The 46,767-nt window shown below is 71.0% G+C and carries 49 protein-coding genes (1 of these 49 running past the window's edge); 26 read left to right on the forward strand and 23 right to left on the reverse strand.

The annotated features are described in order from the left end of the window. Positions 1-1,307, forward strand: partial view of a glycoside hydrolase family 31 protein gene (locus AB0K18_RS37425; protein ID WP_364924449.1) — the 3' portion only. 244 nt of this gene lie to the left of the window's left edge; only the last 1,307 of its 1,551 coding nucleotides appear in the window; the start codon falls outside the window, past its left edge; the stop codon is at positions 1,305-1,307. Between the two features lie 141 nt (positions 1,308-1,448). On the opposite strand, the gene AB0K18_RS37430 is transcribed toward AB0K18_RS37425, so the two are convergent. Continuing rightward, positions 1,449-2,261, reverse strand: coding sequence for an FHA domain-containing protein (locus AB0K18_RS37430; RefSeq protein WP_364924452.1), 813 nt, complete (start codon positions 2,259-2,261; stop codon positions 1,449-1,451). A 63-nt stretch (positions 2,262-2,324) separates the two neighbouring features. Here AB0K18_RS37430 and AB0K18_RS37435 point away from each other — a divergent pair, with 63 nt between their 5' ends. Then, a complete protein-coding gene (locus tag AB0K18_RS37435) occupies positions 2,325-2,948 on the forward strand; it encodes a LysE family translocator (RefSeq protein WP_364924455.1) in 624 nt (207 codons plus the stop codon). A gap of 3 nt (positions 2,949-2,951) precedes the next feature. Here AB0K18_RS37435 and AB0K18_RS37440 read toward each other — a convergent pair whose 3' ends face one another. Both AB0K18_RS37440 and AB0K18_RS37445 read right to left on the reverse strand, forming a co-directional pair. Beyond that, positions 2,952-4,268: an LLM class flavin-dependent oxidoreductase gene (locus tag AB0K18_RS37440; protein WP_364924574.1), complete on the reverse strand. Its 1,317-nt coding sequence runs from the start codon at positions 4,266-4,268 to the stop codon at positions 2,952-2,954. A gap of 243 nt (positions 4,269-4,511) precedes the next feature. Continuing rightward, positions 4,512-5,231 carry a leucine-rich repeat domain-containing protein gene (locus tag AB0K18_RS37445; RefSeq protein WP_364924458.1) on the reverse strand — a complete coding sequence of 240 codons (720 nt, stop codon included), beginning with the start codon at positions 5,229-5,231 and terminating at the stop codon, positions 4,512-4,514. A gap of 81 nt (positions 5,232-5,312) precedes the next feature. On the opposite strand from AB0K18_RS37445, the gene AB0K18_RS37450 reads away from it, so the two are divergent. Then, entirely contained in the window at positions 5,313-6,143 is an 831-nt protein-coding gene (locus AB0K18_RS37450) for an alpha/beta fold hydrolase (RefSeq protein WP_364924461.1), read from the forward strand. Positions 6,144-7,403: 1,260 nt separating this feature from the next. Here AB0K18_RS37450 and AB0K18_RS37455 read toward each other — a convergent pair. From AB0K18_RS37455 to AB0K18_RS37465, 3 genes are all read right to left on the reverse strand, one after another. Further along, complete coding sequence (locus AB0K18_RS37455) at positions 7,404-7,694, reverse strand: hypothetical protein (protein WP_355426774.1); 291 nt, start codon at positions 7,692-7,694, stop codon at positions 7,404-7,406. Between the two features lie 112 nt (positions 7,695-7,806). Further along, positions 7,807-8,202, reverse strand: coding sequence for a hypothetical protein (locus AB0K18_RS37460; RefSeq protein WP_355426772.1), 396 nt, complete (start codon positions 8,200-8,202; stop codon positions 7,807-7,809). 384 nt (positions 8,203-8,586) lie between these two features. Continuing rightward, positions 8,587-9,297 carry a GntR family transcriptional regulator gene (locus AB0K18_RS37465; RefSeq protein WP_364924465.1) on the reverse strand — a complete coding sequence of 237 codons (711 nt, stop codon included), beginning with the start codon at positions 9,295-9,297 and terminating at the stop codon, positions 8,587-8,589. Between the two features lie 81 nt (positions 9,298-9,378). Here AB0K18_RS37465 and AB0K18_RS37470 point away from each other — a divergent pair, with 81 nt between their 5' ends. Genes AB0K18_RS37470 through AB0K18_RS37505 form a run of 8 tightly spaced genes read left to right on the forward strand, consistent with a single transcriptional unit; the run spans position 9,379 to position 16,396 of the window. Next, entirely contained in the window at positions 9,379-10,176 is a 798-nt protein-coding gene (locus AB0K18_RS37470; RefSeq protein ID WP_364924467.1) for an FAD binding domain-containing protein, read from the forward strand. Between the two features lie 11 nt (positions 10,177-10,187). Next, entirely contained in the window at positions 10,188-10,751 is a 564-nt protein-coding gene (locus AB0K18_RS37475) for a (2Fe-2S)-binding protein (RefSeq protein WP_364924469.1), read from the forward strand. Then, positions 10,748-12,130, forward strand: coding sequence for a molybdopterin cofactor-binding domain-containing protein (locus AB0K18_RS37480; RefSeq protein ID WP_364924472.1), 1,383 nt, complete (start codon positions 10,748-10,750; stop codon positions 12,128-12,130). Before AB0K18_RS37475 ends, AB0K18_RS37480 begins: the two co-directional genes overlap by 4 nt. A gap of 4 nt (positions 12,131-12,134) precedes the next feature. Then, positions 12,135-13,151, forward strand: coding sequence for a molybdopterin cofactor-binding domain-containing protein (locus tag AB0K18_RS37485; RefSeq protein WP_364924474.1), 1,017 nt, complete (start codon positions 12,135-12,137; stop codon positions 13,149-13,151). Then, a complete protein-coding gene (locus AB0K18_RS37490; RefSeq protein WP_364924478.1) occupies positions 13,141-14,013 on the forward strand; it encodes a MoxR family ATPase in 873 nt (290 codons plus the stop codon). Before AB0K18_RS37485 ends, AB0K18_RS37490 begins: the two co-directional genes overlap by 11 nt. A 52-nt stretch (positions 14,014-14,065) precedes the next feature. Continuing rightward, a complete protein-coding gene (locus AB0K18_RS37495; RefSeq protein ID WP_364924481.1) occupies positions 14,066-15,181 on the forward strand; it encodes a VWA domain-containing protein in 1,116 nt (371 codons plus the stop codon). Between the two features lie 5 nt (positions 15,182-15,186). Then, positions 15,187-16,080 (forward strand): amidohydrolase family protein, encoded by an 894-nt coding sequence (locus AB0K18_RS37500; RefSeq protein ID WP_364924483.1) that lies wholly within the window; start codon positions 15,187-15,189, stop codon positions 16,078-16,080. 31 nt (positions 16,081-16,111) lie between these two features. Continuing rightward, entirely contained in the window at positions 16,112-16,396 is a 285-nt protein-coding gene (locus AB0K18_RS37505) for a YciI family protein (protein ID WP_364924486.1), read from the forward strand. 100 nt (positions 16,397-16,496) lie between these two features. Here AB0K18_RS37505 and AB0K18_RS37510 read toward each other — a convergent pair whose 3' ends face one another. The 3 genes from AB0K18_RS37510 to AB0K18_RS37520 all read right to left on the reverse strand — a co-directional run bounded on the left by AB0K18_RS37510 (position 16,497) and on the right by AB0K18_RS37520 (position 20,264). Beyond that, on the reverse strand, positions 16,497-16,928 hold the full coding sequence (locus AB0K18_RS37510) for a nitroreductase family deazaflavin-dependent oxidoreductase (protein WP_364924489.1): 432 nt from the start codon (positions 16,926-16,928) through the stop codon (positions 16,497-16,499). Between the two features lie 44 nt (positions 16,929-16,972). Beyond that, complete coding sequence (locus AB0K18_RS37515; RefSeq protein ID WP_364924491.1) at positions 16,973-19,381, reverse strand: cation-transporting P-type ATPase; 2,409 nt, start codon at positions 19,379-19,381, stop codon at positions 16,973-16,975. Positions 19,382-19,469: 88 nt separating this feature from the next. Further along, positions 19,470-20,264 carry a GNAT family N-acetyltransferase gene (locus tag AB0K18_RS37520; protein WP_364924493.1) on the reverse strand — a complete coding sequence of 265 codons (795 nt, stop codon included), beginning with the start codon at positions 20,262-20,264 and terminating at the stop codon, positions 19,470-19,472. A 153-nt stretch (positions 20,265-20,417) separates the two neighbouring features. On the opposite strand from AB0K18_RS37520, the gene AB0K18_RS37525 reads away from it, so the two are divergent. Further along, positions 20,418-21,911, forward strand: coding sequence for a phosphoesterase (locus tag AB0K18_RS37525; RefSeq protein WP_364924496.1), 1,494 nt, complete (start codon positions 20,418-20,420; stop codon positions 21,909-21,911). Here AB0K18_RS37525 and AB0K18_RS37530 read toward each other — a convergent pair. Both AB0K18_RS37530 and AB0K18_RS37535 read right to left on the reverse strand, forming a co-directional pair. After that, positions 21,908-22,816, reverse strand: a complete 909-nt coding sequence (locus tag AB0K18_RS37530; RefSeq protein WP_364924498.1) for a GIY-YIG nuclease family protein — start codon at positions 22,814-22,816, stop codon at positions 21,908-21,910. The two genes, AB0K18_RS37525 and AB0K18_RS37530, sit on opposite strands and share 4 nt — an antisense overlap. Then, positions 22,809-23,399 (reverse strand): alpha/beta fold hydrolase, encoded by a 591-nt coding sequence (locus AB0K18_RS37535; RefSeq protein ID WP_364924501.1) that lies wholly within the window; start codon positions 23,397-23,399, stop codon positions 22,809-22,811. Before AB0K18_RS37535 ends, AB0K18_RS37530 begins: the two co-directional genes overlap by 8 nt. A 230-nt stretch (positions 23,400-23,629) precedes the next feature. Between AB0K18_RS37535 and AB0K18_RS37540 the strand changes: the two genes are divergently transcribed. Next, complete coding sequence (locus tag AB0K18_RS37540; RefSeq protein WP_364924504.1) at positions 23,630-24,232, forward strand: hypothetical protein; 603 nt, start codon at positions 23,630-23,632, stop codon at positions 24,230-24,232. Positions 24,233-24,286: 54 nt separating this feature from the next. On the opposite strand, the gene AB0K18_RS37545 is transcribed toward AB0K18_RS37540, so the two are convergent. The 4 genes from AB0K18_RS37545 to AB0K18_RS37560 all read right to left on the reverse strand — a co-directional run bounded on the left by AB0K18_RS37545 (position 24,287) and on the right by AB0K18_RS37560 (position 28,767). Further along, entirely contained in the window at positions 24,287-24,577 is a 291-nt protein-coding gene (locus AB0K18_RS37545; protein ID WP_364924506.1) for a hypothetical protein, read from the reverse strand. Between the two features lie 25 nt (positions 24,578-24,602). Beyond that, positions 24,603-25,826, reverse strand: coding sequence for an Ig-like domain-containing protein (locus AB0K18_RS37550; protein WP_364924509.1), 1,224 nt, complete (start codon positions 25,824-25,826; stop codon positions 24,603-24,605). 132 nt (positions 25,827-25,958) lie between these two features. Beyond that, on the reverse strand, positions 25,959-26,873 hold the full coding sequence (locus tag AB0K18_RS37555) for a hypothetical protein (protein WP_364924512.1): 915 nt from the start codon (positions 26,871-26,873) through the stop codon (positions 25,959-25,961). Between the two features lie 61 nt (positions 26,874-26,934). After that, the gene (locus AB0K18_RS37560; protein WP_364924515.1) at positions 26,935-28,767 is read right to left on the reverse strand and encodes a serine hydrolase domain-containing protein; all 1,833 of its coding nucleotides are present in this window, start codon (positions 28,765-28,767) and stop codon (positions 26,935-26,937) included. A 181-nt stretch (positions 28,768-28,948) separates the two neighbouring features. On the opposite strand from AB0K18_RS37560, the gene AB0K18_RS37565 reads away from it, so the two are divergent. After that, a complete protein-coding gene (locus AB0K18_RS37565) occupies positions 28,949-29,971 on the forward strand; it encodes a zinc-dependent alcohol dehydrogenase family protein (RefSeq protein WP_364924518.1) in 1,023 nt (340 codons plus the stop codon). Here AB0K18_RS37565 and AB0K18_RS37570 read toward each other — a convergent pair. Then, complete coding sequence (locus AB0K18_RS37570; RefSeq protein ID WP_364924521.1) at positions 29,961-31,466, reverse strand: alkaline phosphatase D family protein; 1,506 nt, start codon at positions 31,464-31,466, stop codon at positions 29,961-29,963. The genes AB0K18_RS37565 and AB0K18_RS37570 overlap by 11 nt on opposite strands. 211 nt (positions 31,467-31,677) lie before the next feature. Here AB0K18_RS37570 and AB0K18_RS37575 point away from each other — a divergent pair, with 211 nt between their 5' ends. After that, a complete protein-coding gene (locus AB0K18_RS37575; protein WP_364924524.1) occupies positions 31,678-32,628 on the forward strand; it encodes a teichoic acid biosynthesis protein C in 951 nt (316 codons plus the stop codon). Between the two features lie 92 nt (positions 32,629-32,720). Here AB0K18_RS37575 and AB0K18_RS37580 read toward each other — a convergent pair whose 3' ends face one another. From AB0K18_RS37580 to AB0K18_RS37590, 3 genes are all read right to left on the reverse strand, one after another. Continuing rightward, a complete protein-coding gene (locus AB0K18_RS37580; RefSeq protein WP_364924527.1) occupies positions 32,721-33,884 on the reverse strand; it encodes a TIR domain-containing protein in 1,164 nt (387 codons plus the stop codon). Positions 33,885-33,893: 9 nt separating this feature from the next. Next, the gene (locus AB0K18_RS37585; RefSeq protein ID WP_364924530.1) at positions 33,894-34,817 is read right to left on the reverse strand and encodes a hypothetical protein; all 924 of its coding nucleotides are present in this window, start codon (positions 34,815-34,817) and stop codon (positions 33,894-33,896) included. A gap of 355 nt (positions 34,818-35,172) precedes the next feature. Continuing rightward, positions 35,173-35,541 carry a helix-turn-helix domain-containing protein gene (locus tag AB0K18_RS37590; protein WP_364924533.1) on the reverse strand — a complete coding sequence of 123 codons (369 nt, stop codon included), beginning with the start codon at positions 35,539-35,541 and terminating at the stop codon, positions 35,173-35,175. Positions 35,542-35,871: 330 nt separating this feature from the next. Here AB0K18_RS37590 and AB0K18_RS37595 point away from each other — a divergent pair, with 330 nt between their 5' ends. From AB0K18_RS37595 to AB0K18_RS37615, 5 genes are all read left to right on the forward strand, one after another. Continuing rightward, complete coding sequence (locus AB0K18_RS37595; RefSeq protein ID WP_364924535.1) at positions 35,872-36,105, forward strand: hypothetical protein; 234 nt, start codon at positions 35,872-35,874, stop codon at positions 36,103-36,105. Between the two features lie 114 nt (positions 36,106-36,219). Next, a complete protein-coding gene (locus AB0K18_RS37600) occupies positions 36,220-36,366 on the forward strand; it encodes a BBE domain-containing protein (protein ID WP_364924577.1) in 147 nt (48 codons plus the stop codon). 36 nt (positions 36,367-36,402) lie between these two features. Beyond that, positions 36,403-37,416 (forward strand): NADPH:quinone reductase, encoded by a 1,014-nt coding sequence (locus AB0K18_RS37605; RefSeq protein WP_364924537.1) that lies wholly within the window; start codon positions 36,403-36,405, stop codon positions 37,414-37,416. A gap of 183 nt (positions 37,417-37,599) precedes the next feature. Beyond that, positions 37,600-38,001, forward strand: coding sequence for a hypothetical protein (locus tag AB0K18_RS37610; RefSeq protein ID WP_364924539.1), 402 nt, complete (start codon positions 37,600-37,602; stop codon positions 37,999-38,001). Positions 38,002-38,011: 10 nt separating this feature from the next. Further along, positions 38,012-38,962, forward strand: coding sequence for a hypothetical protein (locus AB0K18_RS37615; protein ID WP_364924542.1), 951 nt, complete (start codon positions 38,012-38,014; stop codon positions 38,960-38,962). A 4-nt stretch (positions 38,963-38,966) separates the two neighbouring features. Here AB0K18_RS37615 and AB0K18_RS37620 read toward each other — a convergent pair whose 3' ends face one another. The 3 genes from AB0K18_RS37620 to AB0K18_RS37630 all read right to left on the reverse strand — a co-directional run bounded on the left by AB0K18_RS37620 (position 38,967) and on the right by AB0K18_RS37630 (position 41,161). Continuing rightward, complete coding sequence (locus tag AB0K18_RS37620) at positions 38,967-39,275, reverse strand: YbaB/EbfC family nucleoid-associated protein (RefSeq protein ID WP_364567492.1); 309 nt, start codon at positions 39,273-39,275, stop codon at positions 38,967-38,969. Positions 39,276-39,359: 84 nt separating this feature from the next. Next, the gene (locus tag AB0K18_RS37625; RefSeq protein WP_364924579.1) at positions 39,360-40,616 is read right to left on the reverse strand and encodes an NAD(P)-binding domain-containing protein; all 1,257 of its coding nucleotides are present in this window, start codon (positions 40,614-40,616) and stop codon (positions 39,360-39,362) included. Then, entirely contained in the window at positions 40,613-41,161 is a 549-nt protein-coding gene (locus AB0K18_RS37630) for an OsmC family protein (protein WP_364924545.1), read from the reverse strand. The genes AB0K18_RS37625 and AB0K18_RS37630 overlap by 4 nt, the downstream gene beginning before the upstream one ends. Positions 41,162-41,237: 76 nt before the next feature. Here AB0K18_RS37630 and AB0K18_RS37635 point away from each other — a divergent pair, with 76 nt between their 5' ends. The 5 genes from AB0K18_RS37635 to AB0K18_RS37655 all read left to right on the forward strand — a co-directional run bounded on the left by AB0K18_RS37635 (position 41,238) and on the right by AB0K18_RS37655 (position 46,093). Further along, on the forward strand, positions 41,238-42,449 hold the full coding sequence (locus AB0K18_RS37635; RefSeq protein WP_364924548.1) for a homoserine O-acetyltransferase: 1,212 nt from the start codon (positions 41,238-41,240) through the stop codon (positions 42,447-42,449). Positions 42,450-42,468: 19 nt separating this feature from the next. Further along, complete coding sequence (locus AB0K18_RS37640) at positions 42,469-43,806, forward strand: O-acetylhomoserine aminocarboxypropyltransferase/cysteine synthase family protein (protein ID WP_364924551.1); 1,338 nt, start codon at positions 42,469-42,471, stop codon at positions 43,804-43,806. After that, a complete protein-coding gene (locus AB0K18_RS37645) occupies positions 43,803-44,285 on the forward strand; it encodes a CoA-binding protein (protein ID WP_364924554.1) in 483 nt (160 codons plus the stop codon). Before AB0K18_RS37640 ends, AB0K18_RS37645 begins: the two co-directional genes overlap by 4 nt. A 94-nt stretch (positions 44,286-44,379) precedes the next feature. Beyond that, on the forward strand, positions 44,380-45,150 hold the full coding sequence (locus AB0K18_RS37650) for a DUF899 family protein (protein WP_364924556.1): 771 nt from the start codon (positions 44,380-44,382) through the stop codon (positions 45,148-45,150). Positions 45,151-45,220: 70 nt separating this feature from the next. After that, on the forward strand, positions 45,221-46,093 hold the full coding sequence (locus AB0K18_RS37655; RefSeq protein WP_364924559.1) for a class I SAM-dependent methyltransferase: 873 nt from the start codon (positions 45,221-45,223) through the stop codon (positions 46,091-46,093). A 4-nt stretch (positions 46,094-46,097) separates the two neighbouring features. Here AB0K18_RS37655 and AB0K18_RS37660 read toward each other — a convergent pair whose 3' ends face one another. After that, the gene (locus AB0K18_RS37660; RefSeq protein ID WP_364924562.1) at positions 46,098-46,403 is read right to left on the reverse strand and encodes a hypothetical protein; all 306 of its coding nucleotides are present in this window, start codon (positions 46,401-46,403) and stop codon (positions 46,098-46,100) included. Between the two features lie 151 nt (positions 46,404-46,554). Here AB0K18_RS37660 and AB0K18_RS37665 point away from each other — a divergent pair. Next, positions 46,555-46,767: hypothetical protein (locus tag AB0K18_RS37665; RefSeq protein WP_364924564.1), on the forward strand; the 213-nt coding region annotated here is incomplete at its 3' end.

Raw genomic sequence — 46,767 nt, forward strand, 5'->3', positions numbered from 1 at the left:
TCCTGCGGTTGTCGGGGCGCGGCATCGAGGTCGGCAGGGCGGGCGGCACGCTGCGTGAGGCGTTCCTGTCGGCCTCGCGGCGCTTCTTCCCGCCGTCCGGGCGGGCCCCCGCCCGCGCGCTGTTCTCCGGGCCGCAGTACAACACGTGGATCGAGCATCCGTACACGCCGACGCAGGACGGCGTGCTGCGCTTCGCCCGGGACCTGCTGGACGGCGGGATGCCGCCCGGCGTCGTGCTCATCGACGACCTGTGGGCGGAGGACTACGGCACCTGGCGCTTCGACCGGGCCCGCTTCCCCGACCCCGCCGCCATGGTGGCCGAGCTGCACGCGCTGGGCTGCTCGGTGATGGTGTGGGTGGTGCCGTTCGTCAGCCCCGACTCCGCCGTGTTCCGCGAGCTCGAAGGGCGGGGGCTGCTGCTGCGCGACGCTGCCGGTGAGACCGCGGTCCGGCGGTGGTGGAACGGGTTCAGCGCCACCCTCGACCTCACCCACCCCGGCGCGGTCGCGTGGATCACCGGCCGGCTCGACGCGCTCATCGAGGAGACCGGGATCGACGGCTTCAAGTTCGACGCCGGCGACGTGCGCGACTACCTTGCGGGCGACCGCACGGCCGAGCCCGCCGAGCCGGTCGACCTGTGCGAGGCGTGGGCGCGGGTGGGGCTGCGGTATCCGTACAACGAGGTCCGTGCGTGCTGGCGGATGGGCGGGCAGCCGCTCGTCCAGCGGCTGCAGGACAAGCCGCCGCTGTGGGGGCCCTCCGGGATCGGGTCGCTGATCCCCGAGATGCTCGCGCAGGGCATGATCGGGCATCCGTTCGTCTGTCCCGACATGATCGGCGGTGGTGAGATCGGGTCGGTGTCCGCGCAGGGGACGACCGATCAGGAGTTCTTCGTCCGGTACGCCCAGATCGCCGCGCTCAGCCCCATCATGCAGTTCTCTGTGCCGCCCACCCGCGTGCTGGACCCGGTGCACCTGGCCGCCGTCCGTGACGCGCTCGCCGTCCGCGCCTCGCTGCTGCCCCGTCTCCTCGGCCTGGTGGACCACGCCGCCGCCACGGGCGAGCCGATCGTGCGGCCGATGGCGTACCACGCGGCCGGCCTCGACGACGTCACCGACCAGTTCTTCCTGGGTCCCGACCTCATCGTGGCGCCGGTGACCGCGCAGGGCGCCACCGAACGGACCGTCGTCCTGCCGGAGGGCCGCTGGCGCGCCGACGACGGCACGGTGCTCGAAGGCCCCGCCCAGGTCACGGCCCCCTGCGACCTCACCCGCCTGCCCCGCTTCGAGCGGCTGCCCGCCGGGTGAGCGCACGGGTGCACCTCCCTCCCGCGCCCGGCCGGCCCGTCCCCGGCGATCCGCGCGTCCTCAGGCGCCAGGCCCCTCCACCACCGCGCCCGCGATCTCCCGCTCCTGGCCCGCGCGCGACCACCCGGCAACCCCGGAGGTCTACGGGTGCGAGTCCTCGGGGTCGTCGAGCAGGCGGAGGTCGGCGGGGCCGATCGTGGCGCTGGTCAGGAGTGCGGTGATGAGGTTGTGGTTGAGCGCGTTGCCGAGCGGCGGCGGGATCTCCTCCTCCAGCAGTCCTGGCACCTTGGCGCTGAGCCGCTTGCGGGTCTGGGTGACGACGTGGGCGGCGCGCTTGGCGGTCCACTGCTCGCCGGGGCGCAGGCGGCTCAGCTCGTCGGCGACCTGGGACCAGGTGAGCGGCTGCGGCCACGGCTCGGGACGCAGGTAGCGCTGGCCCAGGCAGACCAGGACCAGCCGCTCGACGTCGCTGAGCGCCCAGCCGTTCGGCTCGCGGGTGTCGGCCTCCTCGCGGCTGCGCGTTTCTCGCGCCGCGGCGGCCGCCGTGACGACCCGTACTTCGAGCAGGTGCTCCTGCTCCGGCCCGACGATGAACAGCGGCGTGTACGCGGCCGTCAGCGGCGCCCGGTGCCCGGTGAGCACCAGCCGGCCACCGGGCAGGCGCATCGGCAGGGTGCCGAGGTTGCGCAGGACCCAGTGCCCGTCCTCGCGGGTGATGGATCCGTGGCGGCGGCTGACGTACGGGTCGTCGGGGCCGACGCAGACGTGCACGTCCAGCTCGCTGCGCCCGAACACCACCTCGAACCCGGCGTCGGGCGCCACCCTGATCCCGCCGCCGCTGCCCCTGACGTAGAGGGTGCCCGGCACGTCGGGCGGCAGCCCGGCCACGTCGTCGGCCGGCGACTTGGGCAGGAGGTGCACCTTGCTGCGGGGCCGATGTTCGGTGCGCGCCATGTCGCGATCCTTTCCGCCTTCGCGGGGCCGTGTCAACGGCGATCAGGTGGCAGCATTCTTCGGGTGCCTCTCGATCCGCATCTTCTCGCCGTCTTCACGGCGACCACGGTCGTCGCTCTGGTCACCCCCGGTCCCGACATGCTGTTCGTGCTGGGCTGCGGGGTGCGGGGCGGCGCACGGGCCGGGCTGCTCGCCACGCTCGGCGTGATCACCGGTGACGCGCTCTACGTCGCCGCCGCCGCGGCCGGGCTGTCGGTGCTGCTGACGGCGTTCCCCGTGGTGTTCACGGTGCTCCGGCTGGCCGGCGCCGCCTACCTGATCCTGCTCGGCGTGCAGATGTTCCGTAACCGGGGCAAGGAGCAGGCCGGCGGCGCCGGCGGCATGACCGGGCGGCGGGCGTACCTGAACGGCGTGGTGTCCGCGGCGGCCAACCCGCAGACGTTCACGTTCATGGTCGCCTTCCTGCCGCAGTTCATCGATCCGGGGGCGGGGCCGGTATGGCTGCAGTTCGCGCTGCTCGGCGCGGTCCTGATCGTGCTGGAGTTCGCGGCGGACGCGACCGTCGGGGTGCTGGCCGGCCGCATCGGCGGCTGGCTGCGCACCCGGCGGGCGGTGCGCCGGCGGCTGGACGCGGCCACCGGCACCCTGTTCGTCGGACTGGGCGTCGGGCTCGCCGCCCAGCGGTGACGGTCAGACCGCGATCGGCTCGCGGCGGGCGGCGTGGCGGGAGCGCGGGCGGGGCAGGCCGTAGTGGGCGCGGAGGGTGTGGCTGTCGTACTCCTGGCGGAAGAGCCCGCGCGCCCGCAGCTCGGGCACCACGTGGTCCACGAACAGCTCCAGGCCGCTCGGCAGCAGCGGCGGCATGATGTTGAAGCCGTCCGCCGCGCCGTTGGAGAACCACTCCTGGAGCTGGTCGGCGATCTGCTCGGGCGTGCCGGCGACGACGCGGTGGCCGCGGCCGCCCGCCAGCCGCGACAGCAGCTGCCTGACCGTGAGGCCGTCGCGCCTGGCCAGCTCGACGACGAGCCTGCGGCGGCTCTGCGCGCCCTCCGTCTCGACCGGCACGTCGGGCAGCGGGCCGTCCAGGTGCTCCTCGGTCAGCTCGACGCCGGTCATGTACGACAGCTGGGCCAGCCCGTACGCGGGGATGATGAGCTCCTCCAGCTCCTCCTCCAGTGCGTACGCCTCCTCCTCCGTCGAGCCGATGATCGGCGAGATGCCGGGCAGGACGAGCAGGTCCTCGTGCCGCCGCCCGTACGCGGCCAGGCGCCGCTTGAGATCGGCGTAGAACTCCTGCCCGTCCTGGAGAGTCTGCTGGGCGGTGAAGACGGCCTCGGCGTGGCGGGCGGCGAACTCCTTGCCGTCCTCCGACGAGCCGGCCTGGACGAGCAGCGGGCGGCCCTGCGGGGTGCGCGAGGTGTTCAGCGGGCCTGCGACGGAGAAGTGCTCGCCGGTATGGTCGATCGGGTGGATCTTGGCGAGGTCGGCGTACTCGCCGGCGGCCCGGTCGGCCACGATGGCGTCGTCCTCCCAGCTGTCCCACAGCTTGGTGACCACGTCGAGGAACTCGGTGGCGCGCGCGTAGCGGGTGGCGTGGGCCGGGCGTTCGACGCCGAAGTTGGCGGCCTCGGCCTCGCCGGCCGAGGTGACGATGTTCCAGCCGGCCCGGCCGCCGCTGATGTGGTCGAGCGAGGCGAACTTGCGCGCCACGTGGAAGGGCTCGTTGTACGTGGTCGAGACGGTGGCGATGAGCCCGATGCGCTCGGTGACGGTGGCGAGGGCCGTCAGCAGGGTCAGCGGTTCGAGGCCGCCGAGCGCGTTGTGGCGTACCTTGCCGGCCAGCGCGAGCCCGTCGGCGAGGAACACCGAGTCGAGCGTGCCGCGCTCGGCGATCCTGGCCAGCTCCTGGTAGTGGCGGACGTCGGTGAGCCTGGCCGGTGCGCTGCGCGGGTGGCGCCAGGCCGCCTCGTGGTGACCGACGCCCATGAGGAAGGCGTTGAGGTGCATTATTCGCGTCACGTTGGTTCCTCCAGATGAGAGCCGGGGGGAAGGGCGGTGCCTCCCCCGCGCCCACCCCCGAAGCGGGCACGGGGCGAGGTGGATCCGTGCATCAGCGACACTGCGCGCTGGTGACGTGGCCGTGGTCCACGTGCGGGCGCCGGGTCAGGAGGAGGCCCTGGCTCATGCTCTCGAAGGTACGATCACCCTCCATTGAAGTCAATATTTCCTACTCGTTTTGCATGAATTCGGCTACATCAGGACGACGCAGCCGGTCTGCTCCAGCTCCGCCAGCAGGGACGGGTCGGGGTCGCAGGGGTTCCAGCGCAGGTCGAGCTTCTCCAGGGCGGGCATGCGGGTGACCCAGCCGGGCAACTCGGTGAGGCGGTTGCTCCTGAGGTCCACCTGGCGCAGCAGCGGCAGGCCGGCGAGCGGCTCCGGCAGCTCGGCGAGCCGGTTGTCGCGCAGGTCGAGGTGGCGCAGCTCGCGCAGGCCCGCCACCGAGGGCGGCAGGTGCTCGATCGCGTTGCCGCGCAGCCACAGCTCGCGCAGCCGGGAGAGCTCGCCGAGGCCGGCGGGCAGCGTGGTCAGCCGGTTGTGCTGGGCGCGCAGCTCGATCAGCGAGGCCATGCCGCCGAGCGACTCCGGCAGGGCGGTCAGCTCGTTCTCGCCGACGTTGAGGTAGCGCAGCCCTCTCAGCCCGCCGAGCGTGCCGGGCAGCTCGCGCAGGCGGTTGTCGTGCAGGTAGAGGCAGCCGCTCAGGGCGGTCAGCCCGCCCAGCTCGTCGGGCACGGTGGTCAGCTCGTTGTGGCCCAGGTCGAGGGTGACCAGCTTGTGGAGGCGGCCGATCTCGGGCGGGAGGGCTTTGAGGCCGGTCTCGGCGAGGATCAGCACCTCCAGGTCCGTACGCTCCCAGACCTCGCCGGGCACCTCGCCCAGCGGCCGGCGCCATAGGTTCAGCGTGTTCACCATGCGGTCCTCTCCCTCTATATCGGGGCCGGATAGGGCATGCTGCTACCGGCCCTACCGAATCGCCTTTTTGGGAGCGTAACGATGACCGACCCCCTCGCCGACGACCCCCCGCTCGACCCCGGCTTCCCGGCCACCACCCCGGCGCTGACCTTCGAGAGCGCCGGCACGGACCTGCTGGGCGTCCTGCACGTGCCCGCCGGGCCCGGGCCGCATCCCGTCGTGGTGCTGCTGCACGGCTTTCCCGGCAACGAGCGCAACTTCGACCTCGCGCAGGCGCTGCGCCGGGCGGGGTACGCGGCGCTGGTGTTCCACTACCGCGGCTCGTGGGGCGTCGGCGGGTCCTGGTCATGGGCCCACGTGCTGGAGGACGCCGCGACCGTGATGTCCAGGCTGCGCGAGCCTGATCTCGCCTCCGCCCATCGCCTGGATCCCGGGCGGATCGCGGTGGTGGGGCACAGCCTGGGCGGTTTCGCCGCGCTGATGACCGCGGCGGCGGACCCGTCCATCGCCGCCGTCGCCTCGATCGCCGGGTTCGACTTCGGTACGGTCGCCGCCCTCATCCGCGACGATCCCTCCCATCGCGGGGTCTACACGGAGGCGTTCGCCGACTCGCTCGGCCCGCTCCAGGGCACCAGCGGCGAGGCCCTGGTGGCGGAGATGGAGGCGGCCGGGGACGCGTGGCGCCTGGCCCGGCTCGCACCGCTGCTCGCGGACCGCCCGGTGCTGCTCATCGGCACCGGCCGCGACGACGTCACCCCCTCCGCGGTGCACCACGATCCGCTCGTGGCGGCGTACCAGGCTCATCCCGTCAAACGTCTGCACCACGATGTCCTGCCCACCGACCACGCCCTGTCCGACCACCGCGTCACCCTGGCCCGCATGGTCCTCGGCTTCCTGGGTCGTCACCTCTGACGGATCGACGCGGACACGCGAGCGGGCAAGGATCCGTCTCCGACTTGCACTGACATTCGCCGACAAGCTTCGTTGAGACGTTGGCGAGCTCTTCGAGATGCCAGCCCCAGCGCGATACACGTCAGCGATAGGCGTTCGGCATACTCCGCAGCGACGCTTGGCCGCACATTGCTTACGGGCTTACTGTCGAACACCAGCGGCATATAGCACCCCCGTGCAGTCTTATGGGCACGGCTATTCCATGTAGTCGATCATCCAACATAGGAATCAACCGCAAACGTGCATCGCAGAGGAAAGAGACGATAATAATCAAAGCTCTCATGCCCGTAAGTCTCGTTATCATCGGACTAGTTGCCATTCCCAGCGGACCTGCATCGGCGTCCAGAAATTCTTCCCATTATCACGCCTCGACGAACTGCAACTTAAGCAAGACCACGATAAAGAAGAAGATCAAGGCTAAGTTCGGCCGTCAAGGCAATAAGGCAATCCGAGTGGCGATATGCGAGTCCAATCTTAATCCTTGCGCCGGAATCACCACTCCGTCTCAAGGTCTTTTCCAGTTACGCGTTGGATTGTTCGACGGAAATCTTCTGGATGCTGACAATAACATCAAAGAAGCTTATCGGGCGTATAAGACACGAGGGGGATGGAAGGCATGGAGGCCCTTGTGCCACAATGCCTGATCACGGACGACCGAACAGGCCGACGCACAAGCACATTCACCCCAACAGGAACTTCCGCACACCACCGGCGCCGCCTAAGGCTGCAAGCCCCTTTCGCCCTGTTCCACGGTAAGGCGCGTCTCCGTGGCCAGACCATCACGCGACCGGCCCAGCCCATAACCACCTGGTTCCGTGCGAGCCCCATCGGTGGCTCCTTTTGGCGTCACCGCCTTCGCGCACCAGCAGCATGCCAGTACGCGTCGACCACGATGGAAACACCGACACAGGCCAGGCAAATGACCCCAGCGCCCAGGGTCCTACTCCCTGCCAACGGCGCAGCAGTTCCGTACACTGCGACGCTGCGACCCCTGCGACCCCCGCCACGCGGGCACATCCCGTCATTGAGCACCAGTCTGAACTTGCCATCGGATCCGTCGACGAACTGGACACTCGGCCCAGGCCAATATGAGCGGCAGGCACCAACACCGCTCACCGCGTGGTGGTCATATCACTACGACCCTCAAAGAGCACATCAGAAGAGAACCACCAAGTTCATTCATTCTGAAGCAGGCTCTCTGATCGATGCCCAGGGTGGTGATTAGGCGGCTTCCTCGTGGCCGCGCAGCTGCGAGCACGCGTCGCAGGACGTCCGGTCCGGCGCCTGGAGCAGCTGGTCGAAGGAGATGAAGACACCGCAGCCCCGGCAGATGCCGTAGAGCCCGCGGTCCATGCGTTCGAGTGCGGCCCTGATGCGGCCGGCGGTGGCCCGGTCGAGCACGGGGTCGGTGGCGGCGAGCCGGTCGTCGAGCAGCTCGCGCAGCTCCTCGAGCCGCTCCAGGTGCTCGGTGTAGTGCTGCAGGTGGGTGTGGACTGATCTGTCGTCGGCCATGACGCTGATCTGCTCCTCGCTGGACGCGAAAGGAAAGGACGGCGTCCCCATCGGATACGGGGTTGCTCCAGCGGCACGCTGGAGTGACGGTGATCGTGAAGACAGGGGTGCGTCAGATCAGGGGTGGGCTGCGTGAGCCCGCGGTGCGGTGCCCGAACTGCTGGGGGTCGCCGGTCAGGTCCCCTTCGGGACGTGGCGCGGGCGGCAGCGCGAGGTGGGCGGCCTCGGCGTGCCGCATGCCGCGCAGGGGCGGCCACAGCGTCAGCACGGGATGTTCGCGGACGCTGGTCGCCTGCGGTGGCAGGCTCGACAGGCCGTCGTCGCCGGCGTGTTCGTCGCTGGTCTTGCTGGGGGCCAGGGCCGATCGGGGGACCTGGTCGGGTTCGTACCAGCCGTTGTGGGCGCCGGTCATCAGGCCGGCCGCCAGCAGGGACAGCAGGAGCAGGCCCATCACGCCGCACCGCGCGAGGGAACCTCGTGGTGTCGTGGTGCCCCACGGTCCCGTCATAAGCCCGACCCTAGCCCAGACCGTACGAAAAGGGCATTCAACCGCCGAGGTCGGTCCGGCCGGATGGCGCTGGCGTTCCGGTTGTTCCAGGACGACGGCCTTCGGGTGCGCGCAGGTCCTGCTGCTGGTGAGCGTGCCGATCGCGGTGCCGGCGATCGCCGGCGTACGGCCCGGCATCGCCGACGCCACGGCCGACCTGCACCGCGACCCGGCCGGCCTGCGGCATGACTCCCCCGTGTGAACACCCATTGGATCTTCAGCACCCTAGCGGCCAAGCCCGACATCACATGAAACATCACCCAAACCCACCCCACCCCCACCTCTGGCCAAGACCCCGCCTTCACGCCCAGAGGCTGGTGCGCCTTCTCCTTTGTCTGGGTGGGGTCAGGTTTTTTGGGGGCGGGGGGTGCCGTACGCGTCGTGGGGGGTGTCGGCGTAGGCCCACTGGTGGTCTCTGGCGTGGCGGCAGGCCGATTCCACGTCGCCTGTGCGCATCACGTCCAGGAGGTCGCGGTGTTCGTCCGCGACGCGTTCCAGTTCGGGGCTGGTGACCATCAGGGCGATGGCTGTGCGGGCCTCGATCTGCAGGGCCTCCCAGGCACGGGTCAGCAGGCCGTTGCCGCCGGCCTGGACGACGTGGCGGTGGAAGCGGGCGCTGGCCAGGCCGATGCCGGTCATGTCGGCGGCGCGGGCGCAGGCGTACATGTCCTCGACCGCCGCCTCCAGCAGGTCGTACGGGAGCGCCCCCGCCAGCATCGCCAGCCGGGTCGCGGTCTCCTCCAGGGCCGCGCGCATGATGTACGCCTCGCGGATCGTCTGCTCGGCGAAGGGCAGCACGCGGCTGCCGTGCCGGGGCCGGCTCTCGATGAGGCCGAGCCCTTCGAGCTGCCGCAGCGCCTCGCGGACCGGGGCCTGGCTGGTGCCGTACTCGGCGGCGATCTTCGTCTCGATCAGCCGCTCCCCCTCGCCCAGCTCGCCGGTGACGATGCGGCGCAGCAGGCCGTCGCGGATCTGCCGGCTCAGGGTCGGCCGGGCGGAGCGCGGCGCGATGGGCGGGTGGACCGTGTGCGCCGCGTGGGCGGTGGGTTCTGGCACCAGACCCCCTCGGAAATCCCTCTTGACTCTCGAATCATCTCATCTACGTTCAAATTATCGATATCGATAATTGGAGCGCAGATGCTGATATCGGTTGAGATGCCGGACAGTGCCGACGCGGCGCACGCCTACCTCCGAGACGGTGCACTCCCCCTGGGCGGCGGCACCCACCTGATGGCCAAGCTGGACGACACGGCCGGCACCGACGTACGCCTGGTCAGCCTGCGCAAGGCCGGCCTGCGCGGCATCGACGCCGAGGACGGCGTGGTCACCCTGGGGGCGGCCACCACGCTCGCCGACGTCGAGGACGACCCCCGGCTCCCCTACCTGTCCCCCTGCGTGCGCTCGATCGCCGCACCGCCGGTCCGCAACCTCGCCACCGTGGCCGGCAACCTCTTCGTGCCGCAGCCGTACGGCGACCTCGCGGCGGCCCTGCTGGCCCTGGACGCCGAGCTGGACGTCCTGGGCGCGGACGGCGCCCGTCGCGAGCCCCTGGAGCGCGTCGCGGCCGAGGGCCTGCCCCAGGGCGACCTGGTGACACGGATCCGGTTCACCGCCCCGGCGCCGGACACCTTCCGCTTCCACAAGGCGACCAGGCGGCGGCTCAACTCGGGCTCCATCGTCACGGTCGCGGCCAGGGTCACGGTCGAGGACGGCGTGGTCGCCGGCGTACGGCTGGCCGTCGGCGGGCTCACCCACCGCCTGGTACGCGCCACCGGAGCAGAACGGGCGCTGCTCGGCGAGCCACTGACCCCCGAGGCCGTCGCCCGCGCGGCGGAGGCGGACGCCTTCGAGCCGGTCGGCGACGCCTACGCCTCGGCCTGGTACCGCGCCAGGGTCTACCCCGTCCACCTGCGTCGCGCCCTGCTCGGGGCATGAAAGGGGAACGCATGCCGTCAAGGATCGTCACGCTCAAGGTGAACGGTGCCGAACGCGAGCTGATCGCCCGGCCCTCGACCACGCTGCTGAGCGCGTTGCGCGAGACGTTGGGGCTGATGGGCGCCAAGCGCGGGTGCGCGCAGGGCGGCTGCGGGAGCTGCACGGTGCTGCTGGACGGCCGGCCGGTGGTCGCGTGCCTGATCCCCGTCGTGACGGTGGACGGCGCGGCGGTTGAGACGATCGAGGGCCAGGCGGACGGTGAGCGGCTCAGTGACGTGCAGCAGGCGTTCGTGGACGGGTTCGCCACGCAGTGCGGCTTCTGCACCCCCGGGATGATCATGTCCGCCACGGCCCTGCTCGACCGTAACCCGGACCCCACCCGCCAGGAGGTCGCCGAGGCCATCTGCGGGAACGTCTGCCGCTGCACCGGCTACGAGCCGATCATCACCGCCGTCCTGACGGCCGCGGAACGCCGCCGCGAAGCGACGGCCGAGCCAGGTAGGCCAGAGCCCGCAACGCCGGAGCCCGCCACGGCAGGGCCCGCGACGCCCGAGACCGCGGGGGCCGACCGATGACGCCCCGCCTGACCCCCATCGACACCGCGTACTTCACCCAGGAGCGGACGGGCGACTTCGACGTCATCGGCGCCCCCGTCCAGCGCTCCGACGCCCGTTCCCACGTCACCGGCCGCACGGCGTTCTTCGAGGACATGACCCCGCCGGGCCTCACCCACGTCAAGATCCACCGCTCCACCCGCCACCACGCCCGCATCAACGGCGTGGACGTCTCCGCCGCCCTCCAGGTGCCGGGAGTGCTGCGCGTCATCACCCACGAGGACGTGCCGAACAACTGGTACGTCGTCCTCCGCCTGATCGGAGTCGGCCCCGACGACGAGCCGGTGCTGGCCGAGGACCGGGTGCTGTACCGGGGCGAGCCGATCGTCGCCGTGGTCGCCGAGACCGAGGAGGCCGCCCGCGAGGGCGCCGCCAAGGTCGTGGTCGACTACACCGACCTGCCGGCCGTGCTCGACGTCGAGGAGGCGCTGGCCGAGGGCGCGCCGATCATCAAGCAGGCCGGCACCAACCACTTCGTCTACGAGGGCCACCACTGCCGCCGGGTCCGCTTCGGCGACGTCGAGCGGGGCTTCGCCGAGGCGGACCGCATCATCGAGGGCCGCTACGACTCCTCCCCCATCGAGCACGCGCCGACCGAGCCGACCGGCTGCGTGGTCGTCCCGCAGGGGGACGGCCGGCTGCGCATCCACAGCGACACGCAGGCCGCCTTCTTCACCCTCGACAACACCGCGCTGATCCTCGGCGTCCCGCCCACCGGCCTGCGGGTCGTCGGCGGCACCGTGGGCGGCGGCTTCGGCGGCAAGGTGGACGTCATCGTGGAGCCGCTGGCCTGCCTGGCGGCCCTGCTCACGGGCCGGCCCGCCAAGTACGTCTACAGCCGCGCCGAGGAGATGCAGGTGTCGTCCACGCGCGCGGCCGAGCGCATCTTCATCAAGGACGGCGTGATGGACGACGGCCGGATCGTCGCCCGCCAGGTCAGGCTGTACGTGGACGCGGGCGCGTACTCCCGGCACAGCCCCTACGGCGTGACGAAGGCGGCGGCGCACATGCCCGGCCCGTACACGATCCCGAACGTGCACGTGGACTGCTACTGCGTCTACACCAACCGCACGCCGTCCAGCGCCATGCGCGGCTTCGGCGTGACGATCGGCGACTTCGCGCTGGAGTCGCACATGGACCGGGTGGCCAGGGAGCTGGGCATGGACCCGCTGCGCCTGCGGCTGCTCAACGCCTACCGCGACGGCGACATGAAGGCGCACCGCAAGATCGCGTCGGGCACGGCGCTGGTCGAGGTGATCCAGCGCGCCGCCGACCTGGTGGGGCACAGGCTGCCACCCGAGTACCGGGCGATGTCGTCCACCGAGCGAGCGGAGGGCTGAGCAGATGGCGTTGCGGCGCGGACGCGGGTACGCGGCGGTCAACTACCCCACCGGGATGAACCTGGGCGGCGACCCGTCCCAGGCCCTGGTGCACGCCACCACCATGGGCGCTTTCGTGGTGACGCTCTCCTCGGTGGACCTCGGCCAGGGGCTGCGCACGGTCGTCGCGCAGTGCGCGGCCGAGACGCTCGGCATCCCCATCGAGACCGTCATCGTCGACACCGCCGACACCGACACGGGACCGCACTGCATGGGGACGTTCGCCAGCCGCGGCACCCACCGCGTCGGCAACGCGGTGATCATGGCGGCGCGCGAGGCCAGGGAGGTCATGCTGCAGGTGGCCGCCGACGAGCTGGAGGTGGACGCGGGCGACCTGGAGACCGACGGCACCGGCTTCGTCCGGCTCAGGGGCTCGGCGGAGAAGAAGATCCACGTCAGCGAGGTGGCGCTGGCCGCGCACTTCCGCCAGGGCCGGACGATCTCAGGCCGGGGCATGTTCCTGAAGGAGCCGAGCCCGGTCGTGCCGGAGACCGGGGAGATGGACCCCGACTCCTGCCAGGCGCACGCCTGCACAGTGGCCGAGGTCGAGGTGGACGACGAGACGGGCGTCATCGAGGTGCTGCGGCTCTACAACACCTACGAGGTGGGCAGGGCGCTGAATCCGGCCATCGCGACGCAGCAGGTGGAGGGCGGCGCCTGGATGGGGTTGTCGCACGCGTTGTTCGAGTCGACGGAGCCGTACTATCCGCACTCGCGCGAGCACGGCCCGCTCGACTTCACCGAGTACCTGATGCCGGGGCCCGCCGACATCCCGGCGCAGACCAGCGTGCTCCTCGAACGGCCCGCCGACAACGGGCCCTTCGGGGCGAAGGGGATCGGGGAGATGACGGCGAACGCGCCGATCCCCGCCATCGCCAACGCGGTGTACGACGCGGTGGGCGTACGGCTGACGAGCATGCCGTTCACGCCGGAGAAGGTGCTGCGCGGGCTGGACGAGCTGCGGGCCGGCCGTGCCGGCTGACGCGCTCCTCGCCGACCAGGACGAGCTGGGCCGCAGGCTCGGCGCGGAGGGCTATCTCGCGGGCGACGGCCTGCTGACCGCCGTGCACCTGGCCGGCGTGCTCGGGCTGCCGCTGCTGCTGGAGGGCGAGCCGGGCGTCGGCAAGACCGAGATCGCGAACGTGCTGGCCAGGGTGCTCGGCCGCGAGCTGATCCGGCTGCAGTGCTACGAGGGCCTGGACGCCTCCCAGGCCCTGTACGAGTGGGACTACCCCAAGCAGCTGCTGTCGCTGCGGGCCGCCGAGGTCGAGGGGCGCGAGGTCGGCGAGCTCTACCGGGAGGAGTTCCTGCTCCAGCGGCCGCTGCTGCGGGCGTTGCGGGCGGCGTCCGGCGCGGTGCTGCTGATCGACGAGATCGACCGGGCCGACAGCGAGTTCGAGGCGTTCCTGCTGGAGTTCCTGGGCGACTTCCAGATCACGATCCCGGAGCTCGGCACCATGCGGGCGGCGAGCGTGCCGTTCGTCGTGCTCACCTCCAACAGGACCCGCGAGCTGCACGACGCGCTCAAGCGCCGCTGCCTCTACCACTGGATCCCCTTCCCCGACGCGGACCGCGAGCGGGCCATCATCCAGGCGCAGGAGCCGGGGCTGGACGAGCGCAGCGCGGCCCGCCTGGTGGACGCCGTGCACCGCATCCGCGCGCTGGCGTTGCTCAAGCGGCCGGGCATCGCGGAGTCCACGTCGTGGGCGCGCGGCGTGCGCACGCTGGCCGGTGAGGGGGCGAGCTGGCCTGAGGCGATGCGCAGGTCGGCGGGGCTGCTCGTCAAGCACGAGGAGGACCTGGCCCTGGTCGAACGGCACGCGGCGGAGGTGTTCTGTGACTGACCCCGCGAAGGGGCCGCCGGCAGCACCCGCGACAGCGCCCTCAACCGGGCCTGTGGCTGAGCCCGGCTTCGCCGAGCGGGTCGCCGAGCACGTGCACGGTTTCCTGCGCGACCTGCACGAGCAGGGCCTGCGGGTGCCGGTCCCCCGGCGGCTGGTGTTCCTGCGGGCGATCGAGGCCGTGGGCCCGCGCGACGTCACGCACCTGTACTGGATCGGGGCGAGCACGCTCACCGCCGCCCGCGAGGACCTCGACGTCTACACCCCCACGTTCGAGCGCTGGTTCGGGACGGCAGGGACCCGGCACGTCCCCGGCGAGGAGTCCCCCGAGGACGAGACGCCCGCGCCGCAGGGCAAGGGGGACGAGTCGCCGTTCGCGGCGGCGCTCGGCGGCCGGGCGGGCCGCGAGGCAGGGCGGGCCGAGCGGGAGCGGCGTCCGATGTTCGGCGAGGCGAGCGAGGACGAGCGGGCGCTGCTCACGCTGCTGCGCAGGGAGCTGCCCCGCGCGGTGCCGTCCGTACGCTGGCGCCGCAGGAGGCCCGCCAGGCACGGCCCGTGGATCGACCTGGCGAGGATCTGCCGCGAGTCCTGGCGCACCCACGGCGAGATCGTGACGCTGCGCCGCCGTGACCGGCCGCGCAGGCACCGCCGGGTGCTGCTGCTCATCGACGTGTCGGGCTCGATGAAGCAGCACAGCGCCGCCTACCTGCGCTTCGCGCACGCGGTGACCGCCCGGCTTGAGCGGGCCGAGGTGTTCACGTTCGGCACCCGGCTGACCCGGGTGACCGCGGCGCTGCGGGCCCGCGAGGTGGACACCGCCGTCGCCGCGCTGAGCGAGGTCGTCCTGGACGCCGAGGGCGGCACCAGGATCGGCACCGCGCTGCAGGAGTTCCTGGGCAACGCCCGCTACGTCACGATGGCGCGCGGCGCCCTGGTGATCGTGCTCTCGGACGGCCTGGAGCGCGGCGACTGCGAGCCGATGCGGGCGGCCGTACGGCGGTTGTCGCTGCTCGGCCACCGGCTGCTGTGGTGGTCGCCGCTGGCCTGCGACCCGGCGTACCGGCCGGTCACCCGCGGCATGTCGGCCGTGCTGGGCCATCTGGACGCGCTGGCCGGCGTCCGTGACCTGCGCACGGCGTACGAGCAGGTACGGCTTCTGGGCAGGGAGTGATCGTCATGTACACGGGCCCCATCGTCGACGCGCACCACCACATCTGGCGGGTGGCCGACCAGCCGTGGCTGTCCGGGCCGATGGTGCCGCGCATCTTCGGCCCGTACGAGCCCATCAGGCGCGACTACCTGATCGACGAGTACGTCGCCGAGGCCACCGCCTGCGGCATCACCCAGTCCGTCTACGTGCAGACGAACTGGCCGCTCGACCGGGTCGAGGACGAGGTGCGCTGGCTGCGCGAGGTGCACGAGCAGAGCGGCTGGCCGACGGCGGTCGTCGCGGCGGCCGACATGTTCGCCGACGACGCGCCGGAGGTGATGCGGCGGCAGGCCGCGCTCACTCCGCTGGTGCGGGGCGTGCGGCAGCAGCTGCACTGGCACGAGCGGCCCGAGTTCCGCTTCGCCGACGCCCCCGACCGGATGAAGGACCCGGTGTTCAGGAAGAACGTCGGCGCGCTCGCCGGTCTCGGCTGGCTGTTCGAGCTGCAGGTCTTCCCCGAGCAGATGGCGGACGCGGCCGAGCTGGTGGCCGACTTTCCCGAGATCACGTTCGTGCTCGTGCACGCGGGCATGCTCGTCGGCGACGCGTACGTGCGGTCGTGGCGTTCCGGGCTGGCGGCGCTGGCCGGGCTGCCGAACGTCGTCGTCAAGCTCACCGGGCAGGGCACGTTCGTGCACCGGGTGGACCCCGGCCTCATCTCGCTCGTCACCGACGAGGTGATCGGCCGGTTCGGCGCCGGGCGCGCCATGTTCGGCACCAACTTCCCCGTGGAGAAGCTGTGGACCACCATGCCCCCACTGGTCGGCGCGTGGAAGGACGCGCTGGCCCATCTCCCGCCCGATGACCAGGAAGCGGTCTTCGCCGGCACCGCTCGGCGGGTGTACGGGCTGGAGAGCTGACAGGTACAACGCTGAAAGGAATGAGCCCGTTATGGCACTGTTCGTTCTGACCTACGGTTACCACGACACCCCGCTGCGCGCCGAGCGCCGCGACGACCACGTCGCCCATCTGGAGAAGCTCAGGGAGCAGGGCAGCCTCGTCGCCGCCGGCCCGTACACGGACCTGGCGGGCGGCATGATCGTGCTGCGGGCGGAGGACGAGAGCGCGGCGCAGGCGCTCGTCGAGCAGGACCCCTACACGCAGCTCGACGTCACCAAGGACCGCCGGTTGCGCGAGTGGCGGGTGACGGTCGGCGCGCTCGCCGCCGGCGCCTGATGAGCTCCGTCTGATGAGCTCCGTCTGATGAGCTCCGGCGTCTGATGAACTCCGCCGCCGTCGCCTCCTAGTGCCGGACGGGCGACGGCGGCGGTCACCTTCACTTCGGGTCGAGCACGAACAGCGGGATGAGCCGGTCGGTCTTCTCCTGGTATTCGGCGTAGGGCGGGAAGGCGGCGACCGCCCGCTCCCACCAGGCCGCCCGCTCGTCGCCGTCGGCCTCGCGGGCGACGTAGGTGCGCGTCACGGTGCCGTCCTGGAGCTCGATCTCCGGGTGGGCCTTGATGTTGTGGTACCAGGTCGGGTGCTCGGGAGCGCCGCCCTTCGAGGCCACGACGGCGTAGCTGCCTTCGTGCTCCACCCGCATGACCGGCGTGTAACGCAGCCTGCCGGTCTTGGCGCCGCGCACGGTCAGCAGCACCACCTTCAAGCCCCGGATGTCGGCGACCTCGGTGGTGCCGGCTTCGAGGATCTTCTTCGTCTGGTCGCGTACCCAGTCGGTGGGGCTCAGCTCAACGCTCTGATCAGCCATGCCCGAGATCAACAACGGGCCCGCCGCGCTCATTCCCGCCGCGCTCACTCCTGCCGGCGCTGGACGAGGTCGCACAGCAGCGGAGTCAGCGCGGCGGCGGCGAGCGCCATCGCCCAGCCCGCGAGCGGGATCGGGGTCAGCGCGAGCGGCGCGCCGAGCGGCGGCACGAGCGTGACCACGGCCTGCAGCGCGGCGGTCCCCGCGACGGCGAGCAGCACCGCCCTGCCCCGCCACCACCCGCGCTCGAACGTCCACCGGCCCGCCCTGGCCACGTAGGCCAGCGTGAGCCGGGCGAATACCAGGGTCAGCACGGCCTGCGTCCTGACCATGGTCTCGTCCCAGCCGAGCCGCCGCGCCACCTCGACGGCCGCCACGACCAGCAGGCCGACGATCAGCGATCGCACGCCGATGCGGGCCAGCGTTCGCCGCGACAGCAGGCCGTCGCGCGCCGGCCGGGTGGCCAGGGGGTCGCCGGGCGCCCGGTCCACGCCGAGCGCGATGGCGGGGATGCCGTCCAGCACCAGGTTGATCCAGAGCAGCTGCACCGGCAGCAGCGGGATGACCAGGTCGGGCCAGAGGAACAGGCCGGCGAGCACGAGGAAGATCTCGGCCAGGTTGCCCGCGAGCAGGTAGCCGATCATGGAGGTGACGTTGCGGTGCAGGCGGCGGCCCTCGCGGACGCCGGTCACGATCGTGCCCAGCTCGCCGTTGGTGACGACCACGGCGGCGGCCTCGCGGGCGACGTCGGTGCCCTCGTCACCGGCCATCGCGACGCCCACATCGGCGTGCCGCAGGGCGGGGGCGTCGTTCACGCCGTCGCCGGTCATCGCGACGATCTCGCCGCCCTCGCGCAGGGCGTGCACGAGGTCCAGCTTGGTGGCCGGGTCGACGCGGGCCAGCACGCCCGCCTGGCGGAGCCTGGCCTGCCGGTCGCCGCCGTCCAGCGCGGCGCCGGTCAGCACCGGCTCGGGGTCGATGCCGACCTCCTCGGCGACGGCGCGAGCGGTGTCGGCGTGGTCGCCGGTCACCATGATCACGCGGATGCCGCCGGCTCTGGAGTCCGCCACCGCCTGGCGCGCCGACGGCCTGATCTCGTCGCTCAGCCCGACCAGGCCCACCGGCCGCAGGCCCGTCGCGTCGAGGTCGTCGGTGTCGCCCTCGGCCAGCGCCAGAACCCGCAGCCCGCGCCTGGCCAGCTCCGGTACGGCGGCGGCCAGCCGGTCGGTGTCCGCGCCAGGACGGCAGCGGGTCAGCACCACCTCGGGGGCGCCTTTGACGGTCAGCACCGGGCCCTTGGTCACCACGGCCATCGACCGGGTGTCGGCGTCGAAGGGCCTGGTGGCCAGGCGGGGCTCGTCGCCGTACCCGGTCTGCTCGGCGGCCGCGGCTTGGAGGGCGACGTCCACGGCGTCGCCGAGCCCGTCGCGGGCGTCGTTGCAGCGTACGGCGGCCCGCCACAGGTCCGCGCCGGGCACCGGGACGTGGTCGGCGACGGCCAGCCGGCCGGTGGTGAGCGTGCCGGTCTTGTCGGAGGCGATCACGGTGGTGGCGCCGAGCGCCTGGATCGCCGGCAGCCTGCGGACGATGACGCCCAGCTTCGCCATCCGCTGCGAGCCGAGCGCCAGCGCCGTGGTGACGGCCGCCGCCATGCTCTCGGGCACCGCCGCGATGGCCAGCGCCACCCCGGCCAGCACCAGCTCGAACGGCTCGATGCCGCCCCTGGTGAAGCCCAGCACTACCATCACCACGCCGGCCGTGACGGCCAGCACGCCGATGCGCCGGGAGACCCGGGCCAGCTCCACCTCCAGTGGCCCCTTCACCCGCCCGCGCAGCGCGGCGGCGATGGAGCCCATCTGCGTGGCCGCCCCGGTGGCGGTGACGATCGCGCGTCCAGAGCCGTGCACCACCATCGTCCCGGAGAACAGCTCGCCGTCCCGGTCGCCCAGCGGCCCCTCGCTACGCCCGCCCGCACGCTTGGCCGCCGAACGCGACTCGCCCGTCAGCATCGACTCGTTGACCGCCAGCGCGGCGGCCTCGACCACCCGGGCGTCGGCAGGCACCCGGTCGCCCGCCGCCACCTCGACCAGATCGCCCGGCACCACCTCGGCAGCCGGGATCCTGCGGGCCGCGCCGCCGCGCAGCACCTTGGCCATGGGCGCGGTCAGTGTCCTTAGCGCACGGACCGCCTGCTCGGCCCTGGCCTCCTGGGTCACGCCGATGACGACGTTGACCACCAGGATGGCCAGGATCGCCGCCCCTTCCGGCATCTCGCCCAGCACGACGAGCGTGACCAGGCCGGCGATCAGCAGCAGGATCGACAACGGGTCGGCGAGCTGGCGGGCCGCGCGGGCGAGGAGGGACGGCGGCCTCGCCTCGGGAAGCTCGTTACGTCCGTGCTCGGCCAGCAGCCTTGCGGCATCGTCGTCGGTGAGCCCGGCGGGGGAAGCGTCCATGGCTCCACCCGATCATCGGCGGCATCGGCGCGCACGGGCCGAAAGCCCGCACCCCAGAGGACCTTCGGCCCGTCGATGCGCGTCTTCGTCAGGCGCGTGCCCAGTCGAGGTTCTCGCGGACGACGGTGAAGCCGACCGAGCGGTAGAACGCCACCCCGCCCTCGTTGGACGACGGGGTGACGACGGCGACCGCGCTCGCGCCCCGCTCGGCGAGCGCGGCGCAGGCGCCCAGCACCGCGTCGCGGCCGTAGCCGTGGCCGCGGTGGCCGGGGTCGGTGCCGACCGGTTCGAGCAGCCCGCACCTGCCCTCGCCGGCGAACCAGCCGGTCGCGGCGGCCGCGGGGACTCCCGACGGGGTACGGACGAGCGTCTCCACCACGAGCCCGCCCGCCGGCGAGCGCTTCATCGCCTGCCAGCGCTCGACGGTGAACGTGGAGCCGGCGAACGCGGCGCGCTGCACCAGCACCCGGTCGGCGGCGGTGTCGGGACCGACGGGCTCGGCGCGGGTGGTGACCGGGCGCGGGGCCCACGTCAGCGCGGTCCAGGGCTCGTCCGTGTCGCGTGTCCATCCGGGCATGGGCAGCCCGTCCGTACGGTCGTCGTCCGGCCCCAGCACCTCCTCGGCGTCCGCCGCGACGGCCTCCAGGTCGGCGCCGGGTGCGGCGGTCACGCGCAGCACGTGCCCGTCGAGGAACCCGACGGCCACCGGGGTCCCGCCCGCGCTCCACAGGTGCACGACCGCGTCGTCGAAGCGGAGGTACCAGCCCACGTCGCCGGGATGGAGGCCGCCGCCCGGCAGGTCGGCCGGGGTCCACTCGCTCAGGGCGCGCAGCGCGGGGCCGGTCTGCTCGCGGGTCAGGCGGTGCCGTACGAGGGGGATCATGAACGGCACGCTAACCGGCGCCCTCGTACCTCCTCAAACGCTTTTCGCCCTGCGTGCACTGTTCTCACTGCCGCCAATGGTGGTTCATGTGGCGTACATGCCTGTCTTGGAGGTTTGTCGGCTGTCACCCTTATTTGCAGGAAAGGCAGCACTGTGAAGAACAAGAAGGCCGAGGAGACCGAGCACTCCGGGCTTTCCCGCCGCCGGCTGGTCAAGTACGCGGGCGTCGGCGCGACGCTCGCCGCCGCGGCCCCCCTCGTCGGCGGCACCCCGGCGCAGGCCGACGACGAGCGCAGGTTCGGCAACGGCGGCAACAAGGGCCGCATGTGGCGGGCCGGCGACCACCACGTCCACTCCGAGTACAGCGGCGAGTTCGACACCAAGACGAACCCGCCCACCTTCCACAAGGGCGCGGACGCCGTCTACCCGATCGTCACGAACGCCATCATGGCCAAGCATTTCGGCCTGACCTGGGCGATGTGCACCGACCACGGCGGCCCCACGCACTCCAAGGTGAACCTTGAGCAGGCCTATCCCGACCTGCTGCGCTCGCGCGTGCTGGTGCCCGAGGTGCTGCAGTTCTGGGGCATGGAGTTCGACGCGCCCGCGCTCGACCACCACACGCTGATGATCCCGCACCACGAGGGCGAGGCGCAGCAGCTGTACGAGCTGGAGAGCCGCTTCGCCAAGCACGACGCCTTCCCGAGCGACCCGGGCCGCGACACCGAGGCCAAGATGGTGGAGTTCCTCAAGGCCGCCCGCGGCATGGCGCGCAAACCGCTGGTGATCGCCCACCACACCTCCCGGTCGGCCACCGGGCTCGGAGTGTGGGGCCAGGACACGCCGCGCGAGTTCCGTAACGGCAACAACGCCGCCCCCGACGTGTACGTCGGCTTCGAGGGCGCGCCAGGCCACCAGGCCGGCCCGCTGAACGGCGGCGCCCGCGGCGGCTACGGCAACCACCCCACGTACGGCGGTTTCGACCAGATGACCGCCCGCGTCGGCGGCCTGTGGGACTCCCTGCTCGGCGAGGGACGCCACTGGTGGATCACCGCCACCTCCGACTCGCACGTGCACTGGACGCGCGGCGGCTCCGACTTCTGGCCGGGCGAGTACAGCAAGACGTACGTGGCCGCCCGCCAGGACTACGGCGACATCATGGACGCCCTGCGCAACGGCCGGATCTTCGTCACCACCGGCGACCTGATCACCGCGCTCGACGTCACCGCGAGCAGCCAGGGCCGCCGCGCCACGGTCAGCGAGACGCTCGTCGTCACCAGCCGGGGCCGCAACGACGTGGAGGTGGAGATCCGCTTCCGCCCGCTGGACGGCAGGAACGGCAACGGCGACCAGCCCGAGGTGCGGCGCGTCGACCTCATCGTCGGCCAGGTCACCGGCGTCAGCTCGAACCTGGACGCCGACAGCAACCCCACCACCAAGGTCGTCGCCCGCTTCGGCCCGAACGACTGGCGCCGCCAGGGCCAGGACCGCGTCATCCGGTACACGCTGCGCGACGTCGGGCACGACAGCTACCTGCGGGTGCGCGGCACCAGCACGGACGAGATGGAGCCGCAGGCCGACGGGAAGGAGAGCCCCTGGGAGGACCTGTGGTTCTACTCCAACCCGGTCTTCATCCGCGTCCGCTAGCCCTCCACACGTGGGGCGGCCCCAGGCCGGGCCGCCCCCACCGGCCCGATCAGCGGCTCCACCTCGGCCGCGACCAGCCGCCGGTACGTGCCGGCGTCCAGCACCCGCGCCCGCACCCCGTGCCGCAGCCGCCGCGCCCGCACCAGCTCGGGCCCCGCGGCGAAGAACCCCAGCGCCGCCTCCCTGTCGCGGCGCAGCGCGGGACGCATGAACGCCGGCCGCTCCGAGGCCGCGTCGAACAGCTCGTCCACCAGCCGCGCCCGCGCCCCCGACAGGAACCGGTGCACCTTCTCACGCACCTCGTCCACCACCACGACCGCGAACGACGCGGGCGCCGGCCGCGTGATCGCCCCCGGCACCCGGTCCCCCTCGCCTCCGGCCGCCCACAACAACCGCAGCAGAGCGGGGTACCCATCGCTGCACGCAACCCCGAGTCGCGACGCCACCCCCTTGCCGAGATGCGGAAAACACCCATAAGCCCGGCCGCTCTTGCCCAGGTCACGCGTCAGGTGGAAACGCACCCGCCCGTCCGCCTCCGCACTCACCACCACGTACGGCACCGGCGCGTCCTTCCCGAGCGGATCCGTCGCGCGCAAGCCGGGATCGGCGTTGTACGGCGGGCGCAGGGCGAAGATCAGATCCGCCTCCCGCCAGGCCGCCGCCTCCTCGTCGGCCGTGGTCTCCCACACGACCCGGCGCACGAGGTCGTACCGCTGATGCAGCCGCGACACCGGAACTCGCACCCCCGCATGCTGCCGCAGCCGCTGCCGCAGATCGCCGGCCTTGCCGACGTACAGCAGCTCGTCCCCCTCCCCCAGGAAGAAGTACACCCCGGCACCGCGCGGCGCCTCGCCCGCCGCGACGCGCAGCACCTCGCGCCCCTGCCGCCCCCAGTCGTCACGCATGCGTCAGGGTGCCGGGGAGGGCGGAGCCGGAGAGGTGGGCGCGGATCATGGCGGTGAACAGGTCCGGCTTCTCGCCGCTCCACGCGTGGCCCACGCCGGGCGCCAGGCGGGCCTCGCCGTTCGGGAAGGCCGCGGCGATCTCGGCCGGGGAGCGTCTGGTGAGGTCGTGCTCTTTCTCGCCGGCGACCGGGGCCATCAGGGCGCCCATGAGGCGTAACCGGCCCGGGTTGGGGAACGGCAGCACGTTCACCCCGCTCACGATCGCGCTCGCCACCACGTCGGGGGCGGTCGCGGCGAGGGTCGCGGCCACGTAGCCGCCGAGCGAGAGCCCGACGACGGGCGCCCGGACGGACGGCGCCCGCGCCGCGATCAGCTCGGCCACGAGAGCGGCGGTGCCGCCGATCGCCTCCCAGGGGACGGCGGCGCTGCGCCCGTGTCCCGGCAGGTCGGGCACCAGCACCCGCAGGTCGCTCTCCAGCGCGGTGACCTGCCACTCCCACATCCAGCCGGTGGTGCCCACGGCGTGCAGGAGCACCACGGCGCCGGCGTCGTGCGGGCCGGTCTCGTGGACGAAGATCGTCATACCGGCCATGCTGGCACACCGTCCCTCGCCGACACGCGCCTCACCGGGAACGCTTCCGTCCGTAGGACCCCCTGTCAGGGGCCGCGTCGTCAGGGGCCGCGCCTCTGCATGGTGTTCACCCGTGGAGATGGGTGCTGAGCCCAATGGTGCCAGGGCGGGGCGGCGGCCAAGCTGGTAAGCGAGCGAACCCGATTCCGGGCCCATCGGACGAGCGGTCGAGGGGAGAGGGCATGACGAACGGCCGGACGGCCTCCCTCTGGCAGGCGTTCACGGTGGCCGAGCCCGTGATGTGGCTGGTTCTCGGCTTGCTGCCGCTCGCGGCGCTCGCGGCGCGGACGCCGCGCGTGGTCGGCGAGGACGAGCGGCTCGTGGTGCGCCCGCTGGGGCGCGCGGCCGGCGTGTGCGGTCCCGGTCTCGTCGTCGTGTGGCCGGTCCTGGAACGAGGGGTACGGGTGTCGCTGCGGCTGACGTACCTGGACCTGTTCGCCAAGGAGCTGGTCACCCGCGACGACCTGTCCCGCGGCCGCCGTACCCCTCAAGGAAGGAGACACCCACCGGTGAACATCACCCACACCCCCGTCCCAGGCGGCGGGGTCATCCACCACTTCGACACCCACCGAGGCGACCACCTCGCGGTGATCACCAGCCCGACGGGACAGCGTTCCCTCATCGTGTACGACCGGCAGGTCCCTGACACCCCGATCGCCACCGTGGAGTTCGACCAGCAGGAAGCCGACCAGGTGGCCGACCTCCTGCACAGCCGCCCCTTGGCCGAACGCCTCTCCGCCGTCGAACAACGCCTGGAAAGCCTCCTCCAGGGCGTCCGCGACTGACCGACCCCCCGACGCGCGGCGGCCTGCCCCGCGCGTCGGCACGCTCCGGCCGCCTCAGCAGGTGTTCGCGCCGTCGAAGGCGCGTACTCCCCTGAACACCTGGGAGGAGATGGTCTTGCCTGGGTCTACTGTCTGGCAGTCGCCGTCGCCGCCTCTTCCCCAGATGATTTTGAGGCGGAGACGGGATCGGCAGTCGTTGCGGGCGTAGCCGGTCTGTGTGATGCGGCCGGTCGTCTGCCAGACGGCGACGCACATCGGGGCGTTGCCCGCCGGTACGGCGCTCCACGCCGGGGTCTGGGTGAGGGCGCAGGCCAGGGCGGTCACACCGGTGATGGTTCTGAGCATCGTGGCACTCCAGAAGAAAGGCCGGTCAGGCGTCGGTTGAGGTTTTGAGTGCGCTGCCGGCCAGCCACTCCTGCCACGACTTGGTCCAGGGCGTCGGCCCGTTGCCGAACTGCAGCTTGCGCGAGGTGCCGGTGACGCGGATGATGTCGCCGCGCTGGGTGAAGTTGTAGAACCAGTGGGCGTTGGTGGTGCTGGCGTTCACGCAGCCGTGGCTGACGTTGCGGCGGCCCTGGTCGCCGACCGACCAGGGCGCGGCGTGGAAGAACATGCCGCTGTAGGTCATCCGGACGTTCCACTTGGTGTGGTGCAGGTACTCGCCCGGGATGCCGATGGTCGCGGAGTCCATGAGGAAGTCGGGTGCCTTCTCCTGGGCGATCATGGTGCCTGACCAGCTCTCGTAGCCGGGCTTGCCGAGGCTGACCGGGATCTTCTTGACGACCTTGCCGTTGTCACGGACGACGGCGCGGTGGGTCTTGCTGTTGATCGTGGTGATGTGCCGGGGCCCGACGGTGAAGTGCACGGTACGGTCCTTGAGGCCCCAGAGGTCGCGGCCGATCCGCAGGCCGGCCAGGTGGGCGACCACGGTGACCTTCTCGCCCGTCGGCCAGTACATGCGCGGCCGGTACTGCACCTCCCGGTCGCTCACCCAGCTCCAGGCCCCTTCGACCGGCTTGGACATGTGGACGGTGAGCGACCGCTCGACGGCCGCGCGGTCCTTCTGGGCGGTCACGGGCTTCGACAGCAGGAGCTGGATCGGCATGCCGATGCCGACCTTCTCGCCGTCGAGCGGCGACATGCCGGTCTCGAGCACGCGTTTCGGCTTCAGGGTGGTGAACGCGGCCCGCTCGGTGATCACGTTCCCTCCGTCGGGCGCGGCGGCCTGGACCCGCACGGTGTACGCGGCGGCGGGCTTGAACGGCCAGGTCGGCCGCCACGTCCCGTCGGAGGTCAGGGCGCCGCCGACCGCACGGCCCTTGGCGTCGACGACGGACACCGCGGTGATCTTGCCGCCGGTGACCTTGACGCCGATCCCGGTGTCCGGCGGCACCTTCTTGGCCCCGTGCGCCGGCGTGATGACCAGCTGGGGCGGCGGGAGGGGCGCCCGCTCAAGCGCGCCGCCGGGGCCGCCTGGGCCGCCCGGGCCGCTCGAAGACGTGCACGCGGCGGTGCAGAGCAGCACCGCCGCGCACGTGCTGATGAGTAGGGTGCCGCCGTTCCGCATCGCCGACGCCTCCGATTCCCCCGACACTTAGGCATATGTCCGACTAGGTAGCCCCTTGGTGAGACGATGAGCGTTATGCCCGTGACTGAGAGTAATCATGCTGACATTCTGTGATCGGGTAGGTGATCATGCGGGATGGCGGCGCGCATCCCGTACAGGTCAGCGCTTGGGAGCGCTCAGGACGTCGGCGAGGTCGTCGGTCGCCAGCCCCCGGCCCGGCCGCGCCTTGGGCGCGGTGATCCGCATCGGCTTCTCCCAGTACCGGTACTGGGTGGCGAAGTGCCCGCGCAGGATCCGGTCGTCGCCGAGGCCCTTGACCTGCGGCCGGGGATGCGCGTAGAAGCCCCAGCCGACCCGGTACGGCCAGCCGCGGTCGTCGTACATGTACGTCCACGTCACCTCGGCCGTCCCCAGCCCCGCCCCGGACCCCGCCGCCTCACGGAAGCTGGGCGAGACGCGGTAGAGCTCCTTGAGGGTGATCGTCCCGGTCAGGTGATAGATGCGCTGGCGGCGGCCGGTCGTATGGTCCTTCTGCCAGGACGAGACGGTCTTCTTGACCTTCCCGGACAGCAGCTTGCGCAGCGTGGCGGGCTCCAGCGCGTTGATCAACTGGTCGCCGAACGCGGCGGCGGCCCCGCTCGCCCGCCCGATCCGCACCCACGACTTCTTCCCCGGCGCGAGCTGGTACTGCCGTCCGCCCACGCTGATCGTGCGCAGCGTGCCCACGGTGGGCAGCAGGCCGGCGTAATAGGGGTCCTCGGCGGCCTCGTCCACCACCAGGTGCCTGTTGCCGATGCTGAGGTGACGCACGTGCTCGGAGGCGACCACGCCGGCTCGCCCCAGCTTGACCTTGCCGGTGCCGCGCAGCGCCATGCCGCTGCCGATGAACGTCCGCCTGCCGTTCCGCACCACCTCCCGCGAGATGTCGGTGGAGACCTGCCCGTAGAACTCGGTCGTCGCCCCGGCTCCGCGGGCGAGCAGGGTGCGCAGGACGGCGACGGGGTCGGGCTCGGCCGCGACGGCGTGCGCGGGGAAGGCGGTGACGAGGGCTAAGGCCACGTTGACGGCATGCACGAGGGGACCTCCGGACGAGGAGAAGATCACGAATGGGACGGGAGGAATCTAGCGCGTACGGTCACGACCAGCCGTACACCTTCCTGATGGCGGCGCCGATCTCGGTCACCAGGGCCGTGTCGCTGCCGTTGGCGAGCACCGCGTAGCCGGCGCCCAGCTCCGGGTAGCCCTGGAACAGCGACCTGAAGCCGTAGTTGGAGCCGTCATGGGTGTAGGAGAAGCGGTCGGTGCCGGCGTTCGCGATGAACAGGCCGCGGCCCATGCCGGGCTGCGGACCCTGGCTGAGCAGCGTCCGCACCGAGGCCCTGGTCAGCGGGCCCGCGATGTCGCCGGACGCCTTCCAGGCCCGGTTGAGGTAGGAGATGAGGCGGCTCAGGTCGAGGACCGTGGTGTAGAGGCCGGCGGCGGCCGACTCGGGGTAGCGGTTGCGCTTGCCGGCGATGACGGCGCCGGTGGTCGTGTGCCCCGCGGCCAGCTCGAAGCCGGGGGACATGGCGTACGAGCTGGTCTTCATGCCGAGCGGGGCGAGGACCTGCTCGGTCATGTACTGGTCGAACGGCATGCCGCTCTGCTCCTCCACCATGCGCTGCAGCAGGACGAACCCGCCGCCGGAGTAGTGGTACTCGGCGCCGGGCGCGGTGGTCAGCTCGATCTTCGGCGAGTTGCCCGCGCCGTTCATGACCTGCGGCAGCGTCGGCACGGTGGCGCCCGGGCCGTAGCCGGCGAAGCCGCCGCCCCCGGCGTCGAAGCCGGAGCAGACGTCCGCGGGCGAGGTGGAGCCGCGGCCGATGACGCCGGCGCGGTGGGTGAGCAGCCGGTCGATGGTCGGCACGGCGGTCGAGGTGAGGCAGGATCGGCGCGACAGGGTCCAGTTGAGGAGGGGGCGGACGTCCGCGTTCAGAGCGATCTTCTCGGTCTGCAGCAGGCGCAGCACGCCGACGGACGCGACCGCCTTGCTGATGGAGGCGGCCTGGAAGGCCGTCTCGGGGTGGGCCGCCGCGCCGCTGCCGGCCTCCAGCCAGCCGTAGCCGGTGGACCAGGTGATCTTGTTGCCGGTGACCACCGCGACGGAGACGCCGGGCGTCTTGTACGCGCTCATCCGCTGCCAGATCGTGCCGCCCGCGACCGCGTTCTCGACCTGCCTGACCCGGTCGGCGGGCAGGGACGGCACCTTGCCGCGCGTCGCGAGCGCCCAGCCGCCCGACGGGGCGAAGGCCAGGGCGTGCACCTGCCAGCCGCCGCCGTGCAGGGTGTTCATGCGGGTGTAGCAGGCGTCGGGGATGGTGCGCGCGAAATACTCGTCCTGCGCCACGACCACCCAGCCCTTGGCCTTGGGGAAGGCGACGTGCGTGACGCGGCGCCCGCCCTGTGTCAGGTTGCGCATCATCTGGTAGCACTCGTCGTCCACGCCCCGCGCGTAGAAGCCGTTCGTGGCGGCCACGACCCAGCGGTTGCCGCCGGCCGGCGGGAACGCCACGGACACGACCTGCTGCCGGGCGTCGTAGTAGGCGGCGATGCGCTGCCGGCACTCCTCGGGCAGGCCGCGCGCCGACATCCCTTTGTCGGTGGTGATCACCCAGCGGTCGCCGCCCTCGGGCGGGAAGGCCACGCAGTGGATGCGCCGGCCGGCCTTGACGAGCGCGCCCAGCTCGGTGAAGCAGGCGTCGGGGATGCCGCGGGCGAAGTAGCGGCCGTCCTGCGTGACGATCACCCAGCCGCCGGACGGCGTGAAGGCCAGCGCCGTGATGCCGTACGGGGCCAGCTCGCCGAGCTTGCCGTGCGCCTCCGCGGGCACGCCGCTGTCGTAAGAGGGGTAGCCGGCGGCGTACGCGGGCGCGGCGACGCCCGCACCGGCGGCGGCGCCGGCCAGGGCCAGAAAATGACGACGATCCATCACAATGACTCCATTCGGGGCGGACGATGATCCTATTGGGCGGGGCGCCAGCTCTCGGAATTTGTCCCGCGTAGGTCGGCGAAGCCCCTCGAACAGGCCAAACTTCGCCTTGCACGGCAACCGGACGGCCGCGTGCGGAAACAAGGAAGGCGTACGGGAGAACGTCCGGAGGAGAGCCACGATGCGCGGAGCAGTGCTGCACGGTCCCGGCGACGTCCGCGTCGAGGAGCGCGGCGACCCGGAGATCGTCGCGCCCACCGACGCGATCATCCGCCTGACCGCAGCCTGCATCTGCGGCTCCGACCTGTGGCCCTACCGGGGCCTGGAGGAGAACGGCGGCCCGGCTCCCATGGGCCACGAGTACGTCGGCGTCGTCGAGGAGGTCGGCCCCGAGGTCACCTCGGTCCGGCCCGGCCAGTTCGTGGTCGGCTCGTTCTGGGCCTCCGACAACACGTGCGAGATCTGCCGGGCCGGCTACCAGAGCGGCTGCGTCAACCGCGTCCTGATGGGCTCGATCGGCACCCAGGCGCAGTACGCCCGCATCCCGCTCGCCGACGGCACGCTCGTCGCCACCCCCGGCATGCCCGAGCCCGAGCTGATCCCGAGCCTGCTGGCCGCCTCCGACGTGCTGGGCACCGGCTGGTTCGGCGCCGTCGCCGCGGCGGCGGGGCCGGGCAAGACCGTGGTGGTCGTCGGTGACGGCGCGGTCGGCCTGTGCGGGGTGCTGGCCGCCCGGCACTTCGGCGCCGGACGGATCATCGCGATGAGCCGCCACGCGCCCCGCCAGGAGCTGGCCCGCCGGTTCGGCGCCACCGACATCGTGACCGAGCGCGGCGACGAGGGCGTGGCGCGGATCATGGAGCTGACGAACGGGCTCGGCGCCCACAGCGTCATCGAGGCGGTCGGCACGCAGAGCTCGATGACGCAGGCCATCCGCTCCACCAGGCCCGGCGGCCACATCGGGTTCGTCGGGTACGCCCACGACGTGGCGCTGCCGGGCGACGAGCTGTTCTTCTCCCTCGTCCACCTGCACGGCGGCCCCGCCCCCGTACGCGAGTACCTGCCCGAGCTCATCGACCTCATCTGGCGCCGCGTCATCGACCCCGGCCAGGTCTTCGACCTGACCCTGCCGCTGGAGCAGGCCGCCGAGGGTTACCGGGCGATGGACGAGCGCCGCGCCGTCAAGGTGCTCCTCACGCCGTAGCCGCGCCCAGGCCGGGGACCCGGTCGTGCAGGCGGACGGTGGCCGCGGTCTCGGCGGTCGCGCCGGGGCGGCTGACATACCGCACGATCTTGAAGGCGGCGGTCAGCGCGCTCGGCGTGACCTCCAGCATCAGGTAGCCGCGGTGGCGCAGGTGCAGCTTCAGGTGCGGGTTGACGGCCGGCAGCGGATCGGTGACCGGGTCGACGTCGGTGCCGTCGCCACCGGTGGTGATCGAGGTGACGGCGAACTCGGCGCCGATCGGGCGGGCCGCCGGGTCGTCGTAGTCGAGGACGAGGTCGCCCGCCCAGTGCGCGTGCACGTCGCCGGTCAGCACGGCGACGTTGCGCGCGCCTGCCTCCACCCAGCCTTCGCTGACGCGCATCCGGGCGGCGGTGTAGCCGTCCCAGGCGTCCTGGCGTACGAGCCTTCCCGGGCCGGGGTCGCGGTCGCGCTGGCCGAAGAAGACCTGCTGGCCGACGAGGTCCCAGCGGGCGCGCGAGCGGTGGAAGCCGTCGAGCAGCCACTGCTCCTGGTCCAGGCCCAGCATCGTGCGGCTGGGCCCGTCCGGCGCCGGGCAGTCATTGAAGCCGGCGCCGCACAGGTGCGGGTCGCGGTACTGGCGGGTGTCGAGCACGTGCAGGCTGGCCAGGCCGCCCCACCGCAGCCGCCGGTAGAGCTGGATGGCGGTGCCGCCGGGGCGGGCGGCGGGGCGTAGCGGCAGGTGCTCGTAGTACGCGCGGAAGGCCGCCTGGCGGCGCTCGGCGGGGATCAGGTTGGTCCAGTTGTTGACCACCTCGTGGTCGTCCATGACGGCCACCCAGGGCGCGGCGGCGTGGGCGGCGCGCAGGTCGGGGTCGGTCTTGTAGAGGGCGTGCCGGCGCCGGTAGTCGGCCAGCGTGACGGCCTCGGGGCCGCCGTGGTCGCGGACCTTGACGCCGGGGCCGAGCAGGTGATCGCTGCCCTGCTCGTAGATGTAGTCGCCGAGGTTGAGCACGAGGTCGGGCTGTTCGGCGGCGATGGCGGCGTACGCGGTGAAGTAGCCGTGCTGGTAGTTGGCGCAGGAGCAGACCGCCATGCGCAGCGGGCGGCCGATCGCGCCGAGGGCGGGGGCGGTGAGCGTGCGGCCGGTCGGCGAGACGTACGGGCCGGCCTTGAAGCGGTACCAGTACGGCCGGCCGGGCCGCAGCCCGGCCACCGTGACGTGCACGCTGTGCGCCCAGTCGCGGACGGCCAGTTCGGTGCCGCTGCGGACGACGGTCTTGCCCGCCGGGTCGGCGAGGACCTGCCACTGGACCGGCACCGGCTCCTGCGGCATCCCGCCGAACCCGTCCTCGGCCATCGGGTCCGGCGCGAGCCGCGTCCACAGCACGAACCCGCCCGGGTCGGGGTCGCCGCTGGCGACGCCCAGCGTGAACGGCTCGCCGAAATCGGCCGACGGCACCAGGGACGGCAGGCCGGTCGTGAACCCCGCCGCCAGGAAGGACCTCCTGCTCAACACAGCAAGCATGATTGCCGCGGCCACCGCCGATGCGGACGATGACACGCCAGCCATCCGAGATCTGGGCACTCCGCCCCGACCTCTTTCGCCTTATATGTCACGAATGTTACGGAAGTAACTCCAACCCCTCGCCCCCCTGACACCCCGGTGTTAACCTGACGGCGCGCCTGTCCGCTCGGCTTCCAGTTCAGGAAGGTGATCGTTACGCATGCCCCCTGTAAACGTTTCCCGTAGGAGCCTCTTCACCATCGGCGCAGGTACGGCCGCTGCCGCCGCGCTGGCCTCCCAGCCGGCGCTCGCCGCGGAAGGCCGCTTCCAGCTCACCGCCCCCTCGACCTCCCTCATCTGGAAGAAGGCCCTGTACGACGAGACCGTCCTGCAGTCCTTCGCCTTCGACAACCGCAACGGCCACATCTACACGCTGCAGGTGAAGAACGGCTCCGGCTCCAACGCGGCCGGCGACCTCTGCCTGACCAAGCTCAGCCTGTCCGGCACGATCCTCGGGCACATGTACCTCATGGGGTTCGGGCACGGCGTGCAGTGCGGGGTGGAGCCGTCCGGCACGTCGGCGTACCTGTGGACGGAGACCGACGGCATCCCCGACGGCACCAGCTCGCGCGGCACCAAGCTGGCCCGGTTCAAGTTCGTCGACGGGCGGACGCTGACCCCTTCGTCGCCGGAGCTCACCAAGCACGAGCCGATCGCCGGGGTCCGCAACGTCACCTGCACGATCGACCCCTCCACCAACCGCATCGTCATGCGCTACAACGACAACGGCACCTTCCGCTACGCCGTCTACCCGCTGGGGCAGTTCAAGGCGGGCCGGTACGAGCCGATCTTCCACGTCGCCCAGCCGGGCGGGCTCGGCACCTTCCAGGGGTACGCGGTCTACGGGAACTTCGCGTACATGCTGGACGGCACCGCCTACAGCGACAGCAACCCGCCGCCGGGCAACGCCCACGTCACCTGCTTCGACCTGCGCACCGGCGAGCAGGTCCAGCGGGCCCGCACGGAGGCGGGCCGGTCACTCGACTTCCGCGAGCCCGAGGGCATGGGCATCCAGATCGCCGCCGGCCGTCCCCGGCTGTGCCTGGGGCTGGCATCGGGCGAGTCAGGGGCCCGGGTGGCCAGCATCTTCTACAAGAGCGAACTGATCTGACCCGCTGAGGGGCCGGGCGGACCGCCGCCCGGCCCTTCCGCTGCCTCGGCATCTGGATGGCGACCGGCTATGGCTCGTACCGCCTGCCCATCTCAACCTGTGATTCGCCCCTCGCGGTCTGCGGGCTCGAGCGAACGTACGTCCAGCGCGATCCACTCGTACAGAAGCTTGATGAGGTCGCGAATGGTCTTCATGATGGCCTGTGCAAGAGACGCGATGGGTCGCATCCGGAGAGTCGAGTCGAGCTTGCGAATAAGCGCGGGAGCGTACAGTAAGCCATTGCTCAAATCTTCGAGCCCAGCCGCCCGATCACGAACATCCACGACCACTCTGCCCAACGACATTCGGCTCGCCGGGGAGCAGGTGAGGCGTAGTTGCGTTTGCAGGGCCGCGTCGAAGTCCAATGCGTCCGTGAGCATGTCTCGCGCCGCCAGCTCGATAGAGTGGGCATCGACGACGAAGCCGTCGCTCAGGCCGCTGTTTCCTCTTCCTCCAGGGCCGTCGAGGGCGCGAACCGCCTCGTCCAATGCAGCAAAGAACGTAATGACATCCCTCATCACGCGCTCTACCCCGTTCAGCACGGAAGACCCCTTCGAGCCAAGCGCCTGTACGACTTCCGACGGCTGACGTCGCCTCACCGGGTCGGTGGGGAAATCCTCGCCTTCGGTGAGATTTTCAAGGCGGGTCTGGTTGAGAACCTGTCGATTCAACTGCGTCTCGACGAGGGCCCTGAGATCGACGATCCGCCGTACCAGTTCGGTGACTGCGCTTCGCCATGCGGCTGACCCGCGCCCCTCCTGCCACAAATTGCTCCAGTCAGCATGCTGAATCGCGGCAATGGTTGATGCGACTTTGTCCGAGCTGTCGGTACGCACGAAGGAAGCGCCCGCGAGGACGATCGGCAGAATGAGTTCCGTCACTCCGAGGATGCGCGCCTTACGATAGAAGGTGAGAAATTCGTGGCGACACCATTCGCTGTCGAAGTAACGAGCCGTCACGATCGGCATGAAGAACGTGGCCTCCTGGACCGCGCGGTCTATGACCTCTCGAAAATCGTCACCCCAGCCCAGCTCCTCGCGATCGAAGAAGATCTCCAGAGTTCGCCCGGTCTCCGCCTCGTGCAGCGACTTCATGTCGGCCACGAGATGGTCAACCGTATCTCTGAAGATTGTGTCATTATCCGCACGCCGATAACTGCAGAATATCTTGCTTGCGGCGGGTGCTCGTATCGAGTCCAAGTCGGATGCGTTGTCCACGACGAGACCCTATCTTTTCCCGGGTCCCATTGATCTTCTGATCAGATCAAGCGAACGTGGATTACTGTACGCGATGTAGGGAGGGATCACTCTTTCCAACGACTCCGGCCCCGCATTGTCCTGCATCACCTCGAGAATACGCACCGGTTCGAGGTCATGAGTGACAATCTGCCCGCCGAGGAAGTAGAATGGATAGAGGTGAGCAGAGTCGTGGATCGTAGTCGTGTTGAGTTCGACGATGAAGCCGAGCATACCCTTACATAGCTGCCAGGCGGCGGTGGTGCCAGCTCTGTAATCGAGATGGTTGCTCACCAACTGCAGCCTCGGAAACTTCTCCTGTAACGCCTCACGTCGTTTCGCGCTCTGCGCGGCCACCGTCGCCCCGGAGGCGGACACATCGGCTCGTATCATCTCATCCACATCGCGCGTCACAAACGGCGGCACGATGCCATAATGCAATATTTTCGGCACATCCCTAGCCGTCAAGGGCTTCATGTCCAGAACGACATGGTGCGCCCATACCGCACTTCTCGACCATGAGATCGTCAAGCCATCACTTCGCACGATGGCCCCCGCCAGATGGCGCCACGGTCGGTTCCCCTGAGCAGTGGAATCAACCGTTACAACGCTGGCGAAACCATCGCCACAGTGAGCCAGACTGCTGGTTCCATCTATTGGATCCGCCCGGAATATGGAGACTCTGCCGGGGACATGTGGGTTCCAGCCCACTGCCGGCGTCGCTTCCTCACCCATGATCAGAATCGACCCGAGCCCTTCGTCACCGCCGGGCGGGGGTTGGTCTTGCGCTAATGATTCAAATCTGGCCTGGGCAGCGGCATCGATCTCGAGCGGCGGCTTCCCGAGATGACCATGATAGGTGACCGATTGTTTGCCGAGCCAGACGGACGCAGACTCCACGTAATCGATCTCCACGGTCTTCCGACGAACGAAGTGCATGATAGAGGCGGCGTACCGAAGTGCCCATTGACGGGCGATGTCGTCGCGCGGCGAGACACTTGCGGGCGCACTCGCCTCCGACCCGAGTGCCCAGTCGTCAGATCCAGTGCTCACATGTGGACATCGCTCGGATGCCGTGCAATGTTTCCACTTAGCTCATATCAGCGAATAGTGCTGATCAAATGACAATTTGAGCCGAGAAACGACGACGATCATCCCAGCATTTCCTGGTCGACACCATCGCGAGAATCCCACCCTCACCGGGACTACCAGGCTGCTCGGCGTCCGACTATGGATGGGCACCGGGCTGCCGATGTGCTCGAAGTACGGGTCAATCTTGAGGGTCGGTGTCGTCGTTCCAGCGCTGGACGTAGTCCGCCATCGGGCGGAGGGCGGCGAGGAGGTCGGCGCCGCGCGGTGAGAGGCTGTAGCGCACCGAGACCGGGGTCGTGGGGATGACGGTGCGCACGACCAGCCTGGCGGCCTCCAACTGCTTCAGCCGGACGGTGAGCATGCGGGCGGAGATGCCCTCCACCAGCGCGGCGATCTCGCTGAACCGTTCGGCCCCCCGGTCGAGCGCGAGCAGGACGCCGGGCGCCCAGCGCTGCCCGACGACCTCGATGGCGCGGCCGGCGCGGCGGCACTCGGCCTCGTTGGTGTGGTCCCACTGGGGAATCGGAGCCGTCCTGGAAATGGTCACTTACCCATCGTAAGTCGCTTCCCTGACTTCTTGTAGTTACTTCTCGTAAGTTGGTTACCCCCCGTTTGTGCACTCCCGCAGGTGTCGGCAAGCCTTGATCCATGCCCGACCATGGTCACGAGCTGCGCTTCGGCAGCTTCGTCACACCCGACGCCGCCCGGCCGCAGCACGTCGCCGAGTCGGTGCGTGCGCTCGGCGAGGCGGTGGACGTCATCCGCGGCGTCTGGGCCGGCGACGAACCGTCACCGCTGCACGTGGATGGCGCCTTCCATCGCATCACCTCCGGCGACAAGGCCGAAGACCTCGCGCGGCTCGCCCGTCGAGGACGGAGTGAGCGTCTTCATCGTGGCCACCGACGACCCGGAAGAGTTACGCCGCTTCGCCCACGGCACCGCACAGGAGATCCGCGAGCGCGTCGCCGAGCCCAGGAACAAGGGTGGCGAGGGGACCAGCGCCCGGGGCAGGAGGCCGGGCAGCCGGCGGGTGTCGCGTCAGGTGGTGGGCGGGTCGAGGCGGCGGGCACCTGGCCGGGCGTCGCTGGCAGGGGCCGGTGCTCGGGGGTGATCCCGTGCCCGGGGGCTGGCGGCTCGGGCGCTGGTGCCTGGGATCGGGAGCACGTCCGGGTACTTTCGCGGCGCTCAGCCGGGGCTGGTGCTGCGGCCGCGCACGGCCGCCGAAGTGCAGCAGGCCGTCCGGTACGCGGCTCGGCATCGGAAACGCGCCTTCCCGCCCGCCCACCTGCGGCGGCTGCGCGAGCTCAAGCGCCGATGGGACCCCACCTGTCTGTTCCACGACAACTCTGCCATCGAACCGGCGGGCTCATGACGGGGCCCGCGACCACCTGACCGAGGAGACAAGAAGATGAGAGCCATCGCCTACCGCGAGCAGGGGGACGTCTCCGTCCTGAAGCTCATCGAGCGTGACATACCGGAGCCGGGCCCCGGCGAGGTCCGCGTCCGCGTGCACGCCTCCGGCGTCAACCCGACCGACTGGCGGGCCCGCACCGCCCTCACCTGGGGGATGCTGTACCCCGAGGTGACCCCGCACCACGACGGCGGCGGCGTGATCGACGCGGTCGGTCCCGGGGTCGAGGAGTTCGCGGCCGGGGACCGGGTGTGGGTGTTCGCGGCCGGGCTGATCGAGAACGGCGGGACCGCCCAGGAGTACACCGTCCTGCCCGCGTCCCTGGTGCGGCCGCTGCCGGACGGCGCCTCGTACGAGCTGGGCGCCGCGCTCGGGGTGCCCGCGCTCACCGCGCACCGAGCGCTGATCGCCGCCGAGAACGGCCCGCGCCGCCTCGCCCCCAAGGCGCTGGACGGCCACACCGTGCTGGTGAACGGCGGCGCGGGCGCGGTCGGCAACGCCACGATCCAGCTCGCCCGCTGGGCCGGGGCCACCGTGCTCGCCACGGTCAGCAGCCCGGAGAAGGCGGCGCTGGCCACCGCGGCGGGCGCGCACCACGTCTTCGACTACCGGGAAACCGACCCGGCGCCCGGCATCCGTACGGCGGCCCCGGACGGCGTGGACATCGTCGTCGAGGTCGCCGTGAACGCGAACTCCGACCTCGACCTGGCGGTACTCAAGAACGGCGGCACGATCGCCGTCTACGCCGACGACCGCTCCACGGTGGAGCTGGACATCCTGAGAAACCTCCAGCTGGACGTCCGCTACCAGTTCCTCATCCTCTTCACCGGCGCGGACCGCATGGCCGCCGCAGCCGACGACGTCACGGCGGCGCTCCGGGACGGCGCGCTGGGAGTGGGCGAGGCACATGGCCTCCCGATCCACCGCTACCCGCTGCCAGAAACCGCCGCCGCCCAGAACGCGGTCCAGAACCACGCGGTGGGCAAGGTCATCGTCGACCCCACCGCCTGACGCCCGGGCGTTCGCGGACGCGAGTGACCCAGCGTCCGCGAACGCAGCGCGGCCGACTCTCTGACCAGGCACCACAAGGCCCTTTTAGTCATCAAACTGCACGAACGGCAATCAAATGGTCATCTGACCGAAACGAAGAGTGCGGAGACTGGCCGCTCAGGCGTTGTACGGGGAGGAGACCACGTGGACATCGATCATTCGAGCATGCGCAAGAGCGGCCGGGCGATCCACGACGGCGGTGGCGAGTTCGGCGAGGCCGTGAACAGGACCTGGCAGACGCTCGGGCCGCTGGTCCCCTACTTCGGCAACCCCGACAGCGACGAGGCGGCCCGCATCTTCCGCCGCGGCCAGGACGGTCACCCCGGCTTCGACGCCGCCTGCGACCACCTGGGCACGGCGCTGCGCGACCTGACGGAGTCGTACAAGGCCATCGGGGATGCCGTGGTGGCGATGAGCTCGAACGTCAAGGACGCCGAGTGGGCCAGCATGATGGTCAAGAACGAGCACCTCAAGGCGCTCAAGGAGTTCGCGGAGCGCGAGGACCGACCGCTCGCCGTGCCGTCCACTCCCGTAGAGCGCGACTGAGGAGCCGCGCGTGCCCATCGGACTCGCGACCAAGGTCGCCGCGGGCGGGATGGCCGGCGCCGGTGCGGCGGGCATCCTGGCGCCCGAGTTCCTGTTCGGCGTCTCCTACCTCGAAGGCGACCCCGCCACGATCAGGAAGGCGGCCGACGTACTCGACGACGTCGCCGACACCATCGACGAGCACTTCAGGACCGCGAACGCGGCCGCCACCGCCGTGTGGACCACCAGCGCCGGCCCCGCGGTGTCGCAGTTCAAGAAGTTCTGGACCGAGGAGTACGGTCCCGTCGTCCTGGAGGTGTCGCTCAGGCACCGCAAGGCCGCCGTCGCCTGCCGCGCCTACGCCGACGTGATCGAGAAGGTCAACCACGCCATCAAGGTGCTGTGCTACATCCTGACCGTGGACATGATGTTCACGATCGGCTATCAGGTGCTGACCTGGAAGATCTTCCAGGCGATCATGAAGCGGCAGGCGCTGCTGTTCAAGCAGACCGCGCACTGGTTCATCGCCATGCTGATCCCGACGTGGCTGTACTGGGTGCTCGACAGCGCCACCTACGCCACCGGGCAGGTGGTGCTGCCGCTGGCCATCAACAAGCTGGGCGGCATCAAGACCGACATGTCGGGCAACGACGTGCAGTCGCTGGAGCACAACCTCACGACGTTCAGCGAGCACTTCTACGCCAACATGATCTTCGACAGCGTGGTCGACGGCGGCGCCGCGCTGATGACCAAGGTGCCGGGCCTGCGCGCGGTCGCCCAGAACGTCGAGCTGCCCAACGGGGTGACGCTGAACACCGGCAACTTCCTGCCCAGGATGACGGCCTCGACGGCGTACTCGATGACCATGGACGTCCAGCACGGCGACAACCCGCTGCCGGGCACCGAGCACGGGCTGACCGAGGAGGAGATGTACCAGAAGTTCATCGTGCACGGCACCCGCAGCCTCATCCCCCGCGTCTGACGCCTCACAGGTAGGGGCGGGTGACCTCCATGACACGCCGGGCCGCGTCCTCCGTCGCCCGCCGCGAGGCCTCCAGGATGGCCTCGGCCAGCTCCTGCGAGCCCAGCCGCATCGCACGGGGGTCGATCTGCAGGCCGGTCAGCTGGCCCGACGCGGTGACGCGCACCCTGACCTTGCCGTCGGGGCTCGCCGCCTCACCGGCGACGTCGCCGACGAGGCCCATGACGTCGGAGAGTTCGCGCGAGTTCGCCTTGAACTCCGCCATGACCCGGTCGAGTTGGGGGTCGCCGGTCCGTAGATCGCGTTCTGCCATCCCGCATTATCTACGGAATACCCATATAGGTGGCAATGGGTAAATATCGGGCATCGGCGGGTGTGAGAACGGACATCCCCTCGGTCACGCCCGTTCCGCCAGGTGGCCGGCGAGGTGCGCGACCACCTCCCGCGCGTCCTCCTCGATGCCGTTGATGAACGTCGACCTGCGCCGCCGCAGCACCGGCAGGCTCAGCGCGTACAGCCCCGGCGCCTCCACCACGCCGCCGTCGTGGCGCAGGAAACCCTTCTCGTCGAGCACGGGCACGTCCAGCCAGCCGTAGTCGGGACGGAACCCGGTCGCCCAGATGATCGTGGCGATCTCGCCGGAGTTCAGGTCGAGCTGCCAGCGCGCGGAGGCGGGCACCCGGGTCGGCTCGAACCGCTCGGGCGGCCCCGCCTCACCGTCGCGGCCGCTCTCGCGCGCCCATGCGTCGAACGTGTCGAGCAACCGGTTCATCTTCAGGTCGGCCAGCGAGAACACGTTGCGCAGCCCGCCGGAGAACAGCGCCTTCCCGTCGCGCAGGGCGGCCCAGCGGCCCACCAGCTCGACCCCCGTCGCCGTCAGCGCGTTGAGGTCGAGCGTGGCCCGCTCCGGCGTGCCCACGAGCTGGGGCGACGGCAGCCGCCTCGCCCTGGTCAGGTCGTCCAGCTCGTCGTGGCGCTGGTCCCACACGCCGGAGGCGTCCATCCACCAGAGCACGTCGCGCCCGCGGTAGGTGCGGGGCAGCCGGACGTGCTCGCCCACCGAGAGCGTGACAGGACGGCCCGAGGCGCGCAGCTCGGCGGCCAGTTGCACGCCGGTCGCCGAGGCGCCGACGACGAGCACGCCGCCGTCGGGCAGCCGGCCCGGTTCGCGGTAGTCGTACGGCGTGAGCTGCTTCACCTGCGGCGGCACCGCCGCGCCGAAGGACGGCACCGACGGCAGGTTGCAGGCGCCGCTGGCGATCACCACCGTGCGGCAGGCGATCTCGCCGCGGTCCGTGGTGACGTGGTAGCCGTCACCGGACGGCCGTACGGACGTGACGGTCGTCCCGGTACGCACGGGCGCCCCCGCGAGCGCGGCGAACCGCTCGATGAACTGCGTCACTTCCTTCGTGGTCATGTAGCCGTCGGGGTCGGGCCCGTCGTAGGCCAGGCCCGGCAGGCGGCTCTGCCAGTTGGGGGTGAGCAGCCGGAAGGAGTCCCATCGTTCGCGCCGCCAGGAGTTGGCCACCTCGCCGCGCTCGACCACCAGGTGGTCGATCGAGCGCGCGCGCAGGAAGTGCGAGGCGGCGAGGCCGGCGTGCCCCGCGCCGATGACGACCGTCGTGACCCGTTCGATGATGCTTCGCTCCCTCAGGCGACGTCGACGGTGACGTTCGTCGGGTTGGTGAGGGCGTCGAAGACGGCCGAGCGCTTCTGCGACTGGGCGACCAGGGCCTCGATGTCCTCACGCGAGGCGTCGGCGTCGATCTCGAACGTCACCTTGATGTCGTTGAAGCCGTTGCGCACGTCGCTGTCGGCGCCGAGGATGCCGCGGATGTCGTGGACGCCCTCCAGCTTGGCCTCGACCGAGCGGAGCTGGATGCCGCGGTTCTGGGCGACGGAGGCCACCCCGGCGGTCAGGCAGCTCGCCAGGCCGACCAGCAGGTATTCGATCGGGGTGATGCCGTTGTCCTCGGCCGCGAAGACCTCGGGGTGGTCGGCGTCGAAGACCGCCTCCTTGCGGTGGCTGCGCTCCTCGCCGAGGCCGAAGAACTCCTTGACCGTCGTCGTGCTGTGCACGCCGTTCTGCCACTTGGAAGAGGCCCGCCAGACGAACTGGGCGGCCTCGGGCGCGCCCTTGAGCGCCTCACGCGCTTCGAGCAGTGCCTGTACGTTGACACCGTTGGTGACCGTGGTCATACCTCTCGCCCTTCGCTTCCGGGTATTCCGGTAGGTATTTGACCATATACCGGCAGTGGCGGCTACCATAAGCCCCATGTCGCAGCCAGCAAGAACGTCCGAGGCCGGCTCCGTGGGCGTCGTCGAAACGTTCCACCTCGACCTTCCGGACCCCGTACGGCTCGACTGCGGCAGGGAGCTGCACCCGGTGCGGGTGGCGTACGAGACCTACGGCACCCTCTCCCCCGAGCGCGACAACGTCATCCTGGTCTGCCACGCGCTGAGCGGCGACGCCCACGCGGCCGGCGTGGCCAAGGCGCCGCCCGAGTCGGGCACCCGCGACGGCTTCGGCGCCGAGGAGCGCGACGGGTCGAGCGCCAAGGGGCTCGGCTGGTGGGACGGCATGATCGGCCCGGGCAAGGCGTTCGACACCGACCGCTACTTCGTGATCTCCACCAACCTGCTCGGCGGCTGCCGCGGCACCACGGGCCCGTCCTCGACCGACCCCGCCACCGGCCGCCCCTACGGCGCGGACTTCCCGGTCATCACGGTCGCCGACATGGTACGCACCCAGCGCGCCTTCCTCGACGCCCTGGGCATCGAGCGGCTCGCGGCCGTGGCCGGCGGCTCGCTCGGCGGCATGCAGGCACTGGAATGGGCGATCAGCCACCCCGACCAGGTCGACGCCGTCGTGGCCATCGCCAGCACCCACGCGCTGCACCCGCAGGGCGTCGCATGGAACGCCATCGCCCGCGAAGCGATCATGCGCGACCCGGCCTGGCAGGGCGGCCACTACTACGGTACGGGCCGCGCCCCCGACGCCGGCATGGGCATCGGCCGGATGGTCGGCCACATCACCTACCTGTCGGGGCCGGCGCTGGAGGAGAAGTTCGCCCGGCGGCTGCAGTTCGCCGACGACCTGCGCTACACGATCACCGAGCCCGAGTTCGAGGTGGAGAGCTACCTGCGCCACCAGGCCGACTCGTTCGTCAAGCGCTTCGACGCCAACACCTACCTCTACATCTCGCGCGCGCTGACCTACTTCGACCTCGCCAGGCAGCACGGCGGCGGATCGCTGGAGCGGGCGCTCGAGGGCGTGCGGGCGCGGACGCTGCTGATCGCGTTCAGCTCCGACTGGCTCTACCCGCCGGCGGCCTCGCAGGACATCGACCGGGCGCTGCGCTCTCTGGGCAAGCCGGTAGAGTTCGAGGTGATCGACGCGCCGTACGGCCACGACTGCTTCCTGCTGGAAGAAGCGCGGCAGACGCCCATCATCCGCCGGTTCCTTGCCCGAGGCGGGGCCGGGTGACGTCGAAGAAGAGGCACTGGTGACCGAGCAACACCCCCGTCAAGAGCAGGCCCGCGCCTTCGGGTTCGAGACCCGGCAACTGCATGCCGGGCAGCGGCCCGACCCCAACACGGGGGCGCGTGCCGTACCGATATTCCAGACCACCAGCTACGTCTTCGAGGACCCCGAGTCCGCGGCGGCGTACTTCAACCTCCAGGAATACGGCAACACCTACTCCCGGATCATGAATCCCACGGTCGCCGTGTTCGAGGAGCGGGTGGCCAACCTGGAGGGCGGCAGCGGCGCCGTGGCGTTCGCCAGCGGCATCGCCGCCCAGGCCGCCGCGCTGTTCACGCTGCTGGAGCCGGGCGACCACGTCGTGTCGTCGTCGGCGCTCTACGGCGGCACCGTCAACCAGCTCAAGCACCTGCTGCGCAAGATGAACGTCGAGCTGACCTGGGTCGATCCCGACGACCCCGACGCCTGGCGCAAGGCGGTGCAGCCCAACACCAAGGCGTTCTTCGCCGAGACGATCGGCAACCCCTCGGGCAACGTGCTCGACATCGAGCCCGTGGCGGCCATCGCGCACGAGCACGAGCTGCCGCTGATCGTGGACAACACGTTCGCCACGCCGTACCTGTGCCGGCCCATCGAGTGGGGCGCCGACATCGTGATCCACTCGGCGACCAAGTTCATCGGCGGCCACGGCACCAGCATCGGCGGGGTCGTCGTCGAGGCCGGCACGTTCGACTGGTCCAACGGGCGCTTCCCGGTGGTGGCCGACCCGTCGCCCGCCTACCACGGGCTGCGCTTCCACGAGACGTTCGGCATGTACGGCTACCTGATGAAGCTGCGCGCAGAGACGCTGCGCGACCTGGGCGCGGCGATGTCGCCGTTCAACGCGTTCCTGTTCCTGCAGGGCCTGGAGACGCTGTCGCTGCGGATGGAGCGCCACGTCGAGAACGCGCGCAAGGTCGCCGAGTTCCTCGACGGCCACGAGCTGGCCTCCAACGTCAGCCACCCCGGCCTGCCGGGCAGCAAATACCGCCCCCTGGTGGACAAATACCTGCCGCGTGGGGCGGGCGCGGTGTTCTCCTTCGAGTGCGCGGGCGGCCGGGCCGGCGGGCAGGGCCTCATCAACGGCCTGTCGCTCTGGTCCCACCTGGCCAACGTCGGCGACGCCAAGAGCCTGGTCATCCACCCCGCCAGCACCACCCACCGCCAGCTCAGCGACGACGAGCTGAGCGCCGCGGGCGTCGGGCCAGGCTCAGTGCGGCTCTCGGTCGGCACCGAGTCGGTCACCGACCTCATCTGGGATCTCGAGCAGGGCTTCGCCCGCGTCGCCGCGACGATCGGCACCAAGGAGGAGACGGCATGACCGACCTCGCCCGCTACCAGGACCCGCTGACGATCCAGCGGGTCCTCCACGCCACCAGGAGCATCGCGATCGTCGGCCTGTCCGGCAACGAGCTGCGGGCCAGCAACTTCGTCGGCTACTACCTCAAGCGCCACGGCTACCAGGTCGTCCCGGTCAACCCGCGCGAGAAGGAGATACTCGGCGAGACCAGCTACCCGAGCCTGTCCGACGTGCCGGTGCCGATCGACCTCGTCAACGTCTTCCGCGCGCCCGACGCGCTGCCCGGCATCGCCCGCGAGGCCGTGCAGATCGGGGCGGGGGCGCTGTGGTGCCAGTTCGGGGTGATCAACGAGGAGGGCGCGCGGATCGCCGAGGACGCCGGCCTGCCGGTGATCATGGACCGCTGCCTCAAGGTCGAGCACGCCCGTTACGTCGGGCGGATGCACTGGCTCGGCTTCAACACCCAGCGCATCACCTCGGTCCGTTCGGGGCTGCAGTAACGGGTGCGATGAGTTTCCGGCGGGTCGCCGGTCTGTTCGGGTGAGCGTCGTACAGAGTCGTACGACGACACCCCGAACACCACCGGAGGACACCGTGACATCCAGCGCTTCCGCGCAGCCCGGCCGCCCGCCCGTCGTCGACCTCGCCACCTGGCAGGCCGCCCGCGACGAGCTGCTGGTCCGCGAGAAGGCTCACACCCGCGAGGGCGACGCCATCGCCGCCGCCCGCCGCCGGCTGCCGATGGTCGAGTTCGACGGTTCGGTCAAGGTCACCGGGCCGGGCGGCCCCGTGCCGTTCCTGGAGCTGTTCGAGGGGCGCGACGAGCTCGTCGTCTACAAGCACATGTGGTACGACGGCGCGCCGCCCCAGGGGCAGTGCGAGGGCTGCACCACCACGGCCTGGCACCTGAAGGACTCCGCCTACCTCAACGCGCGCGGCGTCTCGTTCGCCGTCGTGACCCCCGGGGCGTGGGACGAGGTGGCCGAGTACGTCGCGTTCATGGGCTACCCCCAGCCGTGGTACTCCATCCGCGGCGTGGAGGGGCCGGCCGGCGGGCCGACGGGCTACCTCACCAGCTACCTGCGCGACGGCGAGCGCACCTTCCTCACCTACTCGACGACGGGCCGGGGCTGCGAGCCCGCCAACCCGTCCCTGGCGCTGCTCGACATGACGCCGTACGGGCGCGGCGAGACCTGGGAGGACAAGCCCGAGGGCTGGCCGGAGGGGCGGCACGCGTGCTGGTACTGGCGTACGGACGACGAGGGGAACTCGACCTGGGGCGAGACCAGCCGCCCCACGGCCCAGTGGACCCGCCCCGGCGCCACCCCGGTCACCACCCTCGGCCGCCACGGCACCTTCCACTGACGCGGGGGTGCGCAGGCCCCCGCCGGATAATCAGGTGCGCCCGCGGACGCAGGTCGTTAGCGTGGCGGTGATGATCTACGAGCATCCGCTGGCGTACGTGCTGGGTCTGGAGGGCATCGCCCTCATGCGGGCCTACACGGGCGGGCACGACCGCGCGTTCGTCGAGGCGCGGCTGGCCGAGATCCGGGCGTTCCTCGACGACGACAGGCTCGCGGGGGCCGCCGTCGAGGTCGAGCGGGTGGACGTCGCGACGGGTTACCGCATCTGGGCGTCCACCTACGACGGGCCCAACAGCGCGTTCGACCTGGACGAGCCGTTCATCGAGGAGGTCGTCGGCGGGCTGCCGGCGGGCGACGCGCTCGACGCCGCCTGCGGCACCGGCCGGATCGCCGCGCTTCTCGCCGCGCGCGGGCATCGGGTGCGCGGGGTCGACGGCTCACCCGACATGCTGGCGCGGGCGCGCGAGCGGGTGCCCGACGCGGAGTTCCTGCACGGTGAGCTGGCCGCCTCGCCGCTGCCCGACGCGTCCGTGGACCTGGTGGTGTGCTCGCTGGCGCTCACGCACGTGCCGGCGCTGGATCCGGTGCTGGCCGAGTTCGCGCGGGTGCTGCGGCCCGGCGGTCACGTGGTGCTCGCCGACATCCATCCCGACGGGGTGGCGCGGGGCGTGGTGCCGCCCGTACGGCTGCCCGGCGGCCGTCCCGCGCGGGTGGCCACCTACCATCACCCGGTCGGTGACTACGTACGGGCCGCGCTCGCGGCCGGGCTGCGCGTACGGCGCTGCGAAGAACCCCGGCATCCGGCGGGCGAGCCGCGCGAGCGTACCGACGTGCTGGAGCCGTGGGACGTGTGGCCGTGGGCGCTCTGCGACCTGGCCCCCGAGGCGGCGCACGCCGCGATCGCCGGAACGCCGTCCATGCTGTTCTGGCACTTCCAGCGGTAGGCCGTCAGGTGGGCAGGGTGGAGGCGTCGTCGCCGGCGCGGTAGTTGCGCAGCGCGACCGCCAGCCCGCTCTCCTGCTTGCCGAGGGCATCGGCCAGGAGACCGAGGCCGATGCCGATGTTCTCGAGTTGCGGGCCCCGTGCCTCCCAGTAGGAGCGGCCGTACTCGTCGTCGGTCAGCGCGACGTGGACGGCGTTCTTCACCGTCGTGTACCGGGTGGTCGTCCTGGACGTGACGCCGGCCAAGGCGCCCGTCCCGGTGGCGATCCGGCGTAGCTGGGCCTTGCTGTAAACGACTCCGTCAAGGTTCACAGCCTGGAAGCGTAGCGAGGACTAACGCCCGTTATAAGGGTTTCTGTGGTGTTTGGTGCTGCGGGAGTGATAGAAGATCTTCAAGTGATCGGAGGAGGGCCCCCTGGAAACGCGTGCCGATGTCAGCTTCCCGCGGACGGAGACGTAGCGGATGCCGCTCGATCTGAACCTGGTGCCCGACATCGTCAAGCCGCTGGCCAGGCCGCTGGCGGGTGGGGCGGTCCCCGAGGCCGACGTGCACACCTTGATCAGCGAAGCGAAAGCGCTGAACGAGCTGGCCGACGCGCTGGAGGAGATGAAGTCCGAGGACGCCGGCGCCGTCATGCGGATGCTGCGCGAGGAGCTGTGGCAGGGGCCGGCCAAG

Source organism: Nonomuraea sp. NPDC049421, from assembly GCF_040677005.1.
In the GTDB taxonomy this organism is placed as follows: Bacteria; Actinomycetota; Actinomycetes; order Streptosporangiales; family Streptosporangiaceae; genus Nonomuraea; species Nonomuraea salmonea.

Coding starts and splice junctions, on each gene's coding strand:
- AB0K18_RS37455 (WP_355426774.1), bottom strand. CDS start 7,694: ATGGCCGACGACAGATCAGTCCACACCCACCTGCAGCACTACACCGAG.
- AB0K18_RS37500 (WP_364924483.1), top strand. CDS start 15,187: ATGTACACGGGCCCCATCGTCGACGCGCACCACCACATCTGGCGGGTG.
- AB0K18_RS37520 (WP_364924493.1), bottom strand. CDS start 20,264: ATGATCCCCCTCGTACGGCACCGCCTGACCCGCGAGCAGACCGGCCCC.
- AB0K18_RS37515 (WP_364924491.1), bottom strand. CDS start 19,381: ATGGACGCTTCCCCCGCCGGGCTCACCGACGACGATGCCGCAAGGCTG.
- AB0K18_RS37620 (WP_364567492.1), bottom strand. CDS start 39,275: ATGGCAGAACGCGATCTACGGACCGGCGACCCCCAACTCGACCGGGTC.
- AB0K18_RS37475 (WP_364924469.1), top strand. CDS start 10,188: ATGCCGTCAAGGATCGTCACGCTCAAGGTGAACGGTGCCGAACGCGAG.
- AB0K18_RS37645 (WP_364924554.1), top strand. CDS start 43,803: ATGACCGACCTCGCCCGCTACCAGGACCCGCTGACGATCCAGCGGGTC.
- AB0K18_RS37635 (WP_364924548.1), top strand. CDS start 41,238: ATGTCGCAGCCAGCAAGAACGTCCGAGGCCGGCTCCGTGGGCGTCGTC.
- AB0K18_RS37540 (WP_364924504.1), top strand. CDS start 23,630: ATGACGAACGGCCGGACGGCCTCCCTCTGGCAGGCGTTCACGGTGGCC.
- AB0K18_RS37545 (WP_364924506.1), bottom strand. CDS start 24,577: ATGCTCAGAACCATCACCGGTGTGACCGCCCTGGCCTGCGCCCTCACC.
- AB0K18_RS37605 (WP_364924537.1), top strand. CDS start 36,403: ATGAGAGCCATCGCCTACCGCGAGCAGGGGGACGTCTCCGTCCTGAAG.
- AB0K18_RS37485 (WP_364924474.1), top strand. CDS start 12,135: ATGGCGTTGCGGCGCGGACGCGGGTACGCGGCGGTCAACTACCCCACC.
- AB0K18_RS37575 (WP_364924524.1), top strand. CDS start 31,678: ATGCCCCCTGTAAACGTTTCCCGTAGGAGCCTCTTCACCATCGGCGCA.
- AB0K18_RS37480 (WP_364924472.1), top strand. CDS start 10,748: ATGACGCCCCGCCTGACCCCCATCGACACCGCGTACTTCACCCAGGAG.
- AB0K18_RS37440 (WP_364924574.1), bottom strand. CDS start 4,268: ATGCACCTCAACGCCTTCCTCATGGGCGTCGGTCACCACGAGGCGGCC.
- AB0K18_RS37505 (WP_364924486.1), top strand. CDS start 16,112: ATGGCACTGTTCGTTCTGACCTACGGTTACCACGACACCCCGCTGCGC.
- AB0K18_RS37560 (WP_364924515.1), bottom strand. CDS start 28,767: ATGGATCGTCGTCATTTTCTGGCCCTGGCCGGCGCCGCCGCCGGTGCG.
- AB0K18_RS37430 (WP_364924452.1), bottom strand. CDS start 2,261: ATGGCGCGCACCGAACATCGGCCCCGCAGCAAGGTGCACCTCCTGCCC.
- AB0K18_RS37445 (WP_364924458.1), bottom strand. CDS start 5,231: ATGGTGAACACGCTGAACCTATGGCGCCGGCCGCTGGGCGAGGTGCCC.
- AB0K18_RS37535 (WP_364924501.1), bottom strand. CDS start 23,399: ATGACGATCTTCGTCCACGAGACCGGCCCGCACGACGCCGGCGCCGTG.
- AB0K18_RS37530 (WP_364924498.1), bottom strand. CDS start 22,816: ATGCGTGACGACTGGGGGCGGCAGGGGCGCGAGGTGCTGCGCGTCGCG.
- AB0K18_RS37510 (WP_364924489.1), bottom strand. CDS start 16,928: ATGGCTGATCAGAGCGTTGAGCTGAGCCCCACCGACTGGGTACGCGAC.
- AB0K18_RS37565 (WP_364924518.1), top strand. CDS start 28,949: ATGCGCGGAGCAGTGCTGCACGGTCCCGGCGACGTCCGCGTCGAGGAG.
- AB0K18_RS37630 (WP_364924545.1), bottom strand. CDS start 41,161: ATGACCACGGTCACCAACGGTGTCAACGTACAGGCACTGCTCGAAGCG.
- AB0K18_RS37460 (WP_355426772.1), bottom strand. CDS start 8,202: ATGACGGGACCGTGGGGCACCACGACACCACGAGGTTCCCTCGCGCGG.
- AB0K18_RS37450 (WP_364924461.1), top strand. CDS start 5,313: ATGACCGACCCCCTCGCCGACGACCCCCCGCTCGACCCCGGCTTCCCG.
- AB0K18_RS37655 (WP_364924559.1), top strand. CDS start 45,221: ATGATCTACGAGCATCCGCTGGCGTACGTGCTGGGTCTGGAGGGCATC.
- AB0K18_RS37470 (WP_364924467.1), top strand. CDS start 9,379: ATGCTGATATCGGTTGAGATGCCGGACAGTGCCGACGCGGCGCACGCC.